The organism is Cognatundibacterium oligocarboniphilum (genome assembly GCF_013377855.1).
GTDB classification, from domain to species: domain Bacteria; phylum Pseudomonadota; class Gammaproteobacteria; order Burkholderiales; family Burkholderiaceae_D; genus Undibacterium; species Undibacterium oligocarboniphilum.
The window spans coordinates 1-57,671 of record NZ_JABXYJ010000006.1 but is presented as its reverse complement, the minus strand read 5'-3'; the positions used below and the strand labels follow the sequence as shown (position 1 = coordinate 57,671).

Annotated in this window: 55 protein-coding genes and 1 pseudogene; 46 read left to right on the top strand and 10 right to left on the bottom strand. The window is 50.5% G+C overall.

Annotation, left to right across the window (positions count from 1 at the left end):
* Positions 1-35 precede the first annotated feature (35 nt).
* Positions 36-449 carry an SRPBCC family protein gene (locus HV832_RS11535; protein ID WP_218132032.1) on the bottom strand — a complete coding sequence of 138 codons (414 nt, stop codon included), beginning with the start codon at positions 447-449 and terminating at the stop codon, positions 36-38.
* A 235-nt stretch (positions 450-684) separates the two neighbouring features.
* Positions 685-1,305, bottom strand: coding sequence for a carboxymuconolactone decarboxylase family protein (locus tag HV832_RS11530; protein ID WP_176803999.1), 621 nt, complete (start codon positions 1,303-1,305; stop codon positions 685-687).
* A gap of 313 nt (positions 1,306-1,618) precedes the next feature.
* On the opposite strand from HV832_RS11530, the gene recA reads away from it, so the two are divergent.
* From recA to HV832_RS11470, 12 genes are all read left to right on the top strand, one after another.
* Positions 1,619-2,665, top strand: coding sequence for a recombinase RecA (gene recA, locus HV832_RS11525; RefSeq protein ID WP_176803998.1), 1,047 nt, complete (start codon positions 1,619-1,621; stop codon positions 2,663-2,665).
* A gap of 59 nt (positions 2,666-2,724) precedes the next feature.
* Positions 2,725-3,183: a recombination regulator RecX gene (gene recX / locus HV832_RS11520; RefSeq protein ID WP_176803997.1), complete on the top strand. Its 459-nt coding sequence runs from the start codon at positions 2,725-2,727 to the stop codon at positions 3,181-3,183.
* Positions 3,184-3,359: 176 nt separating this feature from the next.
* The gene (locus HV832_RS11515) at positions 3,360-3,941 is read left to right on the top strand and encodes a DUF2889 domain-containing protein (protein ID WP_176804292.1); all 582 of its coding nucleotides are present in this window, start codon (positions 3,360-3,362) and stop codon (positions 3,939-3,941) included.
* A gap of 30 nt (positions 3,942-3,971) precedes the next feature.
* Positions 3,972-5,156 carry an ADP-forming succinate--CoA ligase subunit beta gene (gene sucC, locus HV832_RS11510; RefSeq protein WP_263398756.1) on the top strand — a complete coding sequence of 395 codons (1,185 nt, stop codon included), beginning with the start codon at positions 3,972-3,974 and terminating at the stop codon, positions 5,154-5,156.
* A gap of 18 nt (positions 5,157-5,174) precedes the next feature.
* On the top strand, positions 5,175-6,056 hold the full coding sequence (sucD, locus tag HV832_RS11505) for a succinate--CoA ligase subunit alpha (protein WP_176803995.1): 882 nt from the start codon (positions 5,175-5,177) through the stop codon (positions 6,054-6,056).
* Positions 6,057-6,410: 354 nt separating this feature from the next.
* Positions 6,411-7,217: a Stp1/IreP family PP2C-type Ser/Thr phosphatase gene (locus HV832_RS11500; RefSeq protein ID WP_176803994.1), complete on the top strand. Its 807-nt coding sequence runs from the start codon at positions 6,411-6,413 to the stop codon at positions 7,215-7,217.
* A gap of 27 nt (positions 7,218-7,244) precedes the next feature.
* Positions 7,245-7,847: an FHA domain-containing protein gene (locus HV832_RS11495; RefSeq protein WP_176803993.1), complete on the top strand. Its 603-nt coding sequence runs from the start codon at positions 7,245-7,247 to the stop codon at positions 7,845-7,847.
* 186 nt (positions 7,848-8,033) lie between these two features.
* Positions 8,034-8,483 (top strand): pilin, encoded by a 450-nt coding sequence (locus HV832_RS11490; protein ID WP_176803992.1) that lies wholly within the window; start codon positions 8,034-8,036, stop codon positions 8,481-8,483.
* A gap of 282 nt (positions 8,484-8,765) precedes the next feature.
* Entirely contained in the window at positions 8,766-9,218 is a 453-nt protein-coding gene (locus HV832_RS17505) for a pilin (protein ID WP_176803991.1), read from the top strand.
* A gap of 122 nt (positions 9,219-9,340) precedes the next feature.
* A complete protein-coding gene (locus HV832_RS17500) occupies positions 9,341-9,817 on the top strand; it encodes a pilin (protein ID WP_176803990.1) in 477 nt (158 codons plus the stop codon).
* A 76-nt stretch (positions 9,818-9,893) separates the two neighbouring features.
* Complete coding sequence (gene tfpZ / locus HV832_RS11475; RefSeq protein ID WP_176803989.1) at positions 9,894-10,661, top strand: TfpX/TfpZ family type IV pilin accessory protein; 768 nt, start codon at positions 9,894-9,896, stop codon at positions 10,659-10,661.
* A 469-nt stretch (positions 10,662-11,130) separates the two neighbouring features.
* The gene (locus tag HV832_RS11470; protein WP_176803988.1) at positions 11,131-12,615 is read left to right on the top strand and encodes a PglL family O-oligosaccharyltransferase; all 1,485 of its coding nucleotides are present in this window, start codon (positions 11,131-11,133) and stop codon (positions 12,613-12,615) included.
* 22 nt (positions 12,616-12,637) lie between these two features.
* On the opposite strand, the gene moaC is transcribed toward HV832_RS11470, so the two are convergent.
* Positions 12,638-13,138: a cyclic pyranopterin monophosphate synthase MoaC gene (gene moaC, locus HV832_RS11465; RefSeq protein ID WP_176803987.1), complete on the bottom strand. Its 501-nt coding sequence runs from the start codon at positions 13,136-13,138 to the stop codon at positions 12,638-12,640.
* 27 nt (positions 13,139-13,165) lie between these two features.
* On the opposite strand from moaC, the gene HV832_RS11460 reads away from it, so the two are divergent.
* The 9 genes and pseudogenes from HV832_RS11460 to HV832_RS11420 all read left to right on the top strand — a co-directional run bounded on the left by HV832_RS11460 (position 13,166) and on the right by HV832_RS11420 (position 22,275).
* Positions 13,166-14,755: a M48 family metalloprotease gene (locus HV832_RS11460; protein WP_176803986.1), complete on the top strand. Its 1,590-nt coding sequence runs from the start codon at positions 13,166-13,168 to the stop codon at positions 14,753-14,755.
* 54 nt (positions 14,756-14,809) lie between these two features.
* On the top strand, positions 14,810-15,109 hold the full coding sequence (locus HV832_RS11455) for a hypothetical protein (RefSeq protein ID WP_176803985.1): 300 nt from the start codon (positions 14,810-14,812) through the stop codon (positions 15,107-15,109).
* 33 nt (positions 15,110-15,142) lie between these two features.
* Positions 15,143-17,161, top strand: a complete 2,019-nt coding sequence (locus tag HV832_RS11450) for an O-linked N-acetylglucosamine transferase, SPINDLY family protein (RefSeq protein WP_176803984.1) — start codon at positions 15,143-15,145, stop codon at positions 17,159-17,161.
* Positions 17,162-17,416: 255 nt separating this feature from the next.
* Positions 17,417-18,415: pseudogene (locus HV832_RS11445) on the top strand (DegT/DnrJ/EryC1/StrS family aminotransferase); the annotation flags it as partial.
* A gap of 32 nt (positions 18,416-18,447) precedes the next feature.
* Positions 18,448-19,146 carry a WbqC family protein gene (locus HV832_RS11440; protein WP_218132031.1) on the top strand — a complete coding sequence of 233 codons (699 nt, stop codon included), beginning with the start codon at positions 18,448-18,450 and terminating at the stop codon, positions 19,144-19,146.
* 3 nt (positions 19,147-19,149) lie between these two features.
* Entirely contained in the window at positions 19,150-20,112 is a 963-nt protein-coding gene (locus tag HV832_RS11435) for a glycoside hydrolase family protein (RefSeq protein WP_176803983.1), read from the top strand.
* 3 nt (positions 20,113-20,115) lie between these two features.
* A complete protein-coding gene (locus HV832_RS11430) occupies positions 20,116-21,063 on the top strand; it encodes a glycoside hydrolase family protein (protein ID WP_176803982.1) in 948 nt (315 codons plus the stop codon).
* Positions 21,060-21,524: a GNAT family N-acetyltransferase gene (locus HV832_RS11425; protein WP_176803981.1), complete on the top strand. Its 465-nt coding sequence runs from the start codon at positions 21,060-21,062 to the stop codon at positions 21,522-21,524. The genes HV832_RS11430 and HV832_RS11425 overlap by 4 nt, the downstream gene beginning before the upstream one ends.
* A complete protein-coding gene (locus HV832_RS11420) occupies positions 21,481-22,275 on the top strand; it encodes a class I SAM-dependent methyltransferase (RefSeq protein ID WP_176803980.1) in 795 nt (264 codons plus the stop codon). Before HV832_RS11425 ends, HV832_RS11420 begins: the two co-directional genes overlap by 44 nt.
* Positions 22,276-22,294: 19 nt before the next feature.
* Here the strand turns inward: HV832_RS11420 and HV832_RS11415 are convergent, their stop codons facing one another.
* From HV832_RS11415 to HV832_RS11400, 4 genes are read right to left on the bottom strand one after another with little or no spacing between them, the layout of a single operon-like run.
* Positions 22,295-22,915, bottom strand: a complete 621-nt coding sequence (locus HV832_RS11415; RefSeq protein ID WP_176803979.1) for a DUF2946 family protein — start codon at positions 22,913-22,915, stop codon at positions 22,295-22,297.
* 2 nt (positions 22,916-22,917) lie between these two features.
* Positions 22,918-23,871 carry a YheT family hydrolase gene (locus HV832_RS11410; protein ID WP_176803978.1) on the bottom strand — a complete coding sequence of 318 codons (954 nt, stop codon included), beginning with the start codon at positions 23,869-23,871 and terminating at the stop codon, positions 22,918-22,920.
* A gap of 14 nt (positions 23,872-23,885) precedes the next feature.
* Positions 23,886-24,317 (bottom strand): YybH family protein, encoded by a 432-nt coding sequence (locus HV832_RS11405; RefSeq protein ID WP_176803977.1) that lies wholly within the window; start codon positions 24,315-24,317, stop codon positions 23,886-23,888.
* Between the two features lie 13 nt (positions 24,318-24,330).
* On the bottom strand, positions 24,331-24,531 hold the full coding sequence (locus tag HV832_RS11400) for a zinc-finger domain-containing protein (RefSeq protein ID WP_176803976.1): 201 nt from the start codon (positions 24,529-24,531) through the stop codon (positions 24,331-24,333).
* Between the two features lie 125 nt (positions 24,532-24,656).
* Here HV832_RS11400 and HV832_RS11395 point away from each other — a divergent pair, with 125 nt between their 5' ends.
* The 9 genes from HV832_RS11395 (at position 24,657) to HV832_RS11355 (ending at position 33,917) form a co-directional block, all read left to right on the top strand.
* Complete coding sequence (locus HV832_RS11395) at positions 24,657-25,382, top strand: AzlC family ABC transporter permease (protein WP_176803975.1); 726 nt, start codon at positions 24,657-24,659, stop codon at positions 25,380-25,382.
* Positions 25,375-25,698: an AzlD domain-containing protein gene (locus HV832_RS11390; RefSeq protein ID WP_176803974.1), complete on the top strand. Its 324-nt coding sequence runs from the start codon at positions 25,375-25,377 to the stop codon at positions 25,696-25,698. The genes HV832_RS11395 and HV832_RS11390 overlap by 8 nt, the downstream gene beginning before the upstream one ends.
* A gap of 254 nt (positions 25,699-25,952) precedes the next feature.
* Positions 25,953-27,146, top strand: a complete 1,194-nt coding sequence (locus HV832_RS11385; RefSeq protein ID WP_176803973.1) for a phosphoglycerate kinase — start codon at positions 25,953-25,955, stop codon at positions 27,144-27,146.
* Positions 27,147-27,236: 90 nt separating this feature from the next.
* On the top strand, positions 27,237-28,673 hold the full coding sequence (gene pyk, locus HV832_RS11380; protein WP_176803972.1) for a pyruvate kinase: 1,437 nt from the start codon (positions 27,237-27,239) through the stop codon (positions 28,671-28,673).
* 96 nt (positions 28,674-28,769) lie between these two features.
* Positions 28,770-29,834 (top strand): class II fructose-bisphosphate aldolase, encoded by a 1,065-nt coding sequence (gene fba / locus HV832_RS11375; protein WP_176803971.1) that lies wholly within the window; start codon positions 28,770-28,772, stop codon positions 29,832-29,834.
* Between the two features lie 85 nt (positions 29,835-29,919).
* Positions 29,920-30,816, top strand: a complete 897-nt coding sequence (locus HV832_RS11370; RefSeq protein WP_176803970.1) for a phosphoribosylaminoimidazolesuccinocarboxamide synthase — start codon at positions 29,920-29,922, stop codon at positions 30,814-30,816.
* 2 nt (positions 30,817-30,818) lie between these two features.
* Complete coding sequence (gene purE / locus HV832_RS11365; protein ID WP_176803969.1) at positions 30,819-31,325, top strand: 5-(carboxyamino)imidazole ribonucleotide mutase; 507 nt, start codon at positions 30,819-30,821, stop codon at positions 31,323-31,325.
* A 337-nt stretch (positions 31,326-31,662) separates the two neighbouring features.
* Positions 31,663-32,880, top strand: a complete 1,218-nt coding sequence (locus tag HV832_RS11360; protein ID WP_176803968.1) for a 5-(carboxyamino)imidazole ribonucleotide synthase — start codon at positions 31,663-31,665, stop codon at positions 32,878-32,880.
* Positions 32,877-33,917: an L-threonylcarbamoyladenylate synthase gene (locus tag HV832_RS11355; protein WP_176803967.1), complete on the top strand. Its 1,041-nt coding sequence runs from the start codon at positions 32,877-32,879 to the stop codon at positions 33,915-33,917. Before HV832_RS11360 ends, HV832_RS11355 begins: the two co-directional genes overlap by 4 nt.
* Before the next feature lie 40 nt (positions 33,918-33,957).
* Here HV832_RS11355 and HV832_RS11350 read toward each other — a convergent pair whose 3' ends face one another.
* Positions 33,958-34,215: a SemiSWEET transporter gene (locus HV832_RS11350; RefSeq protein ID WP_218132030.1), complete on the bottom strand. Its 258-nt coding sequence runs from the start codon at positions 34,213-34,215 to the stop codon at positions 33,958-33,960.
* An 11-nt stretch (positions 34,216-34,226) separates the two neighbouring features.
* Positions 34,227-34,736 carry a flavin reductase family protein gene (locus tag HV832_RS11345; protein WP_176803966.1) on the bottom strand — a complete coding sequence of 170 codons (510 nt, stop codon included), beginning with the start codon at positions 34,734-34,736 and terminating at the stop codon, positions 34,227-34,229.
* Positions 34,737-34,915: 179 nt separating this feature from the next.
* On the opposite strand from HV832_RS11345, the gene HV832_RS11340 reads away from it, so the two are divergent.
* From HV832_RS11340 to lnt, 7 genes are all read left to right on the top strand, one after another.
* Positions 34,916-35,305 (top strand): hypothetical protein, encoded by a 390-nt coding sequence (locus HV832_RS11340; RefSeq protein ID WP_176803965.1) that lies wholly within the window; start codon positions 34,916-34,918, stop codon positions 35,303-35,305.
* 76 nt (positions 35,306-35,381) lie between these two features.
* Positions 35,382-36,722, top strand: a complete 1,341-nt coding sequence (miaB, locus tag HV832_RS11335; RefSeq protein ID WP_176803964.1) for a tRNA (N6-isopentenyl adenosine(37)-C2)-methylthiotransferase MiaB — start codon at positions 35,382-35,384, stop codon at positions 36,720-36,722.
* The gene (locus tag HV832_RS11330) at positions 36,722-37,822 is read left to right on the top strand and encodes a PhoH family protein (protein WP_176803963.1); all 1,101 of its coding nucleotides are present in this window, start codon (positions 36,722-36,724) and stop codon (positions 37,820-37,822) included. Before miaB ends, HV832_RS11330 begins: the two co-directional genes overlap by 1 nt.
* Positions 37,806-38,282 (top strand): rRNA maturation RNase YbeY, encoded by a 477-nt coding sequence (ybeY, locus tag HV832_RS11325; protein ID WP_176803962.1) that lies wholly within the window; start codon positions 37,806-37,808, stop codon positions 38,280-38,282. Before HV832_RS11330 ends, ybeY begins: the two co-directional genes overlap by 17 nt.
* Before the next feature lie 42 nt (positions 38,283-38,324).
* Positions 38,325-39,218 (top strand): ion channel, encoded by an 894-nt coding sequence (locus HV832_RS11320; RefSeq protein WP_176803961.1) that lies wholly within the window; start codon positions 38,325-38,327, stop codon positions 39,216-39,218.
* A gap of 158 nt (positions 39,219-39,376) precedes the next feature.
* The gene (locus HV832_RS11315; RefSeq protein WP_176803960.1) at positions 39,377-40,255 is read left to right on the top strand and encodes a CorC family transporter; all 879 of its coding nucleotides are present in this window, start codon (positions 39,377-39,379) and stop codon (positions 40,253-40,255) included.
* Positions 40,248-41,819: an apolipoprotein N-acyltransferase gene (lnt, locus tag HV832_RS11310; protein ID WP_176803959.1), complete on the top strand. Its 1,572-nt coding sequence runs from the start codon at positions 40,248-40,250 to the stop codon at positions 41,817-41,819. Before HV832_RS11315 ends, lnt begins: the two co-directional genes overlap by 8 nt.
* A gap of 104 nt (positions 41,820-41,923) precedes the next feature.
* On the opposite strand, the gene HV832_RS11305 is transcribed toward lnt, so the two are convergent.
* Positions 41,924-42,286 (bottom strand): hypothetical protein, encoded by a 363-nt coding sequence (locus HV832_RS11305; protein WP_176803958.1) that lies wholly within the window; start codon positions 42,284-42,286, stop codon positions 41,924-41,926.
* A 479-nt stretch (positions 42,287-42,765) separates the two neighbouring features.
* Between HV832_RS11305 and HV832_RS11300 the strand changes: the two genes are divergently transcribed.
* The 9 genes from HV832_RS11300 to HV832_RS11260 all read left to right on the top strand — a co-directional run bounded on the left by HV832_RS11300 (position 42,766) and on the right by HV832_RS11260 (position 57,518).
* A complete protein-coding gene (locus HV832_RS11300) occupies positions 42,766-45,534 on the top strand; it encodes a TonB-dependent receptor (RefSeq protein ID WP_176803957.1) in 2,769 nt (922 codons plus the stop codon).
* Positions 45,535-45,664: 130 nt separating this feature from the next.
* Positions 45,665-47,176, top strand: a complete 1,512-nt coding sequence (locus HV832_RS11295) for a tryptophan halogenase family protein (RefSeq protein WP_176804288.1) — start codon at positions 45,665-45,667, stop codon at positions 47,174-47,176.
* 24 nt (positions 47,177-47,200) lie between these two features.
* On the top strand, positions 47,201-48,475 hold the full coding sequence (locus tag HV832_RS11290) for a cation:proton antiporter (protein ID WP_176803956.1): 1,275 nt from the start codon (positions 47,201-47,203) through the stop codon (positions 48,473-48,475).
* Between the two features lie 87 nt (positions 48,476-48,562).
* Complete coding sequence (locus tag HV832_RS11285; protein WP_223827282.1) at positions 48,563-49,876, top strand: MFS transporter; 1,314 nt, start codon at positions 48,563-48,565, stop codon at positions 49,874-49,876.
* Between the two features lie 117 nt (positions 49,877-49,993).
* A complete protein-coding gene (locus HV832_RS11280; protein ID WP_176803955.1) occupies positions 49,994-51,739 on the top strand; it encodes an alpha-amylase family glycosyl hydrolase in 1,746 nt (581 codons plus the stop codon).
* Positions 51,739-54,153 (top strand): glycoside hydrolase family 31 protein, encoded by a 2,415-nt coding sequence (locus HV832_RS11275; protein ID WP_176803954.1) that lies wholly within the window; start codon positions 51,739-51,741, stop codon positions 54,151-54,153. The genes HV832_RS11280 and HV832_RS11275 overlap by 1 nt, the downstream gene beginning before the upstream one ends.
* Before the next feature lie 130 nt (positions 54,154-54,283).
* Complete coding sequence (locus HV832_RS11270) at positions 54,284-56,143, top strand: glucokinase (RefSeq protein ID WP_176803953.1); 1,860 nt, start codon at positions 54,284-54,286, stop codon at positions 56,141-56,143.
* A gap of 285 nt (positions 56,144-56,428) precedes the next feature.
* Positions 56,429-57,103, top strand: a complete 675-nt coding sequence (locus HV832_RS11265) for a DUF6348 family protein (RefSeq protein ID WP_176803952.1) — start codon at positions 56,429-56,431, stop codon at positions 57,101-57,103.
* Between the two features lie 136 nt (positions 57,104-57,239).
* A complete protein-coding gene (locus tag HV832_RS11260; RefSeq protein ID WP_176803951.1) occupies positions 57,240-57,518 on the top strand; it encodes a hypothetical protein in 279 nt (92 codons plus the stop codon).
* Positions 57,519-57,671 lie beyond the last annotated feature (153 nt).

Here is a 57,671-nt window from a genome sequence, read left to right as displayed (position 1 = left end):
GGTGCAGCGGGGATATCTATTTTGATAAATGCAGTTTAGTGCGCTTCCTGAGTGAACTTTGCAAAATTATTCAGGATCGATTGCCACCCTTGCTGTTGCTGTTCAACGGAATGTTCAGCTTCGGCGTCAAACGTAATGCGCACGGTCACACCGTCGCCTTTCTCAATGAATTCGACTGATGCCGTACGCCCGCCGAATGAAAATTCCAGCAATTGATTTGGTACTACCTTGGTGTAGGTTCCTTCAAAGTCAAAACCGAAACTGCCGTCTTTTGCTTCCATCCGGGATGAAAACAGACCACCGATCCGCAGATCAACCGTCGATCGGGTGGTGTGCCAGTCTTCAGAAGCGGCGTTCCACTGTTTGATATCGTCCGGCGTAGTGTAAGCGCCCCAGACCCTCGCGATCGGCGCATTGATATGTGTTTCGACGGTAATTCTGATGGTCATCGTTTTTCCTTTGGTTGGCAGCAGAGGAGGCCAGTCTGTTTTTGGAACTGTTCGCAGATATGTGTCTTGGCTCAATCAAGATCATGTGTAACTATTTTTAATGCAGCGTGTCTGCGAGAATTCGCGGCGATTTGAAAAATTTAATTCAAATGTTTGATTAAACGTTTGATTATCTGGTCTTTATTTCGTTGAATGCTTTTGCATTAAACAAATATTTTCTTTTAGGGAAAATATTTTAATCCGGGAAACGTTTGAGTTTTTTTGCATCATTTGGCACTGCATATTCTGCTACATTCATTTCCATTGCCAGCAATGTGTAGTAAGCCACAATGCCGGTTAAATCAACGACACCTTCTTTTCCGAAACGCTGCTCCACCCGGTTAAATGTGATATCGGAAACACGCTTATTTTTTTGCAATTCAATGCAAAAGTCGTAAACCATTTCTTCATCATCAGACATGCCTGTTGGCCGGCGTCCATCTGCGATCGCATCGGTCATCTCCTTTTTGATACCAGCTTTAACAGCAATCGGCTGATGTACATACCATTCATAATCCTGGCTCCATTCGCGGGCAGTGACCAGAATCGCGAGCTCGCTCAGGGTGTTGCCAATGGCAGATTTATAACGCAGGTAGTCACCCATGGCCCGAGCCTGACTCATCATTTGCGGACTATGCATCAATGGCTCGAACGGGCCGAATACAGCGACCTTGCGATGTGTTTCAAACTCGGCTGCAACCTGTTTTTGTTCGCTATTGTACTGATCCGGTGGGATGCTTGGCAGCCGCTCTGCGGCTTGCGCGCCTATGCTACATGTCAACATAGCGATGGCTATACCTGATAACTGTTTTTTCATTTTGTCTCCTGTTATTTTTGATCGTATGTATTTTTATTGCCTGGTTGTTTTCCTGTATTTTCTTGGTAACGCGTCATTGGAAAAATACTGATTTTCGCCTTTTGTTCAACAGCAAATGGTTTTGGAGTCTGAAATCAATATTACTGCCTTAAAATAAAAATCGACAGAAATTTCATAGCAAGCTAGTCATAAAAAAGAAAGTCAAAAATCCTGCTTGCATAAATCACTGTTTTTTTATACAGTATTGTCCGGTGCAGTGATATTTACGAAATCCGATATCCAATCGGCCACTTAATGAAGAATGAAAGAATCTATGGACGACAAGAAACCCGACAATAGCTCAGAAAAGAGTAAAGCGCTTGCTGCCGCCCTGGCACAGATTGAGAAACAATTTGGTAAGGGGTCAGTCATGCGCATGGCTGACGGCGAAGTGGTGGAAGAAGTACAGGTCGTGTCTACTGGCTCTCTCGGACTGGATATCGCGCTTGGTGTCGGCGGATTGCCGCGTGGCCGCGTGGTGGAGATTTATGGACCGGAGTCTTCAGGTAAAACGACGCTGACATTGCAGGCCATTGCTGAAATGCAAAAATTGGGTGGAACCTGTGCCTTTATCGATGCGGAGCATGCGCTGGATGTCGGTTATGCGCAGAAATTGGGGGTCAATCTGGCAGATTTGCTGATTTCACAACCGGATACCGGGGAGCAGGCGTTGGAAATTACCGATGCACTGGTGCGTTCCGGCAGTGTTGATCTGGTCGTGGTGGACTCGGTAGCGGCTCTGACACCTAAGGCTGAAATCGAAGGCGATATGGGGGATTCTTTACCTGGCCTCCAGGCACGTCTGATGTCCCAGGCTTTGCGCAAACTGACTGGCAGTATCAAGCGCACGAATACACTGGTCATTTTCATTAACCAGATCCGTATGAAGATCGGTGTGATGTTCGGTAGCCCTGAAACCACGACAGGTGGTAATGCGCTCAAATTTTATGCATCTGTCCGTCTGGATATCCGTCGTACCGGATCCATCAAATCCGGTGACGAAGTCATTGGCAACGAAACCAAGGTCAAGGTTGTCAAAAATAAAGTTGCCCCGCCGTTTAAGGAAGCCCATTTTGATATTTTGTACGGAGAAGGCACGTCCCGTGAAGGTGAAATTCTGGATTTGGGGGCGGACGCCAAGATTATTGAAAAAGCAGGAGCATGGTACAGCTATAACGGCGAACGTATCGGCCAGGGCAAGGACAATGCACGCAGCTACCTGAAAGAGCGTCCTGAATTGGCACATGAGATTGAAAATAAAGTGCGCGCCCACCTGGGTGTACCGACCTTGCCTGCCCTGAATACACAAGTGGTCGAGTAAGTGAATTCCGACTTTTTGGCCGGCGCTTCCGAGAACTGGGAGTGCCGGCTTTTTAATATATGAAACAGAAACTGAGTCTGAAAGCGCGTGCGCTGCGCTATTTGTCGTCGCGTGAACACAGTCGCATTGAACTGGCGAGGAAGTTGTCCGTATATGTGCAGGAAGAAGATGATCTCGAAACAGTTTTGAACTGGTTGGAATCTTCGGGGTTTTTATCTGCGGAACGCTTTTCTGAATCTTTAATCAACCGGCGGGCTGCCCGGTTCGGTAATTACCGTATTTTGGCTGAATTGCAGAATCACCAGCTTGGCGAAGCTGAAATGATTTTGGCTCGTGAGCAATTGAAAGCGACTGAGTTGAAACGGGCGATTGATGTTTTGCATAAAAAATTTCCTTATCCGCCGGGCGATTCTGTTGAAAGAATGAAGCGGAGCCGTTTTTTGCAACAACGCGGGTTTTCGGCGCAGGTAATTCAGGTGGCTGTGAAAACATCCAGTCAGGATGACGGGGCAGAATGAATAGTGTTCTTTTAAGGAATCGATAAAAAATCTGGCACTGTTATGAGTTGTGATTCAGCTGTGTTAGAATTCGCAGGTTTTTTGCAGCGCCGCAGGAGCGGCTGTTATCGTAGAAGCTGCGGTAACGACACGCAATTGTGGCTCTTTTATCCAGAATAGCCGCTAAAAAAGGCATGATGCCACTATCTCAGTCCACCACTGCCCGCACGTTGAAACATACGCGTGCGATCACTATCGAAGCGTTTTCCCGTGATGATGGTTTGTGGGATTTTGACGCTCGCATAACAGATCACAAAGAACGTGATATCCAGCTCGCTTCCGGCACTCGCCCGCAAGGCGTGGCTCTGCACGACCTGACTTTGCGCGTGACGGTTGATTTGCAAATGAATGTTGTTGGCGTGGCTGCTTGTTCAGATGCGGTTCCATACCCCGGATATTGCGAGTCCATCGACCCTGATTATAAAAAACTCATTGGTTTAAATCTGATGCGCCAGTTTCGCCAGGGCGTTAAAGACCGGATGTCCGGCATTCAGGGGTGCACCCATCTGACCGAGTTAGCGCAGATATTGCCTACTGCAGCAATTCAAGCTTTCGCCGGCGACGTGATCGATACGCGTGACGCCGCCAGCAATTCCACTGATTCCAACCAGCCTTTCCAGCTAGACCGTTGCCACGCATTGCGTTTGGATGGACCAGCCGTTGTTCAGTATTACCCGCGCTGGGCGAAACCTTCGCCTGACGCAAAATCACCCAGCTAGTTTGTTTAATTATTATTTATACCTCAGTGTCTGAAGGGAAGTCGTATGAAAATCCATGAGTATCAGGGTAAAGAAATCCTCCGCAAATACGGAGTGACCGTACCGCGCGGTATCCCATGCATGTCCGTTGAAGAAGCAGTCAAAGCGGCTGAAACCCTGGGCGGACCAGTCTGGGTCGTTAAAGCACAGATCCATGCCGGTGGCCGTGGTAAAGGCGGCGGCGTTAAAGTTGCGAAATCTTTGGAGCAAGTGCGTGAATACGCTGATGCCATTATGGGCATGCAGCTGGTCACGCACCAGACTGGTCCTGAAGGTCAGAAGGTGCGCCGTCTGCTGATCGAAGAAGGTGCGGACATCAAGAAAGAACTGTACGTCAGTATGGTGACTGACCGTATCAGCCAGCGCGTTGTTTTGATGGCTTCCTCCGAAGGCGGTATGGACATTGAAGAAGTGGCGGAAAAACATCCGGAGCTGATCCACTCTATCGCGATTGATCCGGGTACTGGTCTGAAAGATGCAGAAGCTGATGATATCTCCCGTAAGATCGGTGTTCCTGAAGGCTCTATCGCTGATGCGCGCGTACAGTTGCAAGGTTTGTACAAAGCATTCATGGAAACAGACTGCTCTCTGGCAGAAATCAACCCGCTGATCCTGACCGGCTCCGGTAAAGTGATCGCACTGGATGCGAAATTCAACTTCGACGCGAACTCGCTGTTCCGTCAGCCAGAAATCGTTGCTTACCGCGATCTGGATGAAGAAGATCCAGCTGAAATCGAAGCATCCAAATTTGACCTCGCCTATATCTCTCTCGACGGTAACATCGGTTGCCTGGTGAACGGTGCCGGCCTGGCGATGGCAACGATGGATACCATCAAATTGTTCGGCGGTGAACCAGCCAACTTCCTCGACGTAGGCGGTGGCGCAACAGCAGAGAAAGTGACTGAAGCATTCAAGATCATGCTGAAAAACCCAGGTCTGAAAGCCATCCTGGTCAACATCTTCGGCGGTATTATGCGTTGCGACGTGATCGCAGAAGGCGTGATTACTGCGTCTAAAGCCGTTTCCCTGCAAGTACCTCTGGTTGTACGCATGAAGGGTACGAATGAAGACATCGGTAAGAAAATGCTGGCGGATTCCGGTCTGCCTATCATTTCTGCTGACACGATGGAAGAAGCAGCTCAGAAGGTTGTTGTCGCTGCTGCTGCTCACGCTTAATTATCGCAAGGAATCACTATGTCCATCCTGATTAATAAAGACACTAAAGTCATTACCCAAGGTATCACTGGTAAAACTGGCCAGTTCCATACACGCATGTGCCGCGATTACGCAAACGGTAAAAACTGCTTCGTTGCCGGTGTAAATCCAAAGAAAGCCGGTGAAGATTTCGAAGGCATTCCAATTTTTGCTAACGTAACCGAAGCCAAAGCAGCCACTGGTGCAACCGTTTCTGTTATCTACGTTCCACCAGCAGGTGCAGCTGCTGCGATCTGGGAGGCCGTTGAGGCAGAGTTGGATCTGGCAATTTGTATCACTGAAGGTATTCCTGTCCGTGACATGATGATGTTGAAAGACCGCATGGCAAAAGCCGGTAGTAAAACTAAATTACTCGGCCCTAACTGCCCCGGCCTGATCACTCCTGACGAAATCAAAATCGGCATCATGCCGGGCCATATTCACCGCAAAGGCCGTATCGGCGTAGTTTCTCGTTCCGGTACACTGACTTATGAAGCAGTAGGTCAATTGACCGCGCTGGGTCTGGGTCAGTCTTCTGCTGTTGGTATCGGTGGTGACCCGATCAATGGTTTGAAGCATATCGACATCATGAAGATGTTCAATGATGATCCTGATACCGATGCTGTCATCATGATCGGTGAAATCGGCGGTCCGGACGAAGCGAATGCTGCTTATTGGATCAAAGACAATATGAAAAAACCAGTGGTTGGTTTTATCGCTGGTGTGACTGCACCTCCAGGGAAACGTATGGGTCATGCAGGCGCTTTGATTTCTGGCGGTGCTGACACTGCTCAGGCAAAACTGGACATCATGGAAGCTTGCGGTATCAAAACAACAAAGAATCCATCTGAAATGGCGCGCTTGCTGAAGGCAATGCTGTAATCGTCGCCAAATTCGAATTTGTTGTCAGAAAAAGCCGCGCTTGTCGCGGCTTTTTCATTTCTTCGCTTTGTGTCTGAGTATTTACAGTGCAAACTAAATTTCTTAATGTTAAGCTTGGTTAATGTAGAAAATGAACCACGCTGTGCGTGGTAATGCCGTGTCATATGGTACCCACTTCGATCAAAAATCAGTGAGTGACATGTCGGGACCAGAATCTCAGTTTTTTAGCTGGCCAATTATGAGTTGACTTTATTAGGGCGCAGCAGTGCAAAGTGCATTGGAATGTTTTTCAGAAAAACATTTTATAATTTACATTTATATAATAATTAAAATTCATTATTTAGCAATTTGACAATGTCATATCAGTATGCACTAGAGTTTGCCGCGTTATCTGATCCGGGGAGAATCCGGGATCAAAACGAGGATGCAATTATTGTTTGTGCCGATTACGGATGTGCAGTGTTGGCGGATGGAATGGGAGGCTATAAGGCTGGAGAAGTCGCAAGTGCGATGAGTACCCGTATTATTGCCGAATATTTATGCGCAAAACTTGATTCGGCGTGGCTGTCAAAACTGGGCTTGCAGTTTATTCCATTGTCGCATTGGATGAACGAGGCGATCCAACTTGCCAATCAGAAAGTATTTCAAACATCCCAAACCAACGTGGACTGCTTTGGAATGGGAACAACTGTTATCGTCGCATGTTGCGCCAATGAGCGGCTATTATTGGCGCATGTCGGAGACTCCAGAGCCTACCGTTACCGGGGGGAGACATTAACCAGGTTAACCCGGGATCACTCCGTGTTGCAGGAGCAAATTAATTCCGGACAGATCACGGAAGAGCAAGCCAGATTTTCATCTATCAGAAATCTGATTACACGGGCAGTCGGTACCCAGGAAGAAGTGGAAATCGATGTCGCCACTTATCCTACGGAAGAGGGCGACGTATACATGCTATGCTCAGATGGCTTGACCGACATGCTGACGCATGATGAAATTCAAACTGTATTCATCCAGCATTATTATGACTTGACGGCTTGCTGCAAAATACTGGTCGAGAAGGCAAATGATGCTGGTGGAATTGATAATACATCGGTTGTATTATTTAAAATAAAGAAATCTCCAGATCAGACATGGTTTAAAAAAATATTATCCAGATAGCTTCTTTAATTTCATTGATGAGAGATTATGGCGAAAATTATCGTCACCTTTAATGGACTGATTCAACAGGAAGTCAGCATTAATAAATCGCGTATTACTATTGGCCGGCGCTCGGGAAATGATATCGTGATTGATCATTTAACCGTGAGCGGTCAGCACGCAGCCATTGACACCACATCAAACGGGTCGTTTGTGCTGGATCTGGGAAGTACGAACGGTACTACGGTGAATAATCAGCCAGTCAAAAAGCATTTATTGCAAAATGACGACGTGATTGATATTGGTAAATATAAGTTGCGATATCAGCAAGAAAAAAATACTCAAGGATCTGTCATTTCTGGCAATATTGTTCAAACTGGTTTGCCAGCGGTTGCGACAATCCGCGTGGTTAATGGGGCAAATGCCGGTAAAGAATTGATACTTTCGAAGCCTGTTACCACAATCGGCAACCCTGGTATTCAGGTTGTTGCGATCGCTAAACAGGCCGATCAATATGTGATGAAACATGTTGAGGGTGCTGAAACACCTAAGGTAAACGGAAAGCCAATTTCCGATCCAGCACAGATCCTGCGCCACGGTGACATGATTGATGTCGCGGGCATACACATGCAGATTACATTCAAGTACTGATTTGTTCACTTCATTGAAGTAGCTTGTGACAAAAAATGAATTTTACTGACAAAAAATGTCATTTTTAAACAAAGTTTTCAATTTTTGTCTTTCCCGGTAAGTGGTTGATGACTTCATTGTTCTCTGGCACGCTGTTTGCTGAGTCTGTAGTGGGTCATTTTTAAATTAATTCTCTGGAGTCTTAATATGAAAGTAGCAAAGAAAGTACAACAAGGTTTTACCTTGATCGAATTGATGATCGTGGTGGCAATTATTGGTATTTTGGCATCGGTTGCTTTGCCTGCATATAATGATTACACAACACGCGCTCAGGTTTCTGAAGTAGTGGAGTTGATCGGTGGTTTGAAGGCGCCAGTAGCTGAATATGGTTATCAGAAAAATGCTTGGCCAACTGCATTTGTAGTTTCTACAGCGACACCGGCAGCAACGGAATTGACTGCAACATTGACTGGTAAATATTCTACTGTGACTTCGCCGATGACAGGTACATTCCCTAACGGAACGATCACTGGCACGATGACAGCAGGTCAGGCGAATGCCGGCACTATTACATTCATCACTTCTGACGGCGGCAATACTTGGTCTTGTACAGGTGGTACGATTGCGAACAAATATCGCCCAGTTGCTTGTAAGTAATTGAGTCGATTTAAAGAAAAAGACACTCTTTTGAGTGTCTTTTTTTTATTTTTTTGAAAATATGGTCGATATCGAAACCCGGAAAAATTTCCCATCCGATTTGCCTATGAATCTTGATTTTGCAGGTTACGTAAAGAATTGTCACAAATGATAAATTACGTTTCTTTTTTTCCGTACGGAAAACTTGGAGTCATGTTTGATTAACGCTACTATCCTGATACTGGCAACAGATTTGTGAAACTAAATATTTGGCGGTCTTCAGTATTTATTCAGGGCAATATAATGAGCGTAGCAAAAAAGAAAATACAACAGGGTTTTACACTGATTGAATTGATGATCGTGGTGGCAATTATCGGTATTCTGGCATCGGTTGCTTTGCCAGCATACAATGACTATACAACACGCTCTCAAGTTTCCGAGGTGATTGAACTGATCGGAGGCTTGAAGGCTCCGGTATCGGAGTATGGCTATCAGAAAAATGCATGGCCAACAGCTTTTGTTGTCTCTACTGCGACACCGGCGGCAACAGAGTTGACTGCTACCTTGACAGGTAAGTATTCGACAGTCACTTCACCTATGACTGGCACTTTCCCGAACGGTACTATTACAGGAACGATGACAGCAGGTCAGGCGAATACCGGCACGATCACATTCATCACTTCTGATGGCGGCAATACATGGGATTGCACCGGCGGGACTATTGCCAATAAATATCGTCCAGTTGCCTGCAAGTAATATTCTGGTTTTCATAAAATATTTTTTGTCAGACTATTTTTTGTTGCTTGACAGATAGGTAAGGCAGGCTTGAAATTTGCTACCCCAGAAAGAATATTTTCAATCACTTTCTGGGGGAAATAATGAAATGCCATTTATCTGCAGTTTTGTACCACCGAAATCGAGATTTTCAACAAGGATTCACGCTGATTGAGTTGATGATTGTGGTGGCAATTATCGGCATTCTCGCTTCAATTGCCTTACCTGCTTATAATGATTATGCGACTCGCGCCCAAGTGACAGAGGTTATTGATTTGCTTGGAGGGATGAAGGTAACGGTTTCTGAATATGCTCATCAAAAAAATACCTGGCCAACGGGATTTGTTGCCCCGACATCCAATCCGGCGCCCAGTGAAATTGTTGCAACTCTGCAAGGAAAATATGCAACTGTCAGCTCTACGATGACCGGTACTTTTCCTAATGGAACCTTGACTGGAACACTCACTGACGGGCAGGCAAACGGCTCCAATATTACGTTAGTAACAACAGATGGTGGTGATACCTGGAGTTGCACAGGAGGAACGCTGGCGGCTAAATATCGTCCAGTGGCTTGTAAATAAAATTCAATCATGTAGGCAAGGGAATTGCATTTAAAGTAGACGATAGTTTCCCCATGTCATTTCTTATTTCTTATTTATGTCAGAATTTCAAATTCGCATCAAGGCTGCGCTGATTCATTTACTGGTTTCTGCGCTGGTTGTTTCCTTGGTTGCCGGACTAGTATTGTTGCTCTGGTATCCTTGGCCTTATAGCAGAATGGCTGGTGGTCTTAATTTGTTGATTCTGGTGGCTACAGTTGATCTGTTCCTTGGGCCAATGCTGACGCTGGTCATATTTGATTCCAGAAAATCCCGATCCGTTTTATTCAAAGATATCTTAGTTATTGGCTGTGTCCAATTGGCAGGGTTGCTATACGGCACACATACTGTTTATCTTGCGAGGCCCGTTGCGCTGGTGTTTGAAGGAAGCCGGTTCCGTGTGGTTTCCGCAGCTGGAGTGCAGGAAAAGGATTTGTCCCAGGCGTCACCGGATTTTCGCAGTTTGTCAATGACAGGGCCACGATTAACCGGAACCCGACCGTTCAGGAGTCAGCAGGAAAAAATGGAGGCTGCAGATAAGGCGCTGGCAGGTGTGGATATTGGTTTGCGCCCCATTTTCTGGCAAGACTATAGTTTGTCTGTACCCCAGGTATTGAGTTCGGGAAAGCCTGTGGAACTTCTTTACCAGAAATATCCGGCCGATCAGGAGCTGATTGACGAGCGGATCAAAGCCACTGGGCGTCCCAAGAGCCAGTTAAAATTTATACCTTTGATTGCCAGAGAGGGCGGTGGCGACTGGCTGGTATTGATTGATGCAATCTCTGCACAACCAGTTGGTTTCATTGAAAAAGACGGTTTTTTTTGAGATTTTTCCAGCTGCGTTCAATTAAACTTATTTTAATAACCGCTTTGCGTGACGTTGAATGAAAGCACGACAGCGAAGCCTTGCTGTGTGTTCACTGCTTGTGTAAAGTCGCTACCAGTGCTTCTATCGCCGGAACCAAATTGTGTTAACGGAGAGATGAGCAAACACTTATTTCCGTCCTGTGACTTCCATGTTATTTTCATTTTTTTCCCAAAAAAAACAAGCACAAAACTATGTCTGGGCTTTATTCTGGCTCGGATTTGGGATTGCAGGAGCGTATCTGATTCCGGTTCACCTGCATCCTTTCCGAACCTTTTTTAATGAACTTGCGATTTTTTGGGGAATGACACTTTCACTGTTGTTCAGTGCAGAGCGTCCGAACAGTGTTCAGTCTGTGCACTACCCTAGTCTAGCCTGGGTGTTGCCCACGGCCGTGTTGCTTCCTATTGCGCTTATCCTGGTTATCTGTATGCAATGGATTTTCCAGGCTCGTGATGATGGGTACGATCTGCTCTTCCCCGTGATGTATCTTCTGTATGCGGTACTGGCGTTGATATTGGGCGCTACCTTGGCAAGCAATGTAATAAAACGTGACTCTTTGAGCCAGACTTTGGCAATCGTCTTTATGATTTCTGGCTGGTTGTCGGTTTTGATGCAGATTGTGCAATTACTGGGATTGGATTTCACTCCATTGGTCATGTATATGCCTGCCGGTTCATTTTTGCAAAGGCCATACGCGAATGTGGCGCAGCCGAACCAGCTGGCTTTATTGCTCTGCTTTTCTCTGGCGGCGACAACTTATCTGTTTCAACAAGAGAAGTTACGGATACAGGTGGCAATATGTTCGGTTGTTCTTCTGTTGGCTGGCTTGGTGCTGACACAATCCAGGATTGGCTGGATTATTATCCCTTTATTTATTGCCATCCTCGTCTGGAATGCTCCTGTACGCCAGTCAATCGGTTGGCAAGCGGCAGCATGGTTTGGTTGCATGTATGCAGCCGGTGTTTTTCTGTTGCCTAAAATTGCCGGGCTGGCCGGCGTGCATGGTGGTTCCGCAGCGGATCATGTAGGAGGGCGCTCAGAGAGAATTGGATTATGGCGGCAGGCATGGGACATAGCAGCAAATCATCTCTGGACTGGGGCAGGATGGTTTCGCTTTGGTTCGGAGCAGGTGCATATTGCGGCAGATTTTCCCTCCACGACCTATGCCGAGCATGCACACAATATTGTGCTGAACTTGGCGGCAGAAACGGGATGGTTGTTGACTGGCCTGATGGTAGCAGGTTTGTTCTGGTGGTTTTATCAGGTCTATATCAAGCCTAAAAAAGATTTGCCCATGCAGTTTGCCGGTATGTGCCTGGTCGCAGCCTGTGTGCACAGTCTGGTGGAGTTCCCGTTATGGTACGGGTATGTGCTGTTTCCGGTTCTGATTATGGCAGGAATGCTCCATCAGTACAGATGGCCTGCGGCGGCGACAGTCCGGTTGCGTAAGGACGTTGCGGTCGCGGCTACTGCAATTGCGCTTTTCTGCATGATGGGAATCACCTGGGATTATCAACGCGTGGTACGCGGTTTTAATATCCTGCGCTGGGAACAGACCGGTCATCTGGTCGATCTGAAGCAGCTGGAGCAACCGCGGCTGACATTATTTCCTCAGTTTTTTGCTTATTTTCATCTGATGAAAATCACGCCAGCGGAAGGAATGTCTGCCGAGGATATCGCATTCGTCGAACATTGGACGCCGCGTTTCGGGTTTGTCCATATCCTGAATAAGCTGGCTGAAGTGTCTGCATTGAATGGCAAGCGGGAGCAGGCTGTCCGTGCGATGCAGACTTTGCAGCGTCTGCACCCTGATCTCTATCCTGAGTATTTCGATTACTGGAAAGCGAAAGGTGTATTGGATGCGCGCTATCAGCAGGTTTTCCTCAGCATGCCGCGACGTGATGCACCATAAACCGTATACTGTCTGATTGCGATCAGTCGATCAGACTTACCCAGTCACCGGATTTTCCACCGTGTTTTTCCAGCACGCGGATATCACTCATGACCATGCCCCGGTCGACTGCCTTGCACATGTCGTAAATTGTCAGCAGACCGACCTGAACGGCAGTCAGTGCTTCCATTTCAACCCCTGTCTTGCCGACAGTTTCTACTTGTGCTCTGCATTGCACTGAAGCATCTTCTTCTGTGATGTTAAAATTAACATCAACTCTGGTCAGTGCCAGAGGATGGCAGAGAGGAATCAGATCACTGGTTTTTTTGGCCGCCATGATGGCAGCAATTCTGGCAATACCAAGCACGTCTCCTTTTTTGGCATTGCCTTGTCTGATAATGGACAGCGTTTCAGGGCGCATGCGGATAAGGCCGGTTGCGATGGCAATACGGTGCGTGTCTTGTTTATCAGCGACATCGACCATATGTGCCTGACCAGCCTGATTAAAATGCGTCAGGCCTGCGTGATGGGTTTCAGTAGTCATTTGGATGTACGGAAGGGATAGTTGAATATGTCAGAAGTATTTCCAGTCAGCGGGAATGATAGCACCGCGCAAGGTCGGATCGGGCTGGTGACGAAAAAAGTTCTGCGCGCATCACTGTTGGCGGCGACCTGTTTCGTCGTGCCGGAAATATTGACAGTTAATGCCGCGGCCCAGAATCTGCCGACTCTGGGGGACACTTCCAGAGAGGAATTGTCTCCGCTGATGGAGCGCAGGCTGGGTGAGCAGATCATGAACGCCGTGCGCCGAGACCCAGACTATATGGATGATGGCCCGGTTTCGGAATATCTGAACCGGCTCGGTAATAAAATGCTGGATGCCCGTCCGGATGCCCGGGGTGAGGCAGCCTATGATTTTGAATTTTTTGCTGTGCGTGATCCGGTGTTGAATGCGTTTGCTTTTCCGGGTGGGTTTATCGGGCTGCATTCCGGGCTGATTCTGGCTGCGCAATCGGAATCTGAGCTGGCATCCGTGATCGGGCACGAGATTGGTCATGTGGCGCAACGGCATATTGCGCGGATGCTGACCAGCCAGAAATTTGATTCCCTGATTCCTCTGGCGGCGCTGGCACTGGCGGTGCTGGCGGCCCGTACCAGCCCGGATGCTGCCATTGCATTGGCGACCGGTGGTCAGGGACTGGCGATTCAGCGGCAACTGAATTTCAGCCGTGATGCGGAGCGGGAGGCTGACCGCGTCGGGTTCCAGATTTTGCGTGACAGCGGCTTTGATACTTCCGGCATGGTGAGTTTTTTTGGGCGTCTCCAGGCGTCGATGCGCAACTACACAGACAATGCGCCCGCCTATCTGCGTAGTCATCCACTGACCAGTGAACGGATTGCCGATATTCAGGCCCGTATGCTCGACCAGCGTTACAAACAACATGCCGACAGTCTGGAGTTTTTTTTAACCAAGGCAAGAGTTCGTATACTGCAGGACGCAACCATACAAGGCCTGATGGATGCAAAGGTATTCTTTGAAGGCCAGCTGAAATCGGAAAAAGATGAGGATAAGATTGCCGCAGAATATGGTCTGTCGTTAGTTGCGCTCAAACAGTTTGATTTCGCCGCCGCACATCGATGGCTGGATGCGGCAAAATCAAAAACCGAAAAACTGACTTCACAAAAGAGCGTGCTGACGACCAGCAGCGCTTATGTCAGTGTTGCGATTGATATTCTGATGGCAGAAAAACGAGATGGCGAAGCGGTCGCTGAAGCGGAGAAAGCGATGCAATTGCTACCTTTGTCGCGCGGACTGGTGTACCAGTATGTCGAGGCACTGCTGTCTGCAAAAAAGACGGAAGCCGCAGGCGTATTTCTCCGCGATCAGATCAGCTTATACCGGCAGGATGCCAGGCTGCAGAATTTACTGGCCAAGGTATATGATGCGCAGGGAAAACAAGCTTTGCAGCATATTGCGCTGGCAGAGGCGTATGCAATTCAGAACACCTGGACTCCTGCTTTACAGCAGCTCGATATCGCCCGACGTGAAAAAGATGCGGGATTTTATGAACAGTCCGTCATCGATGCCTTCGAACGGGAATGGAAAGAAAAGCACAAAGAAGAACTGGCGGGAGAGAGAAAACATAAATTAACCATGTAAATGCAGGTATTAATTTTGCTTGTACGTTTGAAATGATATGAAGAACAGGAGGACATGGTGTTCAATTGGTTTGATGCAAAAGATGAAAAATTATTTGGATCTTCCCTCGCAGATTTTTATCTGGAAAGACACAAGACGGAAGTTGTTAATAAGAACAATAAATATGTCGAAAGAAAACAAAAAGAGTTGTTTGTGAAGCTGCTTCAGCAATTGGAAGGTTTTAAAGCAAAACATAAATTAAATTTTTATAAAAAGGCGCAATTAGGTAATGCATTTAAATGGCGTCTGATCGAATCAGGATTATCAGCAGAACAGGTGAATCAATTAACCAGTTGGCTTACTCGTCAACTATAAATTCACTCAAAACATCACCGACAAAGATCAGGTATGACAATATTTAACCGGATTCAAGCCTTATTCAGCGTGACGCAAAAATCCTCAAAGGAAATAACGCAGATCAGTCAAAGCGAGCAGGCTGTGCAATTGATTGATCGCGGTAATCAATTGGAAGAAAACGGTCAGATTAATGAGGCGCTAAAATTGTATGAGAGTGCCATCGAAATGGCTCCAGCTTTAGCTCGTGCTTATCTCAATAAGGGTAATGTTTTATTGCAGATGGAAAAAATTCCGGATGCAGTCACCATGTATCGTAAAGCAGTTGAATTGAATCCTGATTATGCGGCAGCGTATTTTAATTTGGGAAATGTACAAATTATTCAAAACAACCCCGATGCTGCACTTCATTCTTACGATAAGGCAATTCAATTAAAACCTGATTTTGTGGATGCCTACGTGGCCAGAGGTAACGTGCTGGGGGATATGAAGCGTTTTAAGGATGCAATTGACAGTTATCAGCAAGCATTAAAGCTGGCGCCAGGCTATGCACAGGTATATGGTAATCTGGCTGCCACACTGAAAGATTCTGGTGATCTGACGTCAGCGATGGCGCATTATCAAATAGCAATTCAGGCTGATTCTGATTATTTGCACGCATATGGCAATCTTGCTGATGTCTACAGAGAGCTCGGGCGGATTGATGATGCAGTGGAAGTCTGCCGCACCGTATTGCGTAAACAACCTGACCTGGTTCCGGCATATACACAATTATTGTTTTGTCTGAGCCATAGCAACAAGCTCACTGCACAGCAGTTATTCGAGGAGCACAAACGGTTTGGTGATCAGTTTGAATCGCCATTCCGCGCTATGTGGCCAGTACACGATAATGTGAAGGATCCGCAGAAAAAACTCCGGATCGGACTGGTTTCGGCTGATTTACGTGCGCATGCTGTTGCGTTTTTTCTGGAGCCCGTCCTGGCTGTTTTGCAGCATTCCCCATCTCTGTCTTTATTCGTCTATTACAACCATGAAACAGAAGATGAGATCACGCAGCGGATTAAAGAATTTATTCCACGTTGGCAGGTAATTGTTGGATTGAGCGATCATCAGGTTGCACAAAAAATTCTGGCAGATAATATCGACATATTGATTGATCTATCTGGTCACACAGGAAAACATCGCTTATTGACTTTCGCCCGTAAGCCCGCGCCAATACAAGTCAGTTGGGTTGGCTATCCGGGAACTACCGGCTTGCAGGCTATGGATTACTATCTGGCAGGAAGACATTTCCTGCCAGTTTTTGAATTAGATGATCAATTCACTGAGAAAATTGCCCGGTTACCTTTGACAGTTCCTTTCTTGCCCATTTCGGATTCACCCGATGTCAATACTTTGCCAGCATTGCAAAATGGCTATATGACGTTTGGTAGTTTTAACCGGATTGATAAAATCGGCAGGGAAGTCGTTGCGTTATGGGCGCAGTTACTACGGGAAATACCGACAGCGAAAATGCTGATTGCTGGTTTGCCTGCTAATGGTGGATATGAACATTTATGGCACTGGTTTGAGCAGGAGGGCATACCAAAAACGCGGCTTGAATTTCATAATCGCAGTAATATGCATACCTATCTTGCGCTACATCACAAAGTGGATATTTGCCTTGATACATTCCCATATACAGGCGGCACGACAACTAACCATGCGTTATGGATGGGTGTTCCTACTCTGACTTTGACCGGAGCGATTCCTGCTGGGCGGCAGTCCTCCGCAAATTTGTCTGAGGTCAACCTGATTCAGGAATTTGGAGCAAAAGATCATGCTGACTTCGTTGCGCGGGGAAAGCAGGTTGCGTCCGATTTGGAGAGTTTAAGCATCATAAGACAAACATTGCGTAGTCGTTTTTTAAATGCGCCTTTTTCAAAAACAGATGTATTTGCTGCGAATCTTGAACATATGTTTCGTGCGATGTGGGAACGATGGTGTCAAGGATTACCGCCGGCTGCAATAGAAGTAACGACCAATAATCAGGTTATTTTTCCAGTTTCCGGTGATGCTGGTGCTTATGAGTAAAGAAAATATTTTTGTTACTAAACCAACTTTGCCACCACTTAACGACCTGATCCCGTATTTGGAAAAAATATGGGAAACCAGGGTTTTGACGAATGGTGGTGAATTTCATCAGAAATTTGAAGCAGCGTTATGTGNACCCAAGTGCATAGCAAAGGTTTGAAAGTAGTAAAGCCGGCTTCCTGATAGGAAGCTTAGAAAATACGATTTTTTTCTTTTTTAGAAAATAGCGTAATAGGCTTGAGCCGTGTGCGATGAAAGTCGCAAGCACGGTTCTTAGGGGGGAATGGGCTAGCAATAGCCTGTTCCTACCCACCTACGAATGCCACTATCGCATTAGTGACTGCTTTGCAGGCGCTTCGCATTACAGGTGAAGTCATCACAACACCTTATTCTTTTGTTGCGACATCACACGCTTTGCTTTGGAATGGAATTAAACCGGTTTTTGTAGATATTGATCCACACTCATTGAATCTTGATCCTGCGAGGATTGAATCAGCGATTACCCCCCATACGACAGCCATTATGCCGGTCCATTGCTATGGGCATCCTTGTGACGTCAATGGCATTCAGAGAATTGCTGATAATTACAATCTGAAAATTATCTATGATGCGGCTCATGCATTTGGTGTGCAGGATGCTGGTGGCAGTATATTGCGATACGGTGATTTGTCCGTATTGAGTTTTCATGCCACAAAAGTTTTTAATACGTTTGAAGGTGGGGCGATTATCTGTCCTGATGAGAAGACGAAAGTACGGATTGATCAACTGAAAAATTTTGGCCATGTGGGCGAGACCACGGTTGTTGCACCGGGGATCAATGGGAAAATGAGTGAATTCAATGCAGCACTTGGCCTGCTGCAGTTACAGCATATTGACTCCGCTTTAGCATGTCGTCAAAAAATTGATGAAGCCTATCGCCTGAAATTAGCAGGTATTCCGGGTATTTCTTGTATTCAGGGCTCCGGGGAGTGTGTGGCTAACTATGCTTATTTTCCGATATTGGTACATGAGGACTATTTTTTGACACGAGATACCCTTTATAACTTAATGAAAGAAAAGGGCATTCATCCGCGCCGCTATTTCTATCCGTTGATCTCGCAATTTCCTATGTATCGGGGACTATCGTCTGCTCATCCGGACAATTTGCCTGTGGCGCTTGATATTTCTCAGAAAATTTTATGCCTGCCAATTTATCCTGACCTTGAAATGTCAGTTGTGGATGTGATTTGCCAGCTGATTGCCAATCCCTGTTGAGACTCCTAATACATTCTGATAAGAGCGAGTAAGTGATAGTCTCCATCATGCAGCCGTATTTTTTACCATACATCGGTTATTTTCAACTGATTGAGGCGGCCGACATATTTGTCATTTATGATCACATCAAATACACCAAGAAAGGCTGGATTAACCGCAATCGACTGCTGCTCAATGGACATGATGCATTTTTTTCTCTTCCTTTGAAAAAATCTTCGGACACGCTGGATGTTGTCGAGAAAGAATTGGCAAGTGACTATGAGCCTGAGAAATTACTTCGGCAATTTGCCGGGGCTTATGCGCGAGCTCCGTTTTTTGATGAAATCTTCCCGTTATTAACTGAAATACTGATGTGTCAGGATCGGAATTTATTTCATTACATTTACCACTCTGTGCAGTTAGTTTGCCGGTATTTAGACATCCAGACTGAAATCCGTTTCTCATCGGAATTATCGTTTAATCAGGAGCTCAAAGGACAAGATAAGGTGATTGCCATCTGTCAGGCGCTGAATGCGGATAGATACATGAATGCCATTGGCGGCACCTTTTTGTATGATAGACAGATTTTCAGGGAAAATCAGTTAGAGCTTCAGTTTTTACAGCCTTCTCCTTTTGAATACCCACAGTTTTCAGCACCGTTTGTGCCTTGGCTTTCTATTATTGATGTTTTGATGTTTAACCCTGTTGTCCGTGTTAAACAGTGGATTTCTGATTACTACACAATCATTTAAGTTATGTTTCATTGGAAAAAATTAGGACAAATATTTGTACCCCAAGAGATACATGGTCCTGAATGGATGGCTGAATTTGCGCAGGCACCGGCAACGTTGATCATGGATGATGTGGTACGGGTTTATTTTTCATGTCGTCCCAGACCCGATGACGATGGAAATTATGTCAGTTATTCGGCTTATGTCGATTTGGATCGGAAAGATCTGTTTAAGATCAGGTCTGTTGCGACGAAGCCAATTCTGAGTTTGGGAGGGTTAGGGGAATTTGATGAGTTCGGCACATATCCCGTATCCGTGATTCGCCATGATCAAAAGGTTCGTGCCTATTATGCCGGTTGGACGCGTTGTGAATCTGTGCCATTTAATGTTGCGATTGGTGTTGCAGAAAGCGATGACGATGGGAGAGCGTTTGTAAAATTAGGACAAGGGCCCGTATTGTCCTGTTCTCCCTCAGAACCTTTTATTTTGAGCGGGCCGAAAATACGCTATTTCAATGGAACCTGGTATTTATTTTATATTGCCGGTTTTAAATGGAAGATTGTCGATGGGCGCCCGGAGCCAGTTTATAAAATCAGAATGGCAGAATCCTCTGATGGTATTTCGTGGGTGAAGTTAAATAAAAATCTGATCATTGACCGTATCGAAGAAGATGAGGCTCAGGCTAGTCCTGATGTATTTTATGCGAATGGTCTCTATCACATGTTTTTTTGCTACCGGTACAGTGAGGGATACCGGAGTAGCCAGAAAGGCTATCGTATCGGCTACGCGTATAGCCACAATTTGAAAGACTGGACACGAGATGACAGCCGTGCCGGTATCGATGTCTCCGCATCAGGCTGGGATGCTGAAATGATCAGCTATCCGCATGTATTTGAATTAGATGGGCTGACCTATCTTTTGTATCTTGGAAATCAGGTCGGACGATTTGGCTTTGGAATGGCTGTACTGGATGGGAAATTGGAATAAATCATGCGATGGCGTAAATTAGGAAATATTTTTGATCCCTTCGATTTCCCTGGACAGCGTTTGCAATTTGCACAATCGCCGCAAACATTGTTATTTGACGACTTTATCCGTATCTATTTTTCTACCAGATCAACTGACACGAATGGAAAGTTCCGAAGTCATATCGCATTCGTTGATATGACCAGAAATTTACAGCAGATACTTCGTATTTCAGAACATACGGTCATGCCATTGGGAGCATTGGGATGTTTTGATGAACATGGAATTTTTCCTATCAATGTACTTCGCCATAATGGGCTGATATACGGCTACACGTGTGGCTGGAGCCGTCGTGTTTCTGTATCTGTTGAAACAGCTATCGGACTGGCGATGAGCCGGGATGAAGGAGATACATTTGAGCGAATCGGTGATGGCCCCATTCTTTCCGCATCACTGCACGAACCCTGTCTGGTTGGCGATGGCTTTGTGAAGGTGATCGATGATCGTTTTCACATGTGGTATATCTTTGGAACAGGTTGGAAAAAGTACTCTCCTGACGCTGCGCCAGACAGAATCTATAAAATAGGTCATGCTGTTTCCGATAATGGTATTGACTGGATCAAAGAGGAAGGGTGCCAGATTATTCCTGACCGATTAGGACGAGATGAAAGTCAGGCGCTGCCATCGGTGATTCAAATTGGAGATCGTTACCATATGTTTTTTTGTTACCGGGAGTCGTTTGATTTCCGACGTAATACGACGCGTGGTTACCGGATTGGTCATGCCTGGTCAGATGATCTCTGTAACTGGCACCGGGATGATACCAATCCTGAACTGATCGGCACTCCCGGGACATGGGACAGCGACATGCAGTGTTATCCACATGTATTCGAAAGTGATGGAAATATTTATCTGCTTTATAACGGTAATGAGTTTGGCCGTTTCGGATTTGGTTTAGCAGTATTAGAATGACTGCGCATCAATTTATCTTCAAACAAAATACGGCAACACAGCAGGATGTGCTGCGGCACTTTACGCAATGCGACCGGAAATTTTTTACGCAATTGCAACAACGTGTTGATATCGGATCGTATATAGAAAAAATTCTTTCTGCTGCTGAGCGGTTTGAAATCTGGGATGGTTCTGAATTAAAAGGATTGCTGGCGGCATATTGCAATTGTGAGCAAGGCCAGAACGTATTTATTACGAATCTCAGCGTTACGCTGGACTCGCAGAGAAAGGGGCTGGCGTCGCAACTGCTACGTCGTTGTATTCTCCATGCGGAGAAAGAAGCTTACGCAGGAATTGAATTACAGGTCAATGTGACGAATGATGCCGCATACCAGTGTTATATGCTGCATGGTTTCCGGGAAACACATATCAGCGAGCATGACCGAACGATGTATTTATCTTTGGGAGTTCCTATTGTCTAGTATTGAACGTAATTACGATGTCGAAATAAAGGATGTGGCAGACCATCGATATGCTTACAATTTTGATTTTGATGTGATCCATCCCTATATGATTCAGTCATTTCGTCCATTTCTGCAGGCCGGACGTACACTGGAGCTAGGCAGCTTTAAAGGTGATTTGACAAAGCGATTGATGGCATATTGTGACAACATGACCTGTGTTGAGGCATCGGCAGAAGCGATTGGCGTAGCACAGTCAAAATTACCTCAACAGATTGAATTTATCCATACTACTTTTGAGCATGCACAATTGCTTCAGAAATATGAAAATATCTTCATGACGCATGTATTGGAACATCTGGATGATCCCGTGCATATATTGAGACGGATCAATGATGAATGGTTGAGCGAACATGGACGTTTTTTTTTAGTGTGTCCGAATGCCAATGCTCCATCACGGCAGATTGCGGTAAAGATGGGATTGATCTCACATAATACGGCAGTGACATCTGCCGAGTTGGCGCATGGACATCGCCGTACTTATACCTTAGACACTCTGGAGCGCGATGCTGCGGCAGCTGGACTCAGAGTGATTCATCGCTCGGGTATTTTTTTTAAAGCGATGGCCAATTTTCAATGGGATCGCTTACTCAAGACGGACATTATTTCCAGGGAATATCTGGATGGATGTTATGCTCTTGGGCAGCAATATCCTGATTTATGTTCCAGTATTTTCCTGTTATGCGAACGCGGAGCTCGCATCATCAGATAACACCCTGAACTGAGCCGTCTCATCCGCAGCGGTTTTCCGATTTGCCGGGGCGTCGAATATATCCTGCTTGTTGCATCAGTTCGTTCAGTTGGTTTTTATTCAGTGTCAGGCGGGATGAATTGGAGGCAAAAGGAAATTCAATTTGTAATTCAATTGAATCATGTTCCCCAGCTAGCCACGCTTCCAGCAGATCATCGGCAGGGAGCGTATCTTGCAGCCTGAGCCAGGTAAGACATTCTGTTAAATCGCGATCATCCACCCGCGCAACAACTTGTCCTTCAACAAAATACAAAATACCTGCATTATCCATATATGCTGCAGTTGGTGCCCACATTGGTTTGCCGGTATGCAGCACAAGTCCCTGATGATCTGTCCGTGCGATATATGGTGTTGCTTCCAGATCGACGTATACTCGCTGGGGGCCATTCTGAAAATACCATTGGCCGTCCTGATCGTGCTGGTAATTACGGTGAATGAAATCCAGTAAGATCGGGTGGCGGATGATGTCGCCCTGCAGGTTCAGTGCCTGGCAGCGTTCGTCGCGCATGCGCCAGTTGCCGCGCGCATCCAGCGCCAGCCAGCCGTAGCAATGCGGGACATTGGGCCATTTGGCAATGGCGGCTCTGACGATGTCATCCATGTTTATCTTTCGTTAAAAAAATGCAGGATTTTCCGTGGCAGCCAGTCCAGCTGGCCTGGCAGGTGACCGGTAGTAAAACCGACATGACCGCCGTGTTCCGGGTAATCGAGCTGCACGCAGGATGCTGCGGTTTGCGGTAAATACCGGCCAGGGAGAAAGGGGTCGTTCCTGGCATTCAGAATCAGCGTGGGAACGGTAATGTCATGCAGCACATGTCTGGCGCTGGCACGGTGCCAGTAGTCATCGGTGTCCAGATAGCCGTGCAGCGGCGCGGTCACGACATTATCGAATTCATACAAATTGCGCGCTTCCAGCAACCGGTTTTTATCGAATAAGCCGGGAAACTGATTCAGTTTTTGCAAGCACTTGGGTTTCAGGGTTTTCAGGAACATGCGGGTGTACAGCATGTTTAACCCGCGCGATAGTGAAGCACCGCCTTGAGTCAGATCGAGCGGTGCCGAAACTGCGCAGGCTGCTGTGACAAATTCGGCTGCATGCTGCGATTCCCCCAGCCAGCGCAGCAGCGCATTACCACCCAGTGACACGCCTGCCGCAAAGAATGCTCCGGCGGCTGAGCGGGAGGTATGCTGTGCATGCAGACGCCGCAGTATCCAGTTAATTTCCCCGGCATCACCGGAATGATAAAAACGTGGTGCGCGATTCAGTTCGCCGGAGCATCCGCGGAAATGCGGAATGGCGCCAGACCAGCCGCGTTGCCGGAGCGCATCCATCAGCGCCCGCGAATAATGGCTGTCGCTGGAACCTTCGAGTCCATGAAACAGCGTCAGAAACGGTTGTCCGGGTTCGCCATCGATGAAATCAATATCGACAAAATCTCCGTCCGGCGCATCCCAGCGTTCGCGGCGGAAAGCGACGTCGGGTTTCTTGATCCAGAGTGCCGGATAAATGGTTTGCAGATGTCCGCCGGGAAGCCAGGCTGGTGATTGGTAATTCATTCAGGCATGTCTGATCAGTGCAGCACACTGGCTTTGAACAGATCCAGCGGCGCTTTGCCGGCGGCCACCGAAGCATGGTGCATGGTAATGCGCCAGCCGTGCGGCGTTTTCACATACACATTTGTCGCCAGAATGTGCACGTCCGGTATGGCGTCACTCTGACGTGGAATCTGCTCAATCACGCTATGTACCGCAGTCAGCATATTGTGCGTGGCATGTAATTGCGAGGCGGCAATCTGTACGCTGCCGCGCTCAAAGATCACTTCAAACGAAGCTCGTATTGCTGCATGGCCGATCAGGCGCGATCCGCCGGGATGAATGCAGACGATTTCCTCGTCGTCGGCCCACAAATGCATCAGGCCATCCAGATCCGCGCGACTGATGGCGTCATAGAAGGCGGATTCCACCTCATCCGCGCTGCCGTTGAGCTGTTTTTTCGCAGACATGATGGTACGGGAATCAGTGGCCTTTGATGACCGTACCCGGCGCCAGCTGATATTGCGTGCCACAGTAAGAGCAGGTTGCGGTGCCGCCATGCGACAGGTCAAGGAAAACACGGGGATGAGATGACCAGAGCGGCATTGCCGGATTCGGGCAATGTGCCGGTAAGTCTTTGGCTTGCAATTCAACCACTTGTTTGGCAGCGTTAGTTGTGCTCATGATGATTCCGTTCAAGTCTGTAAAACAAATGGCGATTTTAACGGATTCCGGCAGCTAGCTGTCAGGACTCAGCGGCCTTTTTGATTTGCCGGTAAAATAATTAACTTTTCCTCAGAGAAACTTTTATGTCTTTTGAGTCGGATCAGGCTGCCAGAAAAGGAGCGCTGAAAGATGGCGCGCCAACCTGGTTTGGCGTCGGAGCCTGGGGGCTGGTGGTGGGCGTCGCCATGATCAAGGCTGGTCTCAGCATTCCGCAATCGCTGGGTATGACTTTCCTGGTGTATGCCGGTTCCGCACAACTGGCATCGCTGCCCCTGATCGCCGTACATGCTCCGCTATGGGTGATTTTTGCGACTGCAGTGGTGGTGAATCTGCGGTTCGTGATTTTTTCAGCCATTCTGGCCCCGCATTTTCTGCACCTGCCATGGCGCAGCCGCTTATGGCTGGGCTATCTGACAGGGGATATTTCAGTTGGTTTGTTTCTGCAGCGCTTACCTGATTTCCAGCATGCCAGCGGCAAGCTGGCTTATCTGAAAGCGGTAATTTATCCGAATTGGGCTGCATGGCAGGCCGGATCGGTCATTGGTATTTTGCTTGGAAGTCAGATCCCGGCCAGCTGGGGTCTGGGATTTGCCGGTACGCTGGCGATTTTGTGCGTTATGCTGCCGCTGATGCTCAACCGCGCTGCGGTGGCGGGCGTCGTGGTTGCCAGTATTGTGGCGTTGCTGGCATTGAATTTTCCGTACAAGCTGGGTTTGTTGCTGGCAGTGGCTGCCGGAATGAGCGCGGCAATGGCATTTGAAGAGTGGCTGGAACCGTGGCTGTCGCGGAACAGGAGTAACGATGAGTGATCTTGAAGTCTGGGGCGTGATAATGCTGCTGGCGCTGGCTACCATGATTGCCCGTAGCGGATTCTGGCTTGCCGGTAACCGCATCAACCTGCCGCCAAGGGTGCAGGAAGCGCTGCGCTACGCACCTGCCTGCGCGCTGGCTGCGATCATTGTGCCGGATTTGCTGCTGTATCAGTCCCAGATAAATTTCACCATCAACAATCCCCGGCTGGTGGCGGGCGTGATGGCGACGATTTTTTTCTTGCTAAGACGAGATATGCTGCAAACGATTTTTTTCGGTATGGCGGTCTTTACCGTTGTCCGTCTGGTAGCCTGAATCTTCCTGCGTCTTGCAGGAAACTTTTCTGCACTGAGGAAAATCTTCCTCGATTTTAACGTTGTAAAGTCTGTCCGGATCCAGGTGGTCTGGTAATAAATCCTGTGTAAAACGCTGTGGTGCGGGCGGCGGCTTTGGTAAAATAACGGTTTGACTCCGATGAATGACGAAACAGATCATCCGTTCATGGTGATCGGTATAGCTGCCGGAGTGATACCGCACCTCTCTTTTAACCTTGCCAATTTTATATCACGATGCAATTCAACCGACTCAGTGACCTGATCGCAGGTAAGCAGCTCCAGGGAAAACGTGTTTTTATCCGTGCCGATCTGAATGTTCCTCAGGACGACGCCGGAAACATTACCGAAGATACCCGCATCCGTGCCTCGGTACCGGCGATACAACAGGCCCTGCAGGCCGGCGCTGCGGTCATGGTGACCTCACATCTTGGCCGGCCAACGGAAGGCGAATTCAAGCCGGAAGATACCTTGGCTCCGGTAGCTGTGCGCCTGTCGGAATTACTCGGTGTTCCGGTGACATTAAAGCAGAACTGGGTTGATGGCGTGGACGTTGCGCCTGGACAGGTCGTGTTGCTGGAAAACTGTCGCGTCAATAAGGGAGAAAAGAAAAACGATGATGCACTGGCGCAGAAAATGGCTGTTTTGTGCGACGTGTATGTCAATGATGCATTCGGCACCGCGCATCGTGCTGAGGCGACGACGCATGGTATCGCCAAATTCGCAGCCATCGCTTGCGCCGGACCCTTGTTGTCCGCCGAGCTGGATGCGCTCGGTAAAGCGCTGGGGCAGCCTGCACGTCCATTGGTGGCGATTGTGGCTGGTTCCAAAGTGTCCAGCAAGCTTACTATTCTGAAGTCGCTGGCCGATAAAGTCGATAACCTGATCGTCGGCGGCGGCATTGCGAACACCTTTATGCTGGCTTCTGGTCTCAAGATTGGTAAATCGTTGGCAGAAGCCGATCTGGTGGATGAAGCGAAAGCGATTATTGACCTTATGGCGCAGCGCGGCGCATCGGTACCGATTCCGGTTGACGTGGTGTGTGCAAAAGAATTTTCTGCCACAGCTGCCGCCACGGTGAAGTCTGTTACCGATGTGGCTGATGACGACATGATTCTCGATATCGGTCCGGTCACGGCGGCGAAACTGGCGGAACAGATCAAACAGTCGGGCACCATCGTCTGGAACGGCCCGGTCGGCGTGTTTGAATTTGACCAGTTCGGCAATGGCACCAAAGTACTGGCACAGGCGATTGCCGATTCTTCCGGTTTTTCGATTGCCGGTGGCGGTGATACGCTGGCGGCGATTGCTAAATACCATATCGGTGATCAGGTTGGTTATATCTCGACCGGCGGCGGCGCCTTCCTTGAATTCCTGGAAGGAAAAGTATTGCCTGCAGTCGATATTCTGTTACAGCGTGCAGCCCGCTGAGAACAGCAGGAAAAACTGTTTTGCCGGATGCAGGGTAGTCTGCATCCCACAGTCCCACAGATGTAAATAAAAAAACAGCCAGGAGATCCGATGTTACGTGCTACCAAGATTGTTGCAACGATAGGTCCCGCATCCAATGATGTGGAAACGCTCAAGCGCATGCTGAATGCGGGCGTGAATGTGGTCCGGCTGAATTTTTCGCATGGCAAGGCACAAGACCATATCGACCGTGCAGCGATGGTACGTCAGGCTGCGGCAGAATGCGGCCGCGAAGTGGCGATTATGGCTGATTTACAAGGGCCGAAAATCCGTATCGGAAAATTTGAAAACACGCGGATTCAGATTGCAAACGGCGACAAATTTATTCTCGATGCGGATTGTACGCTGGGGAATCAGGAACGGGTCGGGCTGGATTACAAGGCATTGCCACGCGATGTGAAACCGGACGACGTGTTGCTCCTGAATGACGGGCTGATCGTGCTGGTCGTAGAAAAAATCTCAGGCAATGAAATTCATACCGTCGTGAAAATTGGCGGTGAATTGTCGAATAACAAGGGCATTAACCGACAGGGCGGCGGTCTGACAGCACCGGCGCTGACCGCCAAAGATATGGAAGATATCAAGACTGCGATGTCGTTTCAGGCGGATTATATCGCTGTTTCTTTCCCCAAAAATGCGACCGATATGGAAATGGCGCGTCAGTTGTCCAATATTGCCGGCGAGCCGTATAATCACAAGCCGATGATGATCGCCAAGATCGAGCGCGCAGAAGCGATTCCGGTGCTACAGGAAATTCTCGATGCGTCGGATGGCATCATGGTGGCGCGTGGTGATCTGGCTGTGGAAGTGGGTAATGCCGCCGTGCCTGCGCTGCAGAAACGCATGATCAAAATGGCGCGTGCCTCAAACAAGCTCGCGATCACCGCAACCCAGATGATGGAGTCGATGATTGTCAATGCGGTGCCGACCCGTGCCGAAGTCTCCGATGTCGCCAATGCGGTGCTCGACGGCACGGATGCCGTGATGGCTTCAGCCGAAACTGCATCCGGCAAATATCCGGTGGAAACCGTGGAAGCCATGTCGGCGATTTGTCTGGAAGCTGAAAAATTCCAGGAATATAAACTGGATGCCGATTTTCTGAATCTGGCGTTTACCCGGATCGATCAGTCGATTGCTTACGGCGCCTTGTTCACGGCGCATCACCTTGGCGTCAAGGCGATTGTGGCGCTGACTGAATCCGGTTCGACAGCCTTGTGGATGAGCCGTCACAGTATCAATGTGCCGTTGTTTGCGCTGACGCCGAGTGTCGCAACCCAGCGTAAGGCTGCGTTGTACCGCAATGTCCGCACCTTCACTCTGCCGTATTCGCCGGACCGCGACACGGTGCTGAAATCGGCAGAAAGTGTGCTGCTCGATAACGGTGTGGTGAATCATGGCGACATGATTGTTGTGACCTGGGGTGAACCGATGGGACAAGTCGGCGGCACCAATGCACTGAAGATTGTGAAAGTTGGCGACAATTGCTGACGCAAGCCAGCTCGCCGGATTGAAGCGGTTCATTGTGAACCAGCGTGGCAAACCATCGCGCATCAACCATTTTTTATTGTACTTCTGGAGTTAATTATGCCTCTCGTATCCATGCGCCAATTGCTGGACCATGCCGCTGAAAATGGCTATGGTTTGCCGGCTTTCAACGTCAATAATCTCGAACAGGTGACTGCGATTATGCAGGCTGCTGACGAAGTCGGCGCGCCGGTCATCATGCAGGCTTCTGCCGGCGCCCGCAAATACGCCGGTGAAGCTTTCCTGCGTCATCTTATCGAAGCTGCAGTCGAAGCTTATCCGCATATTCCGGTCGTCATGCATCAGGATCACGGTCAGTCGCCGGCAGTCTGCATGGCAGCGATCAAATCCGGCTTCACCTCGGTGATGATGGACGGTTCGCTGATGGAAGACGGCAAATCAGTCGCCAGTTATGAATATAACGTTGAAGTCTCGCGCGAAGTGGTGAAATTTTCGCACTCCATCGGCGTGACGGTCGAGGCCGAACTCGGCGTGCTCGGTTCACTGGAAACCATGATGGGCGACAAGGAAGACGGCCACGGCGCTGACGGAAAAATGACCCGCGAACAGTTGCTGACTGATGTGCAGCAGGCAGCGGATTTCGTCAAGCAAACCCAGTGCGACGCGCTGGCGATTGCGATCGGCACTTCCCACGGCGCCTACAAATTCTCGCGCAAGCCAACCGGCGATATCCTGGCGATTGACCGTATCAAGGAAATTCACGCACGCATTCCGAATACCCATCTGGTGATGCACGGTTCGTCTTCCGTTCCGCAGGAATTGCTGGAAGAAATCCGTCAGTTCGGCGGCGACATGAAAGAAACCTATGGCGTGCCGGTGGAAGAAATCGTGATCGGTATCCAGAACGGTGTGCGTAAGATCAATATCGACACTGACATCCGTCTGGCGATGACGGGGGCGATTCGTCGTTACATGTTTGAAAATCCGGGTAAATTCGATCCGCGCGATTACCTGAAGCCGGCGCGCGAAGCGGCGAAACTTGTCTGCAAGGCACGTTATCTGGCGTTCGGCTGCGAAGGTCAGGCTGCGAAAATCAAACCGATGGCGCTGGAAAAAGTCGCCGAGCAGTACAAAAAAGGCGCGCTGGCGCAAATCGTGAACTAAGCTGGTGTCAGCAACAGGGCGCAGACAATGCGCCCTGCGCATTTATGCTGTGCCGGACTGCTGTATCAAAAAGTATTGAAAAACCATGACTACCCAAATTCATTCCACTCTTCATTCTCTGCCGCTGCTGGGCCGTGGCAAAGTCCGTGACAACTACGCGGTCGGTGACGATAAATTGCTGATCGTGACCAGTGACCGTTTATCCGCGTTCGACGTCATCATGGGCGAACCGATTCCCGAAAAAGGCCGTGTACTGAACCAGATGGCCAATTTCTGGTTTGAAAAGCTCGGTCATATCGTACCGAATCATCTGACTGGTATTGCGCCGGAAAGTGTCGTCGCTGCCGATGAGGTAGAGCAGGTACGTGGCCGCTCGGTGGTCGCAAAACGCTTAAAGCCGATCATGGTGGAGGCCGTAGTGCGGGGTTATATCATCGGTTCCGGCTGGAAGGATTATCAGGATACCGGCGCCATCTGCGGGATCACTTTGCCTGCAGGTCTGCCGCAGGCGGCGAAATTGCCGGTACCGATTTTCACTCCGGCAGCGAAAGCCGAAATGGGCGAACATGATGAAAACATCAGCTTTGCCGAAATGGAAAAACGGATTGGCGCTGAACTGGCTGCGCAAATCCGCGACATCAGCATTCGCCTGTACAGTGAAGCATCGGAATATGCGGCGACGCGCGGCATCATCATTGCCGATACCAAGTTCGAGTTCGGTCTGGATGACAACGGCGTGCTGCATCTGATGGATGAAGTGCTGACGGCCGATTCTTCGCGTTTCTGGCCCGCGGACTCCTATGCGACCGGTATTTCGCCACCGTCGTTCGACAAGCAATTCGTGCGTGACTATCTGGAAACCATTACCAGCTGGAACAAGACCGCACCGGCCCCGGCATTGCCAGCCGAAGTTGTGCAAAAAACCTCGGCCAAATATCAGGAAGCGCTGGAGCGTCTGACTGGCGAAAAACTGAAGGCATGATCATGACTCAGCAAAATCAGATACTGGTTGGCGTGGTCATGGGCTCATCGTCTGACTGGGACGTGATGCAGAATGCGGTTGCAATTCTCAAGGAGTTCGGCATCGGCTTTGAGGCGCAGGTCGTGTCAGCGCATCGTATGCCGGATGAAATGTTCAGCTATGCAGAAACCGCCAGGGCACGCGGTATCCGCGCCATCATCGCCGGTGCTGGCGGTGCAGCGCATCTGCCTGGCATGATTGCAGCAAAAACCATCGTGCCGGTGTTCGGTGTGCCGGTACCGTCCCGCTATTTGCGTGGCGAAGATTCTTTGCTGTCGATTGTGCAGATGCCGAAAGGCATTCCCGTGGCAACGTTTGCGATCGGTGAAGCTGGTGCCGCGAATGCGGCGCTGGCCGCCGTGGCGATGCTGGCGACGACCGATGAAGCGCTGGCGCAGAAATTGATCGAGTTCCGTGTACGCCAGACTCAGGCAGCACGCGACATGGTTTTGCCGGTCACAGCAGCTTAACGCCGGAATCCACCGGCATGCCGGTGACTGACGGCGTTGTGCGCGATCAGCCTGAGATGGCATAGTTGTCGTGCAAACGATGCCGTTGTGCTGCGGCAATCAGAGCTGTGTGCCGGTCATGTTGTATGTAAAGCGCTTATGTGCTGGCTGCCCCCATACATACTCCCTGGAGTATGTATGGGGAGCCTTGATTTACCTGGAGAATAGGGTATTTTCTTCGATATGAGGGGGAGTATCTGCTTTTTCTCTCATCTGCTTATTCTTGCAATCTTCCTGCGATATGCCAGTCTGCGACAGACGAACCGAGCCGGGAGTTGTTTTCATTTGGTTTGACATCATGAATATCGACAAACAAACACATCCGCGTCAGCCTTTACAGCCAAACACGCCGCAGAGTTGCCTCGGCATCATGGGTGGCGGCCAGCTTGGACGCATGTTTGCCCATGCCGCCCAGTCTCTGGGATATCGGGTCGCCGTACTGGAGCCGGAGGCAGGCTGTCCGGCAGCGCAAGTGGCCGAGCATCATGTTGGTACCGGTTATGAAGATCCGGATGGGCTGGCAGCCCTGTCGGCACTGAGCCGGCATGTCACGACAGAGTTTGAAAATGTTCCCGCCGACAGCCTGAAAGCGCTGGCCATGCGCGGTTTCGTTGCGCCGGCGGGCGACTGCGTATCGATCGCGCAGGACAGGCTGGTGGAAAAGCATTTCTTCACCCGTTGCGGCGCCCAAACCGGCGTGTATCCTGCGCCGCACTGGGGAATTGCCGATCAGAAGGATGTGGCGAGCGCCAGTGAGACATTGTTTCCCGGAATTCTGAAAACAGTGCGCATGGGATATGACGGTAAAGGTCAGGTGCGCGTGCGTGACCGTGAGGAACTGGCCGCTGCATTCGCTGCGATGCGAGGGCAGGTCTGCGTGCTGGAAAAAATGTTGCCGCTGGCTTATGAAGTATCCGTTCTGACGGCGCGCGGTGTCGATGGGGCGGCCGAGGTGTACCCGATTGCGGAAAACGTGCACCGCGACGGCATTCTGTTCACAACGCTGGTGCCGAGTCCGCATGTTTCACCGGATGTCGCAGAAAAAGCGCAGAAGGCCGCGCTCGATATCATTGGCGAATTAGGCTACGTCGGCGTGTTGTGCATTGAATTTTTTGTGCTGCAAGACGGCAGCCTGGTCGTCAATGAAATGGCACCGCGTCCGCATAACAGCGGTCATTACACCATCGACGCCTGCGTCACCAGCCAGTTTGAGCAACAGGTCAGGACACTGGCGCAGTTGCCGCTGGGCGATGTGCGTCAGCATTCACCGGCAGCGATGCTCAATCTGCTGGGGGATGTCTGGTTCGAGCCGGACAGCGAAATCGCACGCGAACCTGCGTGGGACAAGGTGTTGGCCTTGCCGGGTGCGAATCTGCACCTGTATGGCAAAGCAGAAGCAAGGCGGGCGCGCAAAATGGGACATATCACGTTTGTCGCCGCGACGCTCGCTGAAGCGCAGCTTGCACTGGCACAGGCATGCGACATACTGGGCATTGTTGCGCCGGAGTTGGCATGAAGGCGCAGGCCTGCACCCCCTGCGCTGTGGCAGAGGCCGCTGAAGCGCTGGAAGCCGGCCGGCTGGTGGCATTTCCCACGGAAACCGTTTACGGGCTGGGAGCCGATGCCGAAAATCCGGATGCAGTGGCAAAAATTTATGCTGCCAAGGGCCGTCCGCAAAACCATCCGGTGATCGTGCATGTGGCGCCAGAAGCAGACATCCGGCACTGGGTCAGCGCAGTACCGCCTGAAGCGGAGCGTCTGATCGCTGCATTCTGGCCAGGGCCGCTGACGCTGATCCTGAAACGCGCCGTGCATATTCCTGATGCGGTGTCCGGCGGCCAGGACACCATCGGCATCCGTTGCCCGTCGCATCCGGTGGCGCAGGATTTACTGCGGGCTTTTAAAGGCGGCAAGGGCGGCGTTGCCGCACCGTCAGCCAATAAATTTGGCCATGTAAGTCCGACCATGGCGGAACATGTGCTGGAAGAATTTGAGCAGGAAACTCGTCCCGGCGGGCTGATTGCCGCCGTACTGGACGGCGGGCAGAGCGAGGTCGGTATCGAATCCACGATTCTCGACCTCAGCAGGCTGACGACGCATGGTCCGGTTTTGCTGCGTCCCGGCCATATCAGTGCTACCCAGATCGAAGCCGTGCTGGGTGTGTTGCCCGCCAGTCCGGATGCGGCTGCACCGCGCGCTTCCGGCACACTGGACGCACATTATGCCCCCAGCACCCCCGTGGTTCAGGTGCCTTCCGAAATACTGGATCAGGTGGTGATCCGCCTGCAGCAAAAAGGTAAAAAACTGGCGCTGATGAGCTATCAGGCGCATCCGGCGATTCATGCCAGCGACTGGCGTCATTTACCGGCAGAACCGGCCGGATATGCCCACGACCTGTATGCCGGTTTGCGCGAACTGGATCATGCCCATGCCGATGCGATTCTGGTCGAAGCATTACCGCAGGAAAAAGACTGGCAGGGGGTGAATGACCGCCTGCGCCGCGCTGCATTTGATTCGCACGGTGTGTTAGAACAATTGTTGAAAGACGACTGAGGCAGTTCTGATGCGATGATATCCGCAGATGGTGGATTCGTTACTTATAAATCAGCTTCATGCCGAGTATGAACAGTGCCAGCAACATGGTGATGAAGTTGGCAATGATGACGGGCCAGGCTTGCAGCAGGATGCCGTAAGTTAGCCACATGGAAATACCGGTGACCATCAGCACATACATCCCCAGCGAGACGCCCTCGGCACGCTTGCGACGCCAGGTCATCCAGGCCTGGGGAATGAAGGCGCCGGTCGTCAGGCAGGCGGCAATGTAGCCGATCAGGTCGGTGGTCTGCAGCATGGTGTGAAAAGTTATTTGGACAGGGAGTGAAGGAAGCGACCCGAATGATATACCAGCGGCGCTTGCGGATTGATTTCGCAGTGTTCGACCTCGCCGACAAAAATGACATGATCGCCTTCCGGATAGCGGCTGCGGTTATGGCATTCAAACCAGGCAGCGGCGCCGCTGATGACCGGCAGGCCGGTACGCGACAAGGTGTAGTCCACGCCTTCAAAGCGATCCGTGCGGCGACTGGCAAACTGCTCCGCCAGCCAATCCTGACCGGCGGCCAGCACGTTTACCACATAATGCGAGTTGCCGCTGAAAACGGGCAGGCTGTTGGCTGCGTTACCGAGACTCCACAGGATCAGCGGCGGCTCCAGCGAAACAGAGTTAAACGAACTGGCAGTCAGCCCGAGAAACTGCCCGCCGGCAAGTCTGGTGGTGATGACCGTCACGCCGGTCGCAAACTGCGACAGCGCCTGACGGAACTCGGATTGATCAAATTCGCGTGTTTCTGCACGCGGAGAAAGGGTGTGCATCGGGGAATCCATGATTTTGTGCCAGCATTATCCCAGATTTTCCGGTTTCAGTTCGTCGCGCCCGGTCAGGCATGATGCGACTGGTGGTCTGTGTTAAACTTGCACCCTTGACGAAAAATAGTTTAGTAGTTTAAGTAATTGATTTATCTGGATTTTTTATTTCATGGATGAGGTCTGAGATGCGCCTGACACGACTGGTTTGCCAACGCCTGATGGGATTGCTGGTCATGCTGGCCCTGACGTATCCGGTTCTGGCGCAGGTCGCCCCGGAACTGCGTCAGTTTCCGCCGAATACCTTGCGCGGCGTGCTGGATATGTCTGCGTATCCGGATGTCAAAATGGACGGCAAGCTGCGTTATCTTGCTCCATCCAGCCGGATCTACGGTACCGATAATCTGATTGTGCTGCCCAGCACATTGAACGACAGCCAGATTCAGGTCAATTACACAGAAAACCCGTTTGGGGATATCGACAAAATCTGGATACTCACCCGGACCGAAATCGGGCAGACGCTGCCTGTGCCGGAAGTGTGGAAACCGATTCCGTTCAAGAATCCTGAAATTAAGTAATGCTTGAAAAGGATGGCGGAGCCTGATAGTCCACCATCCTGTCATAGTGAATAGAGAACTGCCAGACAGAAAAAAGATGCAAAAAAAAGTATTTATCAAAACCTTCGGATGCCAGATGAATGAGTATGATTCCGACAAAATGGCGGATGTGCTCAATGTTGCCGAAGGCTTGGTCAAAACCGATAAACCCGAAGATGCCGACGTGATCCTGCTCAATACCTGCAGTGTGCGCGAAAAGGCGTCGGAAAAAGTGTTTTCTGATCTCGGGCGCCTGCGTGAACTGAAACGCCATAAGCCGGATCTGCTGATCGGTGTCGGCGGCTGCGTCGCTTCCCAGGAAGGGGAGGCGATCATCAAGCGCGCACCTTATGTGGACGTGGTGTTCGGCCCGCAGACTTTGCACCGCTTGCCACAACTGATCGATGCGCGTCGTCATTCCGGCCGTTCCCAGGTCGATATCAGTTTCCCTGAAATTGAGAAATTTGATCACCTGCCGCCCGCAAAAATCGAAGGTGCGACAGCCTATGTGTCGATCATGGAAGGCTGCAGCAAATATTGCAGTTACTGCGTGGTGCCCTATACCCGTGGTGAGGAAGTGTCGCGGCGGTTTGAGGACGTACTGGCAGAAGTGGCTGGACTGGCTGAACAAGGTGTGAAAGAAATTACTTTGCTTGGGCAAAACGTGAATGCCTATCGCGGCACGATGGAAGATGGCGAGATTGCCGATTTCGCCTTGCTGATTGAATACATTGCAGAGTTCCCGCAGATTGAACGCATCCGTTTCGTGACCAGTCACCCCAAGGAATTCACCCAGCGCCTGATCGACTGCTACGCCAAAGTGCCGAAGCTGGTGAACCACCTGTATCTGCCGGCGCAGCATGGTTCGGACCGGATCTTGTCTGCCATGAAGCGCGGCTATACGGCGCTGGAATACAAGTCGGTGCTGCGGCGATTGAAGCAGGTCCGACCAGACATCGCTGTATCGTCGGACTTTATTGTCGGTTTTCCCGGCGAGACCGATGAAGATTTCAATGCGTTGATGAAGTTGATTGACGATGTCGGTTTCGATAACAGTTTCAGCTTTATTTTCAGCCCGCGCCCCGGCACGCCAGCCGCGAATCTGGCGGACGATACGCCGCAGGAGCTGAAGTTGCGTCGCCTTCAGCATTTGCAGGCGGTGATTGATGCCAACACCAAAAAATACAGCAATGCCATGATCGGTACGGTACAGCGTATTCTGGTGGATGGTCCGTCTGTAAAAAATCCTGCCGAACTGCAGGGCCGGACGGAGAATAACCGGGTAGTGAATTTTGCCGGATCAAAAGAGCTGATCGGGACGCTGGTGGATACCCGCATCACCGAATCCTACAATTACTCCTTACGTGGCGAACTGATCGCAGAAACAGTGACCGCATAATGGCAAAAATACCTGTGCCCGTCTCACATTTCGTACCGCAGCCGCTGGACAACACCCGTCTGGCGCATTTGTGCGGACCGTTGGATGAGAATCTGCGCCAGATTTCCTCCGCACTGGATGTGACGATTTTCCGGCGCGGAGAGAAATTCATCATCAGCGGTCATAACGCAGAGCGCGCACTGGAATTACTGGAGCATTTCTACGCTCTGGCCAAAAAAGTGATTTCGATTGATGAGGTGCAGCTGGCGCTGGTGGAGCAGCGCGCCAACCAGAGCCTGACAACGCCGGCGGTGTTGCCAGTTGCAGCCAATGAAGCCACCGCCATGCCGGATGCCGACACAGCTGTGCTGGAGGATGTGGAGAGCCCGGTGCTGAAAACACGACGCCACGACTTGCGCGGCCGCACCCCCCATCAGAATCAGTATCTGCAGGCGATTGTCGGGCATGACATCACATTCGGCATTGGTCCGGCAGGCACCGGAAAAACTTACCTTGCGGTGGCCTGTGCGGTGGACGCGCTGGAGCGCGATGCCGTCAAGCGCATTATCCTGACCCGTCCTGCTGTCGAAGCGGGCGAGCGGCTGGGTTTTTTACCGGGGGATCTGGCACAGAAAGTCGATCCCTATCTGCGTCCCTTATATGACGCGTTGTATGATTTGCTGGGGTTTGACCGTACCCAGAAAATGTTTGAAAAGCAGGTGATTGAAATTGCTCCGCTGGCTTACATGCGTGGCAGAACCCTGAATCATGCATTCATTATTCTGGATGAAGCCCAGAATACGACACCAGAGCAAATGAAAATGTTTTTGACCCGTATCGGCTTTGGCAGCAAGGCGGTTGTGACGGGAGATGCCACGCAGGTTGATCTGCCACGTGGACACAAAAGCGGGCTGATCGATGCCTGTCAGGTGCTCAGAGATATCCGGGGCATTGCCTTTACCCAGTTTACCAGCGCCGATGTGGTGCGTCACCCGCTGGTTGGCCGGATTGTGGATGCCTACGAAGCCGCTCACGCCAATGCCAGTGCGCATCATGCCGCCATTGGTCTGCTTAAAAATACCCATCCTCTCAGTTCAGCACATCATGGCAGAAAAAAATAATTCCAGACCAAAACTGAATTTGTCGGTCCAATATGCCGATACCCGCCTGCAGGAGCTGCTACCGCGTCCGTTACTACGCAAAACAGTACAGGCTGCCTTGTTCTTTCCGGCTGAACTGACACTGCGTTTAGTGAACGCGGAAGAAGGGCAGGGTCTGAATCGTGACTACCGCGGCAAAGACTATGCAACCAATGTGCTGACATTTGCCTATACCGAAGACGCTGACGCGGAAGTAACGCAGGCGGATATTATTTTGTGTACCGATGTATTGTTGAAAGAGGCTGCAGAGCAGAATAAAACCGTGGTAGAGCACGCACAGCATCTGATCGTGCATGGCGTGCTGCATGCACAGGGATATGATCACGAAAACGATGAGGAAGCTGAGGAAATGGAGACGCTGGAGATCGAAATCCTCGCCGGACTGGGGCTTCCCAATCCTTATCAGGATGTTTCCCAATAAGCTGCTGTGATCGGTCATCATGACTGCCGGATCAGACTAACGATGAATTTCCCATATTTCCAGAAACACCGGGGACGCCGCATCAATATTGGCGGCCGGGATATCGTTGCGCTTGGTCTTGAGCAGCATGTCTGGCAGGATATTTACTACTATTGCATGACATCGAGCTGGCCGATGTTTTTCGGCGGTGCAGCCCTTATTTTCCTGCTGTTCAATACGCTGTTTGCTGCCCTGTACATGTTAGACGCCAGTCCGATTGCGAATCTGGCGCCGGACAATTTTCTCGGTGCTTTTTTCTTCAGCGTGGAAACGCTGGCAACGGTCGGTTATGGCGACATGCATCCGCAGACTGTTTATGCGCACTGCATTGCGACTGCCGAGATTTTTGTCGGCATGGCCAGTGTTGCGCTGACCACCGGAGTGATGTTTGCACGCTTTTCCCGTCCACGGTCGCAAATTTTGTTTGCAAAGCATCCGGTCTGCCATATGGCGGATGGACGCCGGATACTGGTGATCCGGCTGGCGAATGCCCGTATGAACATCATCAGCGAAGCTTCGGCCAGGTTGCGTCTGTTGAAGAATGAACTGACCCCGACGATGGGAAATTTCCGTAAAATCTCCGATATGAAACTGGAACGCGATCAGCATCCGGTATTCAGTCTGGGGTGGAGCATTATTCATGTGATCGACGAGTCCAGCCCTCTGTTTGGCTGTACCGAAGAGCAGCTCAAAATGTCCAATGCCGCACTGATGCTGAGCATTGAAGGTATCGATGAAACGACCAATCAGACACAGCGGGCACGTCATTATTATCCATGTTCGGCCATCCGCTGGAATCACCGCTACAAGGATATTTTGTCTTATCAGGGTGAGATCCCGCATCTGCATTACGTGAAATTTCACGAATCCGAGCCGCTAGATGACTTTAGTGGCTGAGGACACCACGCGGGATATCATTCTGGCTGGCCTGATTGTGACGGGCGTATGACCAGTACGGTTTCGGGATGAAACACAACGCAGGCTTCCCGCAACATTTTGGAAACGGTCTGATTTGTTGTATCCTGTAGGATTGAAACAACGGCGTCATGCCCCTTATGCAAGAGCACTCTAGTAAGGTCAGATCATCTGACCTTAAACCCCACCGGTCATTATTTGAACGTTTGACCGCCCTCATTTCTCCTGAACCTGAAAATCGCACAGAATTACTTGACGTGCTGACAGATGCGCAAGAGCGTCATCTGATTGACGCTGATGCACTGGCGATGATTGAAGGTGTTTTTCAGGTTTCCGATCTGGCTGCCCGTGACATCATGGTGCCGCGTACCCAGATGGATATTGTCGATATTTCCCGCCCGATTGAAGAATGGATACCGGAAGTGCTGCGCGCAGCACATTCCCGCTTTCCCGTCATTGATGACGACCCGGATAAGGTGGTCGGGATTTTGCTGGCGAAAGATTTGCTCCGCTACTACGCGGAAGAAACCTTCGACGTACGTGAGATGCTGCGCCCGGTAATTTATATTCCTGAATCGAAGCGCTTGAACGTCTTGCTGCGTGATTTTCGTGCCAACCGTAATCACATGGCGATGGTTGTCGACGAGTATGGTGGCGTGGCGGGATTGATCACGATTGAGGATGTGCTTGAGCAGATCGTCGGTGATATTGACGACGAATATGATTTCGATGAGGAAGAGGATAACATCCTCGCGCTTGAGAACAAGGGAAATGGAAAGCGCTGGCGCATCAAAGGTATTACCGAACTCGAGCAGCTCAATGCCGTATTGGGAGTAAATCTGCCAGGCAACGAGGGGCAGACGATCGGTGAACTGGTCTCGCATCATCTGGGTGAAGTGCCGCATAAAGGGGATGAATTCCAGATCGATACACTGCATTTTGAAGTCTTGCGTGCGGATGCGCGGGAAGTCCAGATTCTTCAGGTAGAACAAAGGCCCACCGCCCTTGCTCATGAGTAAGTTCAGCCTGTCCGCATATACCGGCTCTCTGGGCTTTTCCAGCTTGCTGATGCTGGCAGCGGGCGGCCTGACAGTTTTTTCGTTTGCCCCATTCCATCTCTGGTTGTTACAGATCGCAACACCGGCACTGCTATTTATCCTGTTGCTGCGGCATGACGTGGCGCGCCTGACCAGCGGACGGGCGTTTCTGCTTGGATGGGCATATGGTTTTGCTGCTCTGTATGCGGCCACGCACTGGCTGTTGATTGCGATGCACCGGTTTGGCGGCATGTCTCAGCTCTTGGCGGTGATTGCCCTGGCTTTCCTGGCGGCTTATCTGGCACTATTTTATGGACTGTTTGCCGCCAGCGTCTGCTGGATCTGCCGGCGCTGGCATCCTCCACGCTGGATCGCTGCGGTCTTATTTTTCCCGGCATTATGGGTGGCTAATGAATGGCTGCGTGGATTTCTGTTCACGGGTTTTCCGTGGGCGATTTCTGGTTATGCGCATACCGCCAGTCCTTTGGCCGGCTTCGCTCCGGTTTTGGGTGTGCTGGGCCTGGGCTGGCTGAATGCGGTTCTGGCAGGTATGGCGGCATTACTGTTTCTGAATACTGATCGTGTGATCAGAATTGCCGTTCCGCTGGCTGTTACCGGGGTATTGGTGGCTGGCAACTGGCTGCAGTCGGTCAGCTGGACCAGTCCAGCCGGGCAGCCATTGAAAATCAGCCTGTTGCAGGGAAATATAACTCAGGATCAGAAATTCGATCCTGATCACCTCGAGGCGACATTGCGGCTGTATCACGACATGATACTGCAGGAGGATGCCGATCTGATCGTGACACCGGAAACCGCCTTGCCGGTATTGTCATCGCAATTGCCGCCGGATTATCTGCCGACGCTGAATGCGTTTGCCCAGCAGCAGCGCCATGCGGTGCTGATCGGTCTGGCGGCGCATGACGGCGAAGCTCGCTATGCCAACAGCGTCGTCGGTTTTTCACCCGATTATGCACAGCGTGCCTATCGCTACGATAAACATCATCTGGTGCCTTTCGGCGAATTCATTCCTTACGGTTTTCGCTGGTTTGTGAATCTGATGCATATCCCGCTGGGAGACTTTACTGCCGGGGCGCCGCTACAGGCGGCAATGCATGTCCGGGATCAGGCGGTGTTACCGAATATCTGCTACGAAGACCTGTTCGGAGAGGAAATCGCTGCACAACTGGCGGCACAGGCTGATCGTGCCGGTGCAGCAACGATCTTGCTGAATGTGTCAAATATGGCATGGTATGGTGATTCAGTGGCGATGCCGCAGCACTTGCAGTTTTCCATCATGCGGGTGCTGGAAACCGGACGGCCTATGCTGCGCTCAACCAATACCGGCGCTACAGCCGCGATTGATGCGGGTGGCAGACAGATTGCCTTGTTGCCTTATCTGGAGCGCGGTATTTTGTCCGCCACAGTTCAGGGGCGGCAGGGAATCACACCTTATATCCGCTGGGGAAATCAGCTGATCGCCGGACTGGCGTTGTTGAGTTTGTTGGCGGGCTTTGCGCTGACAAACAGGCGACGTTCCGCTCGCTGATTTCAAGCGCATATTCAGGCTGAAAGCGGTCTGACAACTTCAACCCTGCGTACTGAGCGCAACGCACAGCATGCCAGTTACCTGCCCGGGCGGCAGACAGCAGATCAGATATTGGCGTCAATATCTGCCAGACTTTCCTGCCCGCGCTGACTGATGCTGATACGACCAGAAGCCGTATCCGTCGTTACATGCCCCTTTTTCTGTAAAAACACCATCACCGGCCCTGGTAATAAGGCATCCGAATTCGCCGCAATTGCTCTTAATCCATCAATACACTGTTTGATGAATAAGGTCTCCCGTCCGCTTTCGGTGAGTTCAAGACCGCCGTCACGGCGAAAGGCAATCAGCTTGATGCCGGATAAGCGTTTTGCATTCCGGTTAACGCAAGCGTTGGGTTTGGCGCCTTTCGGCATGTTGCTGATGAGCGTCAGCGCATCGTATTCATCAATGCTGAGTTTGTGATTCATGTCGGTTCCAATTGCAGGCGCCGTAAACCCATGCGTTTACATATTGCCGCTGAAGTCATAAAGAAGTGTGAATGCGGCGAGACTATAGCACAGACGGCAGTTCTTACTTGTCACCAGGGACGCGCGCGCAGTTGGTATCCTCACTCTTGACATAAGTTAAAAATGCAAACGATTGTATTTTTGAAATTCTGAGTAACCTGAAAAGCATTTAATGGCGAAGTAGTTAAATTACATTTAGTAGCTGAACTACATGAAATTTCATTAACGGTGTGGAGTAAATGCAACGTATTCGTGCAAATGATGCGTTAAATCCCCTATGGAGTGCATTTTATTTTGTAGTTTCTTGTAGTCTTTGTTTGACAGTGGATCTAGTTTTAGTACAAAATTATTTTCAGAACGATCGGTTCTGAATGTCTTACAAAAAACAAAGTGGTAGTGCTCCAAGGGTGCGGGTTCAATAGGAAATGAGGGGACAAGAAATGAAACAAGCGTCATATATGCGCGATCAGAGTCAGAGTCTGAAGCGCACCAGTTTTAAATTAAATCCAGTTGCGGCGGGATGTGCTGTATTGGTGATGGGTCTTTCCAGTATCGCTTACGCGCAGGAAGTGGCGACAGAAAATACCGTCGTCGTGACCGGTATCCGTAAAGGGATTGAAGAGGCGATTTCGGTCAAGAAAAATGCCAGCTCCATCGTAGAGGCAGTATCTGCAGAAGATATCGGTAAACTGCCGGATACCAGTATTGCTGAGTCGATTGCCCGTTTGCCGGGTGTGACCGCGCAGCGGACCAATGGCCGAGCGCAGGCGATCAGCGTTCGCGGTATGTCGCCGGATTTTTCTTCTGCGTTGCTCAATGGCCGCGAGCAGACCAGCACCGGTGACAGTCGCAGCGTGTACTTCGATCAGTTCCCATCCGAACTGCTGAGTGGTGTGGTGATTTACAAAACTCCGGATGCTTCGCTGGTAGGGCAAGGTTTGTCTGGCACGATTGATATGCAGACAGTGCGCCCGCTTGATTTTTCCAAGCGCACCATCGCCGCCAACTATCGTAAAGAACGCCTTGGCGCCGGCCTGGATAATCCGGGTTCCGGCAGCCGTGCCAGCTTTTCTTATATTGACCAGTTTGCAGATCGCAAGATCGGTATCGCTTTAGGCTTTGCGCGTCTGGATGATACTTCCGGCACCAATACCAAATTTGAATCCTGGGGCAGTGGCACCACGACTTATAACGGTCAGACAGTAAATGTACCGTTTAACGGTTTTAATGCGGAAAGTAATAAGACTGTACAGACCCGCGATGGTGCGATGGCAGTGATTCAGTTCAAGCCGAATAAAGAATTTTCCAGCACGCTGGACGTGTTCTATTCCAAGTTTGACAGCACTACCACCAAAAATATTCTGCAGGTGCCGCTGAACGATTCCTGGAATTCGCCGACCGGACAATATGATCATCCTGGCGTGCTGATCAATGCAATTCTGAGCGGCAATAATGTCGTCAGCGGTACATTCAACAATGTCCGTCCGGTTGTTCGTAATGAACCTGTGATCGACAATGAAACCATGACCTCCATCGGCTGGAATAACTCACTCCAGATGGGAGGTTGGAGAACCACACTGGACCTGAATCATTCAACAGCAAAACGTGTTGAGCGCGATCAGGAAGTGTATGCCGGCATTCCGGGTGATGCGAGCAAGAGCAATAACATGTTCAGCAACTTCACATTCGATACCAGCAATGGCCGTAAATTTTCCACTAACTTTAATTATGCTGATCCGAACATCATCAAAATCACTGACGGTCAGGGTTGGGGTGGCGGTCCGGGTACACCGCAGGCTGGTTACAGCAAAGGCCCGACAGTCAACGACAAGATTGATTCCCTGCGCCTGAGCGGCAAGCATGATCTGCCGGAGGGCACCTGGTTCACCGATGTGGAAATCGGCACCAATTACTCCAAGCGCTCAAAAGTACGCGAAGTCAACGAATATCTGCTGCAGGTGGCGAACGGCGCATTCGCCGGCCTCGATATCACCGGCGGTTACACAGCTTTCGCTGGCGATACCGGTATTCCTATTCTTGGTTTTGATGCTTCCGGCAATATTCCTGGCCTGAATTTCGTGACTAAGCAACATCCGGATATCTGGAATAAAGACTGGCGTGTCGATGAGAAAGTCTGGACTACGCTGGCAAAAGCGAATATGGAAACACAGATCGGTCGTTTCCCTGTCACCGGTAATGTTGGTCTGCAATTTATCCGTACTGACCAGAGCTCGTCTGCTTACTCAGTAAATAAAGATGGCGGCACCAGCGATGCCAATCGCCCGGTCGCCCCTTACACCGCAGGCAAGACATTAACGATGTGCTTGCCTAGCCTGAATCTGTCGGCGGACATGGGCAATCAGACCTATCTGCGTTTTGCACTGGCGAAAATCATGGCGCGTCCGAAGATGGATGATATGCGTGCCAGCAACGGTTTCAGCCTGGATACGACCAAAGGCATTTATGTCGGCGGCGGCGGTAATCCTACGCTGAATCCGTTCCGGGCTACCGGCGTGGATATCTCGGTCGAAAAATATTTCGACAAAAAGGGATACGTCAGTGCAGCAGTGTTTTATAAAAATCTGGATTCCTACATCATCAACCTGACGAATCCGAATTTTGACTTTACACCGCTGTTGCAGCCAACCACGCTGAAGGCATCCACCAATATCGGTCAGTTCACATTGCCAACCAATGGCAGTGGCGGCTCTATCAAAGGTTTCGAGCTGGCTGGTTCCCTGCCTTTCAGTATGTTGCATAAAGCGCTGGATGGTTTCGGTGCCGTAGCGAACTTCTCGAATACCGAAAGCTCCCTGACACCACCAAACACGACAGATGGCAACGGCGGTGGCAACATGGAACTGCCAGGTTTGTCGAAGAAAGTGGCCAGCCTGACGCTGTACTACGAAAAGCATGGCTTCTCTTTCCGCGTGGCTGAACGCTATCGTTCTGACTTCGTCGGTGAGATCATCGGTTTCGGCGGCGACCGCACCCTGACGTATATCAAGGGTGAGAAGATTGTCGATCTGCAGCTGGGCTATGAATTTGATAAAGGCTGGGCAAAAGGATTGTCTCTGCTGTTGCAGGTCAACAATCTGGGTAACACACCATTCATCCGCTACAAGCAGCATCCTGACGGTTCCAAAGAAGAGATTGAGAATACCAAATACGGTAAGACAATCCTGTTTGGTCTGAACTACAAGCTGTAATTCACAGCGTAGTCGTACGCCTCTTGTTGGTTTCCCCATGCCAGCAAGAGGCTTTTTTCGATATTGGTTGGTACCTTTCAGGCATGGCAGCTCATGTCAGTGCTGTATGCAGTCCGGAGTGAGGATGGCGATGGATAATCCGATGGTGAAAGAGCTGGTAATCGTTGGTGGCGGAACGGCTGGCTGGATGACGGCCGCGGCTCTGGTGACGGTTTTACGCGGCCAGGTCAGCATCCGCGTGGTGGAGTCGGACGAGATCGGTATCGTCGGTGTGGGCGAAGCCACGATTCCGATGATACAGCGCTTCAACCGGGTATTAGGTATCGATGAAAACGAATTTCTGAGACAGACCCAGGGTACCTTCAAACTGGGGATTGAATTTGTCAACTGGGGGAAAACCGGCGATCGTTACATGCACGGATTTGGCAAGATCGGTCAGGATTTATGGACAGTGAATTTTGACCAATACTGGCAAAAAATGCGTCGTTCAGGTAAGGCCGATGAGTTAGCGGCTTATTCCATTACCCGTATGGCGGCAAAGTCGAACAAATTTATGCCAGCCAGACAGGATGTGGAAAATTCTCCGGTCAACGACATCGCTCACGCTTATCATTTTGACGCCAGCCTGTACGCCCGATATCTGCGCGGCATTGCTGAAAGCCGCGGTGTGCGCCGTACCGAAGGCAAAGTTGTACGTTGCGTCACCAGCCAGGAAGATGGCAGTGTGACGCATCTGGTGATGGAAAACGGCGAACAGATCAACGCTGAATTATTCATCGATTGTTCAGGTTTTCGCGGGTTGCTGATCGAACAGTGCCTGCAAACGGGTTATGAAGACTGGAGTCACTGGTTGCCTTGCGACAGGGCGCTTGCCGTACCCTGTGCGTCAGCTCCGGCATTGCTGCCTTATACCCGCTCTACTGCGCACCGTGCGGGATGGCAATGGCGGATTCCGCTGCAACACAGAATCGGTAATGGATACGTGTACTGCAGCCAGTATGTCAGCGATGATGAGGCGGTGGCAACGCTGCTCGCTAATCTGGATGGCGAAGCGCTGGCCGAGCCGCGCATGCTGCGCTTCCAGACCGGAATGCGCAAGCTGGCCTGGAACAAAAATGTGGTTGCGATCGGGTTGTCCGGAGGATTTTTAGAGCCGCTGGAGTCGACCAGCATTCATCTGATTCAGTCTGCGATTGCGCGTCTGATTACTTTTTTCCCGCGCCGGCAGATGAATCAGACTGATGTCGCTGAATATAACCGCCAATCCCGTTTTGAGTATGAACGGATCAGGGATTTTGTAATCCTGCATTACAAAGTGAACCAGCGTACAGATGCCGACTTCTGGAAAATGTGCAGCGATATGCGTGTGCCTGAGAGTCTTGAACACAAAATTGCGCTATACCGGAACAATGGCCGCCTGCTTCGTATTGATAACGAATTGTTTGCCGAAGAAGCCTGGTTGCAGGTGATGGAGGGGCAAAATCTGCGGCCTGCCATCTATCATCCGTTAGCCGATTTATTGCCGGATTCGGAAACAGAACAATATCTGCAGAGCGTGAAGCAGGTGATCGCCAATTGTGTCGCTGCCATGCCTGATCACGCTGCATATATTCAGCAGTATTGTGCTGCAGCGCGCTCCTGAAAACCATCTCACTGAGCAAGAGCCATGAGTCAGAACGAAATTTTCCTGTTGGCGATGCTGCTGGTATTTGTATTGCCATATCTGATATGGAGGATAGGCCGCACCGATGATTTCGCGCCACTGGTCGTGGTGCAGATATTGTGCGGTATTGTGCTGGGGCCGGGTGTCGCCGGACAGTATTTTCCGGAGTTTTACCAGACTATTTTCCAGCCGTCCGTGATGCGTGCTCTGGATGGTATTGCGATCTGGGCTGTGATGTTGTTTGTCATGCTCGCCGGGATCGAGCTGAATTTATCCGGAGTCTGGGCGCATCGCAGGGAAAGTTGTATTACGGCAGGACTGGCTTTGGGTATGCCGCTGTTGACCGGAGCGTTGGCCGGACTGCTGCTGTTGAGTATGCCCGGCTGGCGTGGCGCATATGCCCGCGACTGGCAGTTTGTCGTGGGTATCGGCATGGCATGTGCGGTCACGGCATTACCGATCTTGATTTTGCTGATGGAAAAACTGGGTATTCTGCGGCTTGAATTTGGTCAGCGTATCCTGCGCTATGCCAGTCTGGATGATGTATTGATCTGGGGAGTACTGGCTGTGATTCTGATGGACTGGAACCGCATCGGCCGGCAGGCAATTTTCCTGCTCGGCTTTGCGCTGGCTGCCAGAATGTATCGCAGTCTGATTGTCCGCCTGAATGAAAAAGACCGTTATGCCACCATACTGATCTGGCTATTGCTGTGCAGCTTTGGTGCTGACTGGTCAGGGCTGCATTTCATGGTGGGCGCATTTTTGTCGGGCACAGTGCTGGAAGCGGAATGGTTTTCGCGTAGTAAGCTTGATTTGTTCCGCGAGCATGTGCTGATGGTATTGATGCCGGTTTTTTTCCTCAATACCGGGCTCAAGACCTCCTGGGCGATTGGCGGCGGGCTGGTGTTCGTCGCTGCAGGAATTCTGTTGCTGGCAGCAATGAGTGGCAAATTTGCCGGTGTTTCGCTGGCCGGAAAAATTCTGGGATGGCGTCCCGGAGAGACATCGGCGATTGCATGGCTGTTGCAGACGAAGGCGCTGATTATGATTATCTTTTCCAATGTGTTGCTGGAAAAAGGCATCATCAGCAGCGCAACGTTTACAGCCTTACTGCTGATGGCGATTGCCAGTACGATGCTGACGGTCCCCGCTGTCCGTCCGCTTTTATCCCGCCTGCGAATTTTGCCGCCGCAGACGCCGGCGCAGTTGGGGATGTTTCCGCAAGCAGGGCATGACATACCATCAGAAGGTCGGAAAAGACAGGTTGAGGAATATTGAAAAATCTAAAAAATCAAATCAGACAGATGAGTAATACAAGAAATATAAAAAATATGAAAACGGAGACAGCAGACTATGTATGAAAAAATGAAGAAGCCATCACTGTCATTCTGGCAGTTGTGGAATATGAGTTTCGGCTTTTTTGGCATTCAGTTCGGATTCGCTTTGCAGAATGCGAATACCAGCCGGATTTTTTCCACGCTGGGTGCCAGCCCGGATGATTTACCTTTGTTCTGGCTGGCAGCGCCAGTGACCGGACTCTTGGTGCAGCCGGTGATCGGTTATCTCAGCGACCATACCTGGCATCCCAAATGGGGGCGTCGCCGTCCATTTTTTTTCATCGGTGCCCTGCTGGCTTCGCTGGCGCTGTTCATGATGCCGAATTCTACAGCGCTATGGATGGCGGTCATGGTACTGTGGCTGATGGATGCCGCGATCAATGTTTCGATGGAGCCTTTCCGTGCCTTTGTCGGCGATAAGCTGAACGCCTCCCAGCAGACGGCAGGCTTTGCGATGCAGACGTTTTTTATCGGTTGTGGCGCGGTCATCGCTTCTTTGTTGCCGAGTTTTTTCTCCGATGTTTGTGGCCTCAATAATGTGCCGGTGAATGGCGCTATTCCTGAGACGGTCCGTTATTCATTTTATGCTGGCGCCGTGATTTATTTTCTCGCCGTGTTATGGACGGTATTGAGCAGCGATGAATTGCCACCGGAGGATCTGGAACAGTTCCGTGCACAGAAATCCGCAACAGGCGGTATGGGACGTGCTTTCCGCGAAATACTGGCAGGATTTGGCCAGATGCCGGTCACGATGGTGCAGCTGGCAGTTGTCCAGTTCTTTACCTGGATTGCCTTGTTTGCGATGTGGATTTATACGACATCGGCGATTGCCGACACCGTATTCGGTACGCAGGACGCACAGTCAGCCGCTTTTCAGGAGGCGGGCAACTGGGTGGGTACGATGTTTGCCGTGTATAACGGCGCTTCTGCGCTGGCGGCTTTTCTGCTGCCTGTGCTGGCTCGCCGGTTCAATAAAAAAATGGTGCATCTGCTTTGCCTGGTCATCGGGGGTCTCAGCCTGATCAGTATTTTCTTCATCAGCCAGAAAGTGTGGCTGTTGCTGCCGATGCTGGGTGTGGGCATTGCCTGGGCCAGCATCCTGACGATGCCTTATGCCTTGCTGGCGGCGGCCTTGCCTGCCGAAAAAATGGGGTACTACATGGGGGTGTTCAATTTCTTTATCGTGATTCCCCAGATTGTCAGCGGCTTGCTGCTCGGCTTTATCACCAAACAATTTTTCGCGGGTCATACGGTGCAGACGCTGATGACTGGCGGCGCTTGTATGGTATTGGCAGGCTTGCTGACGCTGTTGGTCAGAGAGTCATCCACCGAGGCTCAGTAACTATGGCCATGATTCCGGGTGCTGTTGCAGCATCCGGGGTCCCGGTTATCAATATCAATTCTGATGTACTGATCAGACTGTATTCTGTAATGAGACAGTGTTCAGTATGAGGTGACGATGAAAAAAAATGCTTTCTTATCCAGCTCCGTGTTGTCCGGCGTATTGCTATCGGCTGTATTTTCCAGTCTGACTGCCTGTGCCGGAAATAGTCAGGAGCAATCCGCATTACCGCCAGTTGCCGTTCCAGTCCCGACCCCAGTCGCAGCAGGCACGCTGCCTTTTTCCTGGGATAACGCAACGGTCTATTTTTTGCTGACCGACCGGTTTAACAATGTTGATCCACGCAATGACCTGGCTTATGGACGCAAGGCCGATGCCGCCGAATTGCGGGGTTATATGGGCGGCGATCTGGCGGGCATTACGGCAAAAATCAGGGAAGGATATTTTGATCAGCTTGGTGTGGATGCAATCTGGCTGACGCCGCCGGTAGAGCAGATTCACGGCTCCACCGATGAAGGCAGCGGCGTATCGTATGCTTTTCATGGTTACTGGGCGCGCGATTTCACCAGTGTCGATGCCAATCTGGGAACGGCGCAGGACATGCAGGAGCTGGTCGATACCGCGCATGCGCATGGCATTCACATTCTGCTCGATATCGTCATGAATCATGTCGGCCCCGTCACATCGCAGGACTCTCCGTGGCCGGCCAGCTGGGTGCGCGATGAGCCGGTCTGCACCTACAAGGATATTCCAAGTACGGTAACTTGTGCATTGGTAAAGGGGTTGCCGGATATCCGCACAGAGAGTGATGCGCAGGTCGCTCTGCCTGGATTTCTGGTCGATAAATGGAAAACTGAAGGCCGTTACGAAAAGGAGGTGGCTGAGCTCGATGCATTTTTTGCCCGTACCGGATTTCCAAGGGCTCCTCGTTATTACCTGATGAAGTGGCAGACCGACTGGGTCCGGAAATATGGCGTTGATGGATTCCGCGCCGATACTACAAAACATGTGGAGCCTCAGGTCTGGAAGGAGCTGAAACAGCTGGCCAGTCAGGCATATGAAGACTGGAAAGTAGCAAATCCCGCAAAGAAAACCGGTGACCAGGCGTTTTTCATGACCGGTGAGGTCGGATCATATGGCATCGGAGCCGGCCAATATTTTACGATGGACGGTGGAACGAAGATTAATTTTTATAATTATGGGTTCGACAGCCTGATTAACTTCGGATTTAAATATGATGCCACCCAGACTTATGAAAACCTGTTCAGCAGTTATTCCGGAAAGCTGCATGGTGAATTAAGTGGCTATTCGGTTCTGAACTATATCAGCTCACATGACGATGACCGGCCGTTTGATCTGCATCGTCAGAAACCGCTGGAAGCCGGCACCCGGCTGCTGCTGAGTCCGGGGTCGGCGCAGATTTATTATGGCGATGAAACGGCGAGAAATATTGACGTTACTACTGCAAACGGTGATGCTAGACTGCGCTCGTTCATGAACTGGGATGCGATTGCAGCCAACTCCATGCAGGGTAGTGTTCACGTTGCTGACATTCTGACGCACTGGCGAAAGCTCGGTTTATTCCGTCACGCGCATCCTGCTGTCGGTGCAGGAGTGCATCAGATGATGGCAACCCAGCCTTATACATTCAAACGGACGCTGAACCGGCAGGGTGTGCTCGATCAGGTCGTGGTGGCGCTGGATTTACCCGCAGATCGTGATTCTGTGATTACGGTTCAGGGGGCATTTAATGATGGCGTCTCAGTGCGCGATGCTTACTCCGGAAAAACGGCAACAGTCGTGAAGGGAACCGTCCGATTTGATAGCCGCCTTCCTGTTGCTTTGATTGAGCTGAATAAATAATGAAGAAAAAAAATCACCTGCAGTATCTGGGCGGCATCGCCTGTTTTCTGGTATTCGTCAGTACGTCCGTGCTGGCACAGAATGCCGGCCGGATCGTACAAACGATACAGCAGCAGCCTGATTCGCTGCGCGTGGTGACGAACGATGGCGAATATCAATTCCGTCCGTATAGTGCGCAGATAGTGGAAACCAGTTTCATTCCGCGCGGTCAGCAGATGTCGGTTCCGGTATCGCATGCGGTCGTGCTGCAGCCGGAAAAAATTCCGGCATTGCTGAAGAAGATGGCCGACGGGGTGGATTATCAGGCAGGCGATATGACCGTCCATATTCAGGAACATCCATTCCAGATCAGCTACCGCTACAAAAACAGATTGCTATTTTCGGAAAAGCAGGGTTACAGCAAGATTGCCACAGGAGAGCGGCTGGATTTTAATCTGACCAGCGATGAAGTGTTGTATGGCGCTGGCGCCCGGGCGCTGGGAATGAACCGGCGTGGTTATCGCTTGCCGTTGTATAACAAGGCGCATTACGGTTACGAGGAACATTCCGAGCAGATGAATTTTTCCATACCTCTGGTGTTGTCATCCCGGATGTACGGAATTCACTTTGATAATGCAGCGATTGGCTTTCTTGATCTCGACAGCCAGAAAGACAATACGCTGGCTTACGAAACGATTGGTGGCAGAAAAGTTTATCAGGTGATTGCTGGAGACAGTTGGGAGCAACTGAGTGCCGGCTACGTGAACCTTACAGGACATCAGCCTTTACCACCGCGCTGGGCATTCGGGAATTTTGCCAGCCGCTTTGGTTATCATTCGGAAGCCGAGGCGCGTGCAGTGATCGCACGGTTTCAGGCTGAGCAGATACCGGTCGATGCGATTATTTTTGATCTGTACTGGTTTGGAAAAGAGATCAAGGGAACCCTGGGAAATCTCACCTTTGATCCGGATAATTTTCCGCAACCGGAAAAAATGATCTCAGATTTCCGGCAGCAGGGAATCAAGACGATTCTGATTACCGAGCCATTTATTCTGACCACTTCCGGACGATGGAAGGAAGCGGTTGACGAAAAAATTCTCGCCACAGATCAGCAGGGAAAGCCGTTCACTTACGATTTTTATTTTGGCCATACCGGTCTGATTGACCTGCTCGATCCACATGCGCGCGACTGGTTCTGGAATGTGTACAAGACATTGAAAGCTAAGGGTGTGACGGGATGGTGGGGTGATCTGGGTGAGCCGGAAGTGCATCCTGCCGCGTTACAACATAAAAATGGCAGTGCAGATGAAGTGCATAATATTTACGGGCATGAATGGGCCAAACTGATTGCCGAAGGATATGCGCGAGATTTTCCTCAGGAGCGGCCATTCATCCTGATGCGCGCAGGCTATTCCGGCTCGCAACGCTACGGTATGATTCCTTGGTCTGGCGATGTCAACCGCAGTTGGGGTGGCTTGCGCTCGCAACCGGAAATTGCGCTGCAGATGGGGATGCAGGGCATGGCTTACATGCATTCTGATTTGGGCGGTTTTGCCGGCCCTAATCTGGATGATGAATTGTATGCACGCTGGCTGCAGTATGGCGTATTCCAGCCGGTATTCCGTCCGCATGCACAGGAAGAAGTCGCCTCCGAACCGGTATTCCGCGCAGACAGCGTCAAAGCGCTGGCGAAAGCCGCGATTGAACTGCGTTATCGCCTGCTGCCCTACAACTACACGCTGGCATTTGACAACCACGAGACGGGATTGCCGCTGATGCGCCCCTTGTTTTTTGCGGAACCAGGCAATTCCGCATTAAGCACCGTGGCGGACAGTTATCTGTGGGGCAGTGAGTTTCTGGTGCATCCTGTGCTGCAGGCAGGTCAGCAACAGGCTGAAATCTATTTCCCGGGAGACCGTAACTGGTTCGATTTTTACAGCGGTGAGGTACATGCTGCAGGCAGTTCAGCCAAGGTGAAGATCGTGGCTGACCATATTCCGGTATTTGTCCGCGCCGGTGCGTTTATTCCGATGGCAAAGCCGATACAGAATACCCGTCAGTATTCGGGCAGCGAATTTGATCTGCATTATTTTCATGATGCCAGTGTCGCGCATGCTTCGGGCAAGCTGTTTGACGATGATGGTGAAACAGCCGATTCGGTTGCGCAGCAAAAATATGCCGTGATCTATTTTCAGAGCGAATTTGCCCGCGGGACATTACATCTGCAATTGAGCTGCACCACCGGTAAAAATTATCCATCCCGTGACAGAAAAACCGCGATCACGATTCACCGTATCCATACCCGGCCTGTTCAGGTAATCGCAGGAAATACGCCACTGGCATTTGACTGGAACGCCAGTACCGGGGAGCTGAAAATCATGCTGGCATGGAAAGATCAGGAGCGGCCGGAAATTTCCGTGAAATTATCTGATTGATATGCATTGAAAATGGTATCAGTGGTCCGTGCTGTGGTAAATTGCAAAGCTTTTGTGCGCCTGTTATCCCAGGTGCGTGAAACCGGATGTCATTGTTCCGGGTCTTATCGGAAAGTATCTACAAAGAACTATGACTGAACAAGCATTAGCAGAACATGGCGGTGCCGGATTTTCCGGCGGCCCGCGCTTACTCGCAGATATTGGCGCCACGCATGCACGCTTCACGCTGGAGACGGCAACCGGCGTATTTTCCGCCGTGCGGATTTTGAAATGCGACGAATATGCCGGCATCGTACCTTTGTTGCGCGCCTATCTCGATGCACATCAGGGAAACCGCATCCACCATGCTGCTTTTGCGATTGCCAATCCGGTCGATGGCGACGATGTGCGGATGACCAACCGCGACTGGACGTTTTCGATTGAAGCGGTCCGGCGCGAATTCGGCTTGTATACGCTGCTGATCGTCAATGATTTTACGGCGCTTGCCATGTCCTTGCCGGGGTTGCAGGCCAGTGATCTGATGCAGGTTGGCGGTGGCTCTCCGGTAGCGAAATCGGTGATTGGCGTGCTGGGGCCGGGAACTGGCCTCGGTGTGTCCGGTCTGATCCCGACGTCCGACGGTTTCGTGACACTTGGCTCGGAAGGCGGGCACGTCAATTTTGCGCCATGCGATGAACGGGAATACGCGATCCTGCAGTTTGCCTGGAAAGAATGGTCGCATGTTTCGACCGAGCGTTTAATTTCCGGGCCGGGGCTGGAGCTGATTTACCGTGCTCTGGCATACCGCAGCCAGTCTGCTACCGGCGCGCTGCCGGCACAGGATATCATGCAGCGTGGCCTGAGCGGCGCTGAGCCGCTATGCGCGGAAGCACTGGAGTGTTTCTGCGGCATGTTGGGCAGTTTCAGCGCTAATCTTGCCGTGACGCTGGGTGCATTTGGCGGCATCTATATCGGCGGCGGTATTGTGCCCCTGATGGGCGAACAGTTTAAGCAATCTTCTTTCCGTGCGCGGTTTGAGGCCAAAGGACGTTTTACCTCCTACCTGGCGCAGATTCCGACTTACGTCATCACGACGCCGAACCCTGCGTTTTACGGCGTTTCTGCAATTTTGTCCGAACATTTACGGGGACGTAGCGGCGACAGTGCCCTGATGGAGCGTATACAGCAAATTCAGCGGGAACTGACGCCGGCTGAACGCAGGGTCGCAACGCTGGTACTGGAAAATCCACGGACTGTGCTGAATGAAGCGATTGCAGAAATTGCCCGTCTGGCGGATGTCAGCCAGCCGACAGTCATCCGTTTCTGTCGTTCGCTGGGTTTTACCGGGCTGGCGGATTTTAAACTCAAATTTGCCAGCAGTCTGACAGGAACGATTCCGGTCAGACATAGTCAGGTCAGACGAAGCGACAGCACGCATGATCTGAGCGCCAAGGTGATTGATAATACCGTTTCAGCGATTCTGAATTTCCGTGATCAGCTGGAAGTGCATGCAATCGATCAGGCAATTGCTTTGCTGCGCAAAGCAAAGAAAGTTGAATTCTATGCGATGGGTAATGCACGTGCCGTAGCGCTGGATGGGCAGCATAAATTTTTCCGTTTCCGGATTCCCACGGCCAGCTACGGGGACGCACATTTATTTTCGATGGCCGCAGAATTGCTCAATCCCGGGGATGTTGTGATCGTGGTCTCTAATTCAGGTAAATTGACAGAATTGTTGCATGCCGTGGATATCGCACTCAATGCTGGCGCAGATGTGATTGCCATCACTCCGCATCAGTCGCCACTGGCCAAAAAAGCCAGCGTTTGCCTGGCGGTAAATCATACGGAAGATAATTCCACTTTCCTGTCAATGATTTCGCGCATCCTGCAACTGCTGCTGATCGATATTCTTGCCGTCGGATTGTCGGTGGATGCACCCGGCAGTGATGATCTCCGACAGCAGGAGGCATCGCGCCTGAGTCATCTGCTGATTTCTCATCTGGACAGCTGATTCACCACTGATTGTGACCTGCCTGTGGGCAGCGAAATGACCGCAGGCGACATTTCCGGTGGAACCACAAAAAAAGTACAATGCCGGATTTGATCCTTGTTTCTGGATAACTGCAGTGGCGGTCTTAGTCCTGTCAGAAATTTCTTTATCTTCCTTATGTCAATTTTTGAGCGGCTAAAAAATAAATTTACCCCGGCATCGCGTGATCAGTCGCTGTTCAGGCTGCCAGTAAAAAGTGATCCGGCTTTACTGATAGCCATGATGGCGGCATTGCGCACAGCGGGAATGCCCTTTGAATCAGCGGAACAGAATCTGCACGTAAGTTTACCGGGCGGCCTGATATTTTCCACCGAAGCCGTGGAACGGTTGACGCTCGGCGATGGCAGGGTAAGAATCTGCATCAAAATCTCCGCATGGCATGCAGATTACTTCCCGCAAGGAATTGCTGAGTACCAGCATGCGCTGGGTTCTTCTGAACAAAACGCCATTCAGGAAGCCTTCAAAAACTGGGTCAATATGGATCTTCCTGTCCTGCAGGATGCCGTCAGCCTGACGCCCTCGGCATGTTCCGTGATTCAGCTTCAGGTACCTGCTGCATCGGAAATCATAGCCACTTCCCGGCAAGTGATTCTGGGACCGGTTGCGCATCTTGTCAGCAGACCGCCTCAAAGAGCAGAAGAACATCCGTTTTGCCCTTGCTGTCTGTTTACTGAATGCATGGCGGTATTTCACGATTTATTGCAGACCAGTACGGTTTTCGGTATACGTTTGTTTGTATCACGAGATCAGTTTGGGAAGCTGGCAGTGGATTGTCGTGTGAATGGCGAGGATTTCCCGGCAGCGACTGAACCACTGACCGCTTATGCTGCCAAATGGCAGGATCGTGGATTAGAATTCAGGAAACAGTATCTGATGATCCGGTCTACACGTCAAATTCCTGCTGTGACGGTCAAAGATTAAAGCAAAAAACAGTGGGAATGAGTGAACGGAAAAGAGATCTGCTGGCTGGATTAATGAATGACTCATCTTGTCTGCACATGGCCTTGGTAAGGCAGTTCATATCTGGCCTTTCCGGAAACAGAAAGAGAGGTAGTGTATGCAAATATGCTTACGTTTTACTGCAATATTGATTGCAGCCGGCATGGCCTGGTTTGTGGTCGTATTCCCTTCTTTGATTGTCCAATATCTGGTACCGGTCGCTGATACATGGTTCCATCAATTGAATATACATCAGCAGGAATGGGTATTGATTGTCGTTCGCTGGGTCTTGCCGGCGATTACCGGTGTATGCAGTCTGATTTTGATGATCTCCAATATCCTGACCATGTGGCGGCAAAGGGAAGAGAAAACTTCCCATCTGAATAGCTTGTCATAAGTCAATTCAATATGCGTGCTGTTGACGAAAAACGACGCAACGGGATATGAAAAAAGCAGGGATTAACCCTGCTTTTTGTTGGAGATGATGCCGGATGAGCGCATCACTGATGGCAGAGACTACTTCACTTCAAGAACTGCTCATTACCCACCA

Excerpts from the sequence above, each read along its gene's own strand:
- HV832_RS11515 (WP_176804292.1), top strand. The coding sequence starts at position 3,360 with ATGCCACTATCTCAGTCCACCACTGCCCGCACGTTGAAACATACGCGT.
- HV832_RS11360 (WP_176803968.1), top strand. The coding sequence starts at position 31,663 with ATGAATATCGACAAACAAACACATCCGCGTCAGCCTTTACAGCCAAAC.
- recA (WP_176803998.1), top strand. The coding sequence starts at position 1,619 with ATGGACGACAAGAAACCCGACAATAGCTCAGAAAAGAGTAAAGCGCTT.
- HV832_RS11280 (WP_176803955.1), top strand. The coding sequence starts at position 49,994 with ATGAAAAAAAATGCTTTCTTATCCAGCTCCGTGTTGTCCGGCGTATTG.
- HV832_RS11355 (WP_176803967.1), top strand. The coding sequence starts at position 32,877 with ATGAAGGCGCAGGCCTGCACCCCCTGCGCTGTGGCAGAGGCCGCTGAA.
- tfpZ (WP_176803989.1), top strand. The coding sequence starts at position 9,894 with ATGTCAGAATTTCAAATTCGCATCAAGGCTGCGCTGATTCATTTACTG.
- HV832_RS11470 (WP_176803988.1), top strand. The coding sequence starts at position 11,131 with ATGCAATGGATTTTCCAGGCTCGTGATGATGGGTACGATCTGCTCTTC.
- HV832_RS11260 (WP_176803951.1), top strand. The coding sequence starts at position 57,240 with ATGCAAATATGCTTACGTTTTACTGCAATATTGATTGCAGCCGGCATG.
- HV832_RS11330 (WP_176803963.1), top strand. The coding sequence starts at position 36,722 with ATGGCAAAAATACCTGTGCCCGTCTCACATTTCGTACCGCAGCCGCTG.
- HV832_RS11285 (WP_223827282.1), top strand. The coding sequence starts at position 48,563 with ATGAAGAAGCCATCACTGTCATTCTGGCAGTTGTGGAATATGAGTTTC.
- moaC (WP_176803987.1), bottom strand. The coding sequence starts at position 13,138 with ATGACTACTGAAACCCATCACGCAGGCCTGACGCATTTTAATCAGGCT.
- HV832_RS11455 (WP_176803985.1), top strand. The coding sequence starts at position 14,810 with ATGGTGTTCAATTGGTTTGATGCAAAAGATGAAAAATTATTTGGATCT.
- lnt (WP_176803959.1), top strand. The coding sequence starts at position 40,248 with ATGAGTAAGTTCAGCCTGTCCGCATATACCGGCTCTCTGGGCTTTTCC.
- HV832_RS17505 (WP_176803991.1), top strand. The coding sequence starts at position 8,766 with ATGAGCGTAGCAAAAAAGAAAATACAACAGGGTTTTACACTGATTGAA.
- sucD (WP_176803995.1), top strand. The coding sequence starts at position 5,175 with ATGTCCATCCTGATTAATAAAGACACTAAAGTCATTACCCAAGGTATC.
- HV832_RS11370 (WP_176803970.1), top strand. The coding sequence starts at position 29,920 with ATGACTACCCAAATTCATTCCACTCTTCATTCTCTGCCGCTGCTGGGC.
- HV832_RS11395 (WP_176803975.1), top strand. The coding sequence starts at position 24,657 with ATGTCTTTTGAGTCGGATCAGGCTGCCAGAAAAGGAGCGCTGAAAGAT.
- HV832_RS11535 (WP_218132032.1), bottom strand. The coding sequence starts at position 449 with ATGACCATCAGAATTACCGTCGAAACACATATCAATGCGCCGATCGCG.
- HV832_RS11430 (WP_176803982.1), top strand. The coding sequence starts at position 20,116 with ATGCGATGGCGTAAATTAGGAAATATTTTTGATCCCTTCGATTTCCCT.
- miaB (WP_176803964.1), top strand. The coding sequence starts at position 35,382 with ATGCAAAAAAAAGTATTTATCAAAACCTTCGGATGCCAGATGAATGAG.
- HV832_RS11425 (WP_176803981.1), top strand. The coding sequence starts at position 21,060 with ATGACTGCGCATCAATTTATCTTCAAACAAAATACGGCAACACAGCAG.
- recX (WP_176803997.1), top strand. The coding sequence starts at position 2,725 with ATGAAACAGAAACTGAGTCTGAAAGCGCGTGCGCTGCGCTATTTGTCG.
- HV832_RS11350 (WP_218132030.1), bottom strand. The coding sequence starts at position 34,215 with ATGCTGCAGACCACCGACCTGATCGGCTACATTGCCGCCTGCCTGACG.
- HV832_RS11270 (WP_176803953.1), top strand. The coding sequence starts at position 54,284 with ATGACTGAACAAGCATTAGCAGAACATGGCGGTGCCGGATTTTCCGGC.
- HV832_RS11530 (WP_176803999.1), bottom strand. The coding sequence starts at position 1,305 with ATGAAAAAACAGTTATCAGGTATAGCCATCGCTATGTTGACATGTAGC.
- HV832_RS11265 (WP_176803952.1), top strand. The coding sequence starts at position 56,429 with ATGCCCTTTGAATCAGCGGAACAGAATCTGCACGTAAGTTTACCGGGC.
- HV832_RS11405 (WP_176803977.1), bottom strand. The coding sequence starts at position 24,317 with ATGTCTGCGAAAAAACAGCTCAACGGCAGCGCGGATGAGGTGGAATCC.
- HV832_RS17500 (WP_176803990.1), top strand. The coding sequence starts at position 9,341 with ATGAAATGCCATTTATCTGCAGTTTTGTACCACCGAAATCGAGATTTT.
- HV832_RS11460 (WP_176803986.1), top strand. The coding sequence starts at position 13,166 with ATGTCAGAAGTATTTCCAGTCAGCGGGAATGATAGCACCGCGCAAGGT.
- HV832_RS11320 (WP_176803961.1), top strand. The coding sequence starts at position 38,325 with ATGAATTTCCCATATTTCCAGAAACACCGGGGACGCCGCATCAATATT.
- purE (WP_176803969.1), top strand. The coding sequence starts at position 30,819 with ATGACTCAGCAAAATCAGATACTGGTTGGCGTGGTCATGGGCTCATCG.
- HV832_RS11305 (WP_176803958.1), bottom strand. The coding sequence starts at position 42,286 with ATGAATCACAAACTCAGCATTGATGAATACGATGCGCTGACGCTCATC.
- HV832_RS11340 (WP_176803965.1), top strand. The coding sequence starts at position 34,916 with ATGCGCCTGACACGACTGGTTTGCCAACGCCTGATGGGATTGCTGGTC.
- HV832_RS11495 (WP_176803993.1), top strand. The coding sequence starts at position 7,245 with ATGGCGAAAATTATCGTCACCTTTAATGGACTGATTCAACAGGAAGTC.
- HV832_RS11390 (WP_176803974.1), top strand. The coding sequence starts at position 25,375 with ATGAGTGATCTTGAAGTCTGGGGCGTGATAATGCTGCTGGCGCTGGCT.
- HV832_RS11490 (WP_176803992.1), top strand. The coding sequence starts at position 8,034 with ATGAAAGTAGCAAAGAAAGTACAACAAGGTTTTACCTTGATCGAATTG.
- HV832_RS11450 (WP_176803984.1), top strand. The coding sequence starts at position 15,143 with ATGACAATATTTAACCGGATTCAAGCCTTATTCAGCGTGACGCAAAAA.
- pyk (WP_176803972.1), top strand. The coding sequence starts at position 27,237 with ATGTTACGTGCTACCAAGATTGTTGCAACGATAGGTCCCGCATCCAAT.
- HV832_RS11275 (WP_176803954.1), top strand. The coding sequence starts at position 51,739 with ATGAAGAAAAAAAATCACCTGCAGTATCTGGGCGGCATCGCCTGTTTT.
- HV832_RS11500 (WP_176803994.1), top strand. The coding sequence starts at position 6,411 with ATGTCATATCAGTATGCACTAGAGTTTGCCGCGTTATCTGATCCGGGG.
- HV832_RS11420 (WP_176803980.1), top strand. The coding sequence starts at position 21,481 with ATGACCGAACGATGTATTTATCTTTGGGAGTTCCTATTGTCTAGTATT.
- HV832_RS11345 (WP_176803966.1), bottom strand. The coding sequence starts at position 34,736 with ATGCACACCCTTTCTCCGCGTGCAGAAACACGCGAATTTGATCAATCC.
- HV832_RS11415 (WP_176803979.1), bottom strand. The coding sequence starts at position 22,915 with ATGGATGACATCGTCAGAGCCGCCATTGCCAAATGGCCCAATGTCCCG.
- HV832_RS11315 (WP_176803960.1), top strand. The coding sequence starts at position 39,377 with ATGCAAGAGCACTCTAGTAAGGTCAGATCATCTGACCTTAAACCCCAC.
- HV832_RS11435 (WP_176803983.1), top strand. The coding sequence starts at position 19,150 with ATGTTTCATTGGAAAAAATTAGGACAAATATTTGTACCCCAAGAGATA.
- HV832_RS11300 (WP_176803957.1), top strand. The coding sequence starts at position 42,766 with ATGAAACAAGCGTCATATATGCGCGATCAGAGTCAGAGTCTGAAGCGC.
- HV832_RS11290 (WP_176803956.1), top strand. The coding sequence starts at position 47,201 with ATGAGTCAGAACGAAATTTTCCTGTTGGCGATGCTGCTGGTATTTGTA.
- HV832_RS11295 (WP_176804288.1), top strand. The coding sequence starts at position 45,665 with ATGGATAATCCGATGGTGAAAGAGCTGGTAATCGTTGGTGGCGGAACG.
- HV832_RS11400 (WP_176803976.1), bottom strand. The coding sequence starts at position 24,531 with ATGAGCACAACTAACGCTGCCAAACAAGTGGTTGAATTGCAAGCCAAA.
- ybeY (WP_176803962.1), top strand. The coding sequence starts at position 37,806 with ATGGCAGAAAAAAATAATTCCAGACCAAAACTGAATTTGTCGGTCCAA.
- HV832_RS11385 (WP_176803973.1), top strand. The coding sequence starts at position 25,953 with ATGCAATTCAACCGACTCAGTGACCTGATCGCAGGTAAGCAGCTCCAG.
- HV832_RS11410 (WP_176803978.1), bottom strand. The coding sequence starts at position 23,871 with ATGAATTACCAATCACCAGCCTGGCTTCCCGGCGGACATCTGCAAACC.
- fba (WP_176803971.1), top strand. The coding sequence starts at position 28,770 with ATGCCTCTCGTATCCATGCGCCAATTGCTGGACCATGCCGCTGAAAAT.